General features: G+C 60.9%; 48 protein-coding genes (2 of these 48 only partly in view). 23 read left to right on the forward strand and 25 right to left on the reverse strand.

Annotation, left to right across the window (positions count from 1 at the left end):
- Positions 1-606, forward strand: the 3' portion of a protein-coding gene (gene ftsZ, locus K8B33_RS11220) for a cell division protein FtsZ (RefSeq protein ID WP_223426468.1). It extends 558 nt beyond the left edge of the window; the window shows 606 of its 1,164 coding nt (coding positions 559-1,164); its start codon lies off the left edge, out of view; its stop codon occupies positions 604-606.
- A gap of 142 nt (positions 607-748) precedes the next feature.
- A complete protein-coding gene (lpxC, locus tag K8B33_RS11225) occupies positions 749-1,663 on the forward strand; it encodes a UDP-3-O-acyl-N-acetylglucosamine deacetylase (RefSeq protein WP_223426471.1) in 915 nt (304 codons plus the stop codon).
- Between the two features lie 78 nt (positions 1,664-1,741).
- On the opposite strand, the gene K8B33_RS11230 is transcribed toward lpxC, so the two are convergent.
- Positions 1,742-2,170 (reverse strand): hypothetical protein, encoded by a 429-nt coding sequence (locus K8B33_RS11230; protein WP_223426474.1) that lies wholly within the window; start codon positions 2,168-2,170, stop codon positions 1,742-1,744.
- 109 nt (positions 2,171-2,279) lie between these two features.
- Between K8B33_RS11230 and K8B33_RS11235 the strand changes: the two genes are divergently transcribed.
- The 4 genes from K8B33_RS11235 (at position 2,280) to K8B33_RS11250 (ending at position 8,320) form a co-directional block, all read left to right on the forward strand.
- Positions 2,280-3,212, forward strand: a complete 933-nt coding sequence (locus K8B33_RS11235; RefSeq protein WP_223426476.1) for a M23 family metallopeptidase — start codon at positions 2,280-2,282, stop codon at positions 3,210-3,212.
- A gap of 200 nt (positions 3,213-3,412) precedes the next feature.
- Positions 3,413-6,160, forward strand: coding sequence for a preprotein translocase subunit SecA (gene secA, locus K8B33_RS11240; protein WP_223426479.1), 2,748 nt, complete (start codon positions 3,413-3,415; stop codon positions 6,158-6,160).
- Positions 6,161-6,163: 3 nt separating this feature from the next.
- Positions 6,164-7,390, forward strand: coding sequence for a bifunctional glutamate N-acetyltransferase/amino-acid acetyltransferase ArgJ (argJ, locus tag K8B33_RS11245; protein ID WP_223426482.1), 1,227 nt, complete (start codon positions 6,164-6,166; stop codon positions 7,388-7,390).
- Positions 7,391-7,393: 3 nt separating this feature from the next.
- Positions 7,394-8,320, forward strand: a complete 927-nt coding sequence (locus tag K8B33_RS11250; protein ID WP_223426484.1) for a Nudix family hydrolase — start codon at positions 7,394-7,396, stop codon at positions 8,318-8,320.
- 21 nt (positions 8,321-8,341) lie between these two features.
- Here K8B33_RS11250 and K8B33_RS11255 read toward each other — a convergent pair whose 3' ends face one another.
- Genes K8B33_RS11255 through pilB form a run of 5 tightly spaced genes read right to left on the reverse strand, consistent with a single transcriptional unit; the run spans position 8,342 to position 13,024 of the window.
- Positions 8,342-8,584: a DNA gyrase inhibitor YacG gene (locus K8B33_RS11255; RefSeq protein ID WP_223426486.1), complete on the reverse strand. Its 243-nt coding sequence runs from the start codon at positions 8,582-8,584 to the stop codon at positions 8,342-8,344.
- Positions 8,581-9,183, reverse strand: coding sequence for a dephospho-CoA kinase (gene coaE / locus K8B33_RS11260; protein ID WP_223426489.1), 603 nt, complete (start codon positions 9,181-9,183; stop codon positions 8,581-8,583). The genes K8B33_RS11255 and coaE overlap by 4 nt, the downstream gene beginning before the upstream one ends.
- Positions 9,184-9,205: 22 nt before the next feature.
- On the reverse strand, positions 9,206-10,078 hold the full coding sequence (locus K8B33_RS11265) for a prepilin peptidase (protein WP_223426491.1): 873 nt from the start codon (positions 10,076-10,078) through the stop codon (positions 9,206-9,208).
- Between the two features lie 7 nt (positions 10,079-10,085).
- Positions 10,086-11,318 carry a type II secretion system F family protein gene (locus tag K8B33_RS11270; RefSeq protein ID WP_223426494.1) on the reverse strand — a complete coding sequence of 411 codons (1,233 nt, stop codon included), beginning with the start codon at positions 11,316-11,318 and terminating at the stop codon, positions 10,086-10,088.
- Positions 11,319-11,320: 2 nt separating this feature from the next.
- Positions 11,321-13,024 (reverse strand): type IV-A pilus assembly ATPase PilB, encoded by a 1,704-nt coding sequence (pilB, locus tag K8B33_RS11275; RefSeq protein WP_317846222.1) that lies wholly within the window; start codon positions 13,022-13,024, stop codon positions 11,321-11,323.
- A 525-nt stretch (positions 13,025-13,549) separates the two neighbouring features.
- Here pilB and K8B33_RS11285 point away from each other — a divergent pair.
- From K8B33_RS11285 to K8B33_RS11300, 3 genes are all read left to right on the forward strand, one after another.
- Positions 13,550-13,984 carry a pilin gene (locus K8B33_RS11285; RefSeq protein ID WP_263284637.1) on the forward strand — a complete coding sequence of 145 codons (435 nt, stop codon included), beginning with the start codon at positions 13,550-13,552 and terminating at the stop codon, positions 13,982-13,984.
- Between the two features lie 245 nt (positions 13,985-14,229).
- Positions 14,230-17,214, forward strand: coding sequence for a fused MFS/spermidine synthase (locus K8B33_RS11290; protein WP_223426499.1), 2,985 nt, complete (start codon positions 14,230-14,232; stop codon positions 17,212-17,214).
- Between the two features lie 289 nt (positions 17,215-17,503).
- Positions 17,504-17,929, forward strand: coding sequence for a pilin (locus K8B33_RS11300; RefSeq protein ID WP_317846223.1), 426 nt, complete (start codon positions 17,504-17,506; stop codon positions 17,927-17,929).
- Positions 17,930-19,277: 1,348 nt separating this feature from the next.
- Here the strand turns inward: K8B33_RS11300 and K8B33_RS11305 are convergent.
- A complete protein-coding gene (locus tag K8B33_RS11305; protein ID WP_223426502.1) occupies positions 19,278-20,012 on the reverse strand; it encodes a pseudouridine synthase in 735 nt (244 codons plus the stop codon).
- Positions 20,013-20,262: 250 nt separating this feature from the next.
- Between K8B33_RS11305 and K8B33_RS11310 the strand changes: the two genes are divergently transcribed.
- Positions 20,263-20,889: an OmpW/AlkL family protein gene (locus K8B33_RS11310; RefSeq protein WP_223426505.1), complete on the forward strand. Its 627-nt coding sequence runs from the start codon at positions 20,263-20,265 to the stop codon at positions 20,887-20,889.
- Between the two features lie 107 nt (positions 20,890-20,996).
- Here K8B33_RS11310 and nadC read toward each other — a convergent pair whose 3' ends face one another.
- Both nadC and K8B33_RS11320 read right to left on the reverse strand, forming a co-directional pair.
- Positions 20,997-21,869: a carboxylating nicotinate-nucleotide diphosphorylase gene (gene nadC, locus K8B33_RS11315; protein WP_223426508.1), complete on the reverse strand. Its 873-nt coding sequence runs from the start codon at positions 21,867-21,869 to the stop codon at positions 20,997-20,999.
- A gap of 50 nt (positions 21,870-21,919) precedes the next feature.
- Entirely contained in the window at positions 21,920-23,203 is a 1,284-nt protein-coding gene (locus K8B33_RS11320; RefSeq protein WP_396020982.1) for an alanine/glycine:cation symporter family protein, read from the reverse strand.
- 429 nt (positions 23,204-23,632) lie between these two features.
- Here K8B33_RS11320 and K8B33_RS11325 point away from each other — a divergent pair, with 429 nt between their 5' ends.
- The 5 genes from K8B33_RS11325 to aceF all read left to right on the forward strand — a co-directional run bounded on the left by K8B33_RS11325 (position 23,633) and on the right by aceF (position 32,292).
- A complete protein-coding gene (locus tag K8B33_RS11325) occupies positions 23,633-26,056 on the forward strand; it encodes a DUF1631 domain-containing protein (protein ID WP_223426510.1) in 2,424 nt (807 codons plus the stop codon).
- Positions 26,057-26,095: 39 nt separating this feature from the next.
- Positions 26,096-26,674, forward strand: a complete 579-nt coding sequence (ampD, locus tag K8B33_RS11330; RefSeq protein ID WP_223426513.1) for a 1,6-anhydro-N-acetylmuramyl-L-alanine amidase AmpD — start codon at positions 26,096-26,098, stop codon at positions 26,672-26,674.
- Positions 26,671-27,606, forward strand: a complete 936-nt coding sequence (locus K8B33_RS11335; protein WP_223426515.1) for a hypothetical protein — start codon at positions 26,671-26,673, stop codon at positions 27,604-27,606. The genes ampD and K8B33_RS11335 overlap by 4 nt, the downstream gene beginning before the upstream one ends.
- A gap of 213 nt (positions 27,607-27,819) precedes the next feature.
- Complete coding sequence (gene aceE, locus K8B33_RS11340) at positions 27,820-30,507, forward strand: pyruvate dehydrogenase (acetyl-transferring), homodimeric type (protein WP_223426518.1); 2,688 nt, start codon at positions 27,820-27,822, stop codon at positions 30,505-30,507.
- Positions 30,508-30,549: 42 nt separating this feature from the next.
- Positions 30,550-32,292, forward strand: coding sequence for a dihydrolipoyllysine-residue acetyltransferase (gene aceF / locus K8B33_RS11345; protein ID WP_223426519.1), 1,743 nt, complete (start codon positions 30,550-30,552; stop codon positions 32,290-32,292).
- Positions 32,293-32,443: 151 nt separating this feature from the next.
- On the opposite strand, the gene K8B33_RS11350 is transcribed toward aceF, so the two are convergent.
- From K8B33_RS11350 to K8B33_RS11405, 11 genes are all read right to left on the reverse strand, one after another.
- On the reverse strand, positions 32,444-32,824 hold the full coding sequence (locus K8B33_RS11350; protein WP_223426520.1) for a Spy/CpxP family protein refolding chaperone: 381 nt from the start codon (positions 32,822-32,824) through the stop codon (positions 32,444-32,446).
- A 99-nt stretch (positions 32,825-32,923) separates the two neighbouring features.
- Complete coding sequence (locus K8B33_RS11355; protein ID WP_223426521.1) at positions 32,924-33,625, reverse strand: response regulator; 702 nt, start codon at positions 33,623-33,625, stop codon at positions 32,924-32,926.
- A 46-nt stretch (positions 33,626-33,671) separates the two neighbouring features.
- Positions 33,672-35,057 carry an ATP-binding protein gene (locus K8B33_RS11360; protein ID WP_223426522.1) on the reverse strand — a complete coding sequence of 462 codons (1,386 nt, stop codon included), beginning with the start codon at positions 35,055-35,057 and terminating at the stop codon, positions 33,672-33,674.
- A gap of 100 nt (positions 35,058-35,157) precedes the next feature.
- Positions 35,158-35,553 carry a YkvA family protein gene (locus K8B33_RS11365; RefSeq protein ID WP_223426525.1) on the reverse strand — a complete coding sequence of 132 codons (396 nt, stop codon included), beginning with the start codon at positions 35,551-35,553 and terminating at the stop codon, positions 35,158-35,160.
- Positions 35,541-36,101, reverse strand: coding sequence for a cob(I)yrinic acid a,c-diamide adenosyltransferase (locus K8B33_RS11370; protein WP_223426527.1), 561 nt, complete (start codon positions 36,099-36,101; stop codon positions 35,541-35,543). The genes K8B33_RS11365 and K8B33_RS11370 overlap by 13 nt, the downstream gene beginning before the upstream one ends.
- Positions 36,098-38,116 carry a TonB-dependent receptor gene (locus K8B33_RS16140; RefSeq protein WP_263284639.1) on the reverse strand — a complete coding sequence of 673 codons (2,019 nt, stop codon included), beginning with the start codon at positions 38,114-38,116 and terminating at the stop codon, positions 36,098-36,100. Before K8B33_RS16140 ends, K8B33_RS11370 begins: the two co-directional genes overlap by 4 nt.
- A 132-nt stretch (positions 38,117-38,248) precedes the next feature.
- Positions 38,249-39,124, reverse strand: coding sequence for a ketopantoate reductase family protein (locus tag K8B33_RS11385; protein WP_223426529.1), 876 nt, complete (start codon positions 39,122-39,124; stop codon positions 38,249-38,251).
- 3 nt (positions 39,125-39,127) lie between these two features.
- Positions 39,128-40,084 carry a GGDEF domain-containing response regulator gene (locus K8B33_RS11390; RefSeq protein ID WP_223426531.1) on the reverse strand — a complete coding sequence of 319 codons (957 nt, stop codon included), beginning with the start codon at positions 40,082-40,084 and terminating at the stop codon, positions 39,128-39,130.
- A gap of 47 nt (positions 40,085-40,131) precedes the next feature.
- Positions 40,132-41,520: an AmpG family muropeptide MFS transporter gene (locus K8B33_RS11395; protein WP_223426534.1), complete on the reverse strand. Its 1,389-nt coding sequence runs from the start codon at positions 41,518-41,520 to the stop codon at positions 40,132-40,134.
- Positions 41,521-41,617: 97 nt separating this feature from the next.
- Complete coding sequence (locus K8B33_RS11400) at positions 41,618-41,926, reverse strand: MGMT family protein (RefSeq protein WP_223426536.1); 309 nt, start codon at positions 41,924-41,926, stop codon at positions 41,618-41,620.
- Positions 41,927-41,943: 17 nt separating this feature from the next.
- Positions 41,944-42,702 (reverse strand): SDR family oxidoreductase, encoded by a 759-nt coding sequence (locus K8B33_RS11405; RefSeq protein WP_223426539.1) that lies wholly within the window; start codon positions 42,700-42,702, stop codon positions 41,944-41,946.
- 333 nt (positions 42,703-43,035) lie between these two features.
- On the opposite strand from K8B33_RS11405, the gene K8B33_RS11410 reads away from it, so the two are divergent.
- The 7 genes from K8B33_RS11410 to prfC all read left to right on the forward strand — a co-directional run bounded on the left by K8B33_RS11410 (position 43,036) and on the right by prfC (position 50,399).
- On the forward strand, positions 43,036-43,326 hold the full coding sequence (locus K8B33_RS11410; RefSeq protein WP_223426541.1) for a co-chaperone GroES: 291 nt from the start codon (positions 43,036-43,038) through the stop codon (positions 43,324-43,326).
- Between the two features lie 51 nt (positions 43,327-43,377).
- A complete protein-coding gene (groL, locus tag K8B33_RS11415; RefSeq protein WP_223426543.1) occupies positions 43,378-45,021 on the forward strand; it encodes a chaperonin GroEL in 1,644 nt (547 codons plus the stop codon).
- Positions 45,022-45,143: 122 nt separating this feature from the next.
- Positions 45,144-45,776 carry a rhombosortase gene (rrtA, locus tag K8B33_RS11420; protein WP_223426546.1) on the forward strand — a complete coding sequence of 211 codons (633 nt, stop codon included), beginning with the start codon at positions 45,144-45,146 and terminating at the stop codon, positions 45,774-45,776.
- Positions 45,777-45,873: 97 nt separating this feature from the next.
- Positions 45,874-47,421 (forward strand): 2-isopropylmalate synthase, encoded by a 1,548-nt coding sequence (locus tag K8B33_RS11425; protein ID WP_223426548.1) that lies wholly within the window; start codon positions 45,874-45,876, stop codon positions 47,419-47,421.
- Complete coding sequence (locus K8B33_RS11430) at positions 47,421-48,227, forward strand: hypothetical protein (RefSeq protein ID WP_223426551.1); 807 nt, start codon at positions 47,421-47,423, stop codon at positions 48,225-48,227. The genes K8B33_RS11425 and K8B33_RS11430 overlap by 1 nt, the downstream gene beginning before the upstream one ends.
- A gap of 13 nt (positions 48,228-48,240) precedes the next feature.
- Entirely contained in the window at positions 48,241-48,714 is a 474-nt protein-coding gene (rimI, locus tag K8B33_RS11435; RefSeq protein WP_223426553.1) for a ribosomal protein S18-alanine N-acetyltransferase, read from the forward strand.
- 104 nt (positions 48,715-48,818) lie between these two features.
- A complete protein-coding gene (gene prfC / locus K8B33_RS11440; protein WP_223426555.1) occupies positions 48,819-50,399 on the forward strand; it encodes a peptide chain release factor 3 in 1,581 nt (526 codons plus the stop codon).
- A gap of 6 nt (positions 50,400-50,405) precedes the next feature.
- On the opposite strand, the gene K8B33_RS11445 is transcribed toward prfC, so the two are convergent.
- From K8B33_RS11445 to K8B33_RS11465, 5 genes are all read right to left on the reverse strand, one after another.
- Positions 50,406-50,717, reverse strand: coding sequence for an antibiotic biosynthesis monooxygenase family protein (locus K8B33_RS11445; protein WP_223426558.1), 312 nt, complete (start codon positions 50,715-50,717; stop codon positions 50,406-50,408).
- Positions 50,718-50,797: 80 nt separating this feature from the next.
- On the reverse strand, positions 50,798-53,362 hold the full coding sequence (locus K8B33_RS11450; protein WP_223426561.1) for a purple acid phosphatase family protein: 2,565 nt from the start codon (positions 53,360-53,362) through the stop codon (positions 50,798-50,800).
- A 156-nt stretch (positions 53,363-53,518) separates the two neighbouring features.
- Positions 53,519-54,109, reverse strand: a complete 591-nt coding sequence (locus K8B33_RS11455; protein WP_223426564.1) for an Lcl C-terminal domain-containing protein — start codon at positions 54,107-54,109, stop codon at positions 53,519-53,521.
- A 14-nt stretch (positions 54,110-54,123) separates the two neighbouring features.
- Entirely contained in the window at positions 54,124-55,719 is a 1,596-nt protein-coding gene (locus K8B33_RS11460; RefSeq protein WP_223426566.1) for an ethylbenzene dehydrogenase-related protein, read from the reverse strand.
- Between the two features lie 142 nt (positions 55,720-55,861).
- A complete protein-coding gene (locus K8B33_RS11465) occupies positions 55,862-56,524 on the reverse strand; it encodes a thiopurine S-methyltransferase (protein WP_223426569.1) in 663 nt (220 codons plus the stop codon).
- Between the two features lie 136 nt (positions 56,525-56,660).
- Here K8B33_RS11465 and K8B33_RS11470 point away from each other — a divergent pair, with 136 nt between their 5' ends.
- A protein-coding gene (locus K8B33_RS11470) for a TonB-dependent receptor domain-containing protein (RefSeq protein ID WP_223426570.1) crosses the window boundary here: on the forward strand, positions 56,661-57,671 show its 5' end (the start). Its footprint extends 1,059 nt past the window's final position; only the first 1,011 of its 2,070 coding nucleotides appear in the window; the start codon lies at positions 56,661-56,663; its stop codon lies beyond the right edge, outside the window.

Genomic DNA, 57,671 nt, shown 5'->3' on the forward strand with positions numbered 1-57,671 from the left:
GCCAACGACGTGCTGCTGGGCGCGGTGAAAGGGATTGCCGATCTGATCGTCAAGCCGGGCATGATCAACGTCGATTTCGCTGACGTGCGCACGGTGATGAGCGAGATGGGCATGGCCATGATGGGCACCGGCAGCGCCATCGGTGAAGGTCGGGCGGAAGCGGCAGCGACCGCGGCGATCTCCAGCCCGCTGCTGGAAGATGTGGATCTGCATGGCGCACGCGGCATCCTGATCAACATCACCGCCAGCGAGTCCATCTCTCTGCAGGAGTTCACCGCAGTGGGTGACACCATCCAGGAACTGGCCTCCGACGACGCCAATGTCATCATCGGCACCGCTATCGATCCGGATATGGGCGACGAGCTGACCGTGACCGTGGTGGCCACCGGACTGGGCGGCGCAGCCCAGGAACTTAAGGTGGTGCGGGGCAATCAAACCCCGGTGCGTGCGGACGGTCGGCCGGATTACGAGGCCCTGGATCGCCCCGCCTTTGGCCGCAGCCGGCCTCAGAGCGAGACACGTCGCAATGCCCAGGCCGCTGTAAGCGCCTCGGAAGATCTGGATTTCATTGATATCCCGACCTTCCTGCGTCGTCAGGCGGACTGAACGAACCGGACGTCCGGTTACGCCGACAAGCGGCACCGGAGCCAATGGTACAGGCCGCGCGGATCATGCTAGCATCCGCCCCCTGTTTTTGTGTTCAGCATGCGGTATCCTGAGTGATACCGACAAGATAGCGACAGGATCGATGATCAGACAGCGCACGCTCAAGAACGTCATCCGGGCCACAGGCATCGGACTGCACACCGGCGACAAGGTGTATCTCACTGTCCGGCCTGCGCCGGTGGACTCCGGGATCATCTTCCGACGGGTGGATCTGGACCCGGTGGTGGAGATCAAGGCCACAGCGGAGAGTGTCGGGGAAACTACCCTGTCCTCCACGCTGGTGCAGGATGGTGTGAAGGTCGGCACCGTAGAGCATCTGCTCTCGGCCATGGCCGGTCTGGGGATCGACAATGCCTACGTGGAATTGTCCGCCCCGGAAGTCCCGATCATGGACGGCAGCGCGGGACCGTTTGTGTTCCTGCTGCAATCCGCGGGTATCGAAGAGCAACCTGCTGCGAAGAAGTTCATTCGCATCAAGCGGGAAGTGCGGCTGGAAGAAGGCGACAAGTCTGCTGTCTTTGTGCCGTTCAATGGCTTCAAGGTGACCTTCAGCATCGAGTTCGACCATCCGGTGTTTGAAGGGCGTACGCAGACCGCCAGTATCGATTTCTCCTCCACGTCCTTCGTGAAGGAAGTGGCACGGGCCCGGACATTCGGGTTCATGCGGGATATCGAATATCTGCGGTCGCAGAACCTGGCCCTGGGTGGCAGTGTGGACAACGCCATCGTCGTGGACGATTTCCGGATTCTTAATGAAGACGGGTTGCGCTACGAGGATGAGTTCGTCAAACACAAGATGCTGGATGCGATTGGTGATCTGTACCTGCTTGGCCACAGCCTGATTGGCGAGTTCATCGGTCACAAGTCCGGCCATGCATTGAACAATCAGTTGTTGCGTAAACTGCTCCAGGAAGAGGATGCCTGGGAGCTGGTGACATTCGAGGATGAAGCGACTGCTCCGATTTCCTATATGAAGCCGGTGCTGACAGGCGAATAACCTCAGTGTGACCACATTAGTGTTGTCGAACCGAAAGGCCCGGTCTCCCGCCGGGCCTTTCTTTATGTACAGATGGCTTTATGTACGACTGGCGAGGCGGCGTAGCGCGGCCTTGAGGTCCGGGTCGGTGATGGCGTCTGCGGCTTCATTCAGACAGGCGGGCGCATTGGCCGACAGGCGTGGCGGTGTCAGCAGGCTCTCCGCGGGGCCGACAGTGACCGGCAGGGCAACGCGGCTGACCTGCACTTTCCAGTCTTTCAGGCCCTGCTCGCGGGCCAGATTGGGGGCGTGAAAACGCAGCAACTGGGCGACGGCGTTGTTTTCAGCCAGCAATAGCAGGGTGTCTTCCTCTCGCAGCAGGGTAACCCGGGACGCTAGTGCAGGCGGCAGGCTGCTGCTTTCGATACGGCTCGGCCCCTTGTAATCACGGGCCTGACGGCTCAGGGGGCGGAGTTGATCGCCACCCAGTAGCAGGTCTATGGATTTTGGGCCAATTGCCTTAGCCATGATATTTTCCTAGTATAACCACACTACAAATAAGAAATACTTTTAAAAAGACCTATAACTCTCTGATATATATAGAAATGAAGCTCATTTACTGAGAGATGCCAAACCCATGAACATCATAGTGCTCAACAGCCGAGGCCACCAGTCGCGCGCGCTGCGACTGCCCCGATTCGTCCCCTTGATGCTCGTGGGGGTGCTGCTGTTGGTGCCAGCATTGGTCGGAACCGGTGCTTACTATGCCATGTATCACTGGGGCGATCCGGTGCTGGATCAGAATATGACTGCCCGCTGGCAGGGGGAACTGGAGAATCAGCGCCAGACCCTGGGCCAGCTCAACAACCGCACAGATGAAGAGCTGCGCGCGCTGACCATCCGCCTGGCCGAAATGCAGGCGCGGCTGGTGCGGCTGGATGCGCTGGGTGAACGGTTGGTGGATATCGCCGGCATTCCCTCCGATGAATTCGATTTCAGCGCCCCCATGGCGATTGGTGGCCCGGAGCTGCCGGATGAAGGCTCACTCGCCTACACGGCACCCTCCTTTACCGATGCGCTCACCGATCTGGCCGTGACACTGGATCGCCGCGAGCAGCAGCTGACGATTCTTGAACGCCTGATGGATTCCCGCCGCACCGCCTCCAAGACAGAACTGTCTGGCCGCCCGATTCGCCGGGGCTGGCTGTCGTCCCGTTTCGGCCAGCGTACCGACCCGTTCAGTGGCCGCCTGACCATGCACCGGGGCGTTGATTTTGCTGCCAAGGAAGGATCTGACGTGATCGCCACTGGTGCTGGCGTGGTGACCTTTGCTGGCACCCGCTGGGGTTACGGCAATCTGGTGGAAGTGAATCATGGCAACGGGTTGTCGACCCGTTATGCACACATGAAAGAAATTCTGATCGAGGCGGGCGATATCGTCCGGGCGGGCGATGTCATCGCGCTGGTCGGCACGACAGGGCGCTCCACCGGGCCCCACGTGCACTACGAAGTCCTCAAGAACGGCCGGCAGGTGGACCCCACGCCTTACGTGGCGCGCGCCCGGGACTGACCCGGACGCCGCAGAAGCACTTTTTTCCCGGCGTCGATGCCGCTGAGCTGCCAGGCCTTGATCTGCGCCCCCGAGGCCCCATCTGGTATAGATGGGGCAGCAAGACCCCCCGAAGCCGTGCGTTCCCCCTGTCTTATCCGGCCTGAACGGGTAGAATGGCGCTCGCGTATTTCAATCACTGATCAGACACCGGAAGTTTCATGCTCTCAGCCATAGCCAAAAAGATCTTCGGTAGCAAGAACGAACGTGAAGTCAAACGCATGCAGCGCATCGTCGGGGAGGTGAACCTGCTCGGCGAGGAGATCGCGGCCCTGGACGATGCGGCGCTCAAGGCCCGCACGGTCACGCTCAGGCAGGCCTATGCCGATGGCCGGTCGCTGGACGAGTTGCTGCCCGAGGCTTTTGCGGTGGTGCGAGAAGCTGCCACCCGTGTTATGGGCATGCGCCACTTCGATGTGCAGCTGGTGGGCGGTATCGCCCTGCACGAAGGCCGCATTGCCGAGATGCGCACTGGTGAGGGCAAGACCCTCACGGCGACGTTGCCGGCGTATCTGAACGCGCTGTCCGGGGATGGCGTGCACGTGGTCACGGTGAATGATTATCTGGCCGAGCGGGACGCCAACTGGATGCGGCCCCTGTATGAATTCCTGGGCCTGAAGGTGGGCATTGCGCTTTCCCAGCAGCCGCCGGAAGACAAGAAAGCCGCCTACGCCGCCGATATTACCTACGGCACCAACAACGAATTCGGTTTTGACTACCTGCGCGACAACATGGCCTTCCGTCTGGAAGATCGGGTCCAGCGCGGGCTGAATTACGCCATTGTCGATGAGGTGGATTCCATCCTGATCGATGAGGCGCGCACGCCGCTGATCATTTCCGGCCCGTCCTCTGACAGCTCTGAGCTGTACAAGAAGATCAATACGCTGATTCCCCGCCTGACCCCGCCCAGCGAAGAGGTAGAGGGCGATTACACACTGGATGAAAAGAATCGCCAGGTGGAACTCACCGAACAGGGCCATCAGCGCGTGGAAAAACTGCTGACTGACGCCGGGCTGCTGGAAGAGGGCGACAGCCTGTATTCCGCCCAGAGCCTGGGTTTGCTGCACCACGTGCACGCCGGTTTGAAAGCCCACGTCCTGTTCCGTCGCGACAAGGATTACATCGTCCAGAATGACCAGATCGTGATCGTGGATGAGCACACCGGCCGTACCATGCCGGGGCGCCGCTGGTCCGAGGGCATCCACCAGGCGGTGGAAGCCAAAGAAGGCATGCAGATCCAGCAGGAAAACCAGACGCTGGCGTCCACCACCTTCCAGAATTACTTCCGTATCTATAACAAGCTTTCCGGCATGACCGGTACAGCGGATACCGAAGCACCGGAGTTTCGGCAAATCTATGGCCTGGATGTGGTGGTCGTGCCGACCCACCGCCCCATGGTGCGCGTGGATGCCGACGATCTGGTGTACCTGTCACTGGAAGAAAAGTACGACGCGATTATCGAAGCTGTGCGTGCCGCAGTGGAAAAGGGCGCCCCCGTGCTGGTGGGTACCGCGACCATCTCGGCCTCCGAATACCTGTCCCAGCGACTGGACAAGGCGGGCATCAAGCATCAGGTCCTCAACGCCAAGTTCCACCGCAAGGAAGCTGAGATCATTGCCCAGGCAGGCCAGCCTGGTGCGGTGACCATCGCCACCAATATGGCGGGCCGGGGTACGGATATTGTGCTGGGCGGCAACCCGGATGTGGCCGTGGCCAATCTGGTAGACCCGACCGACGCCGAAATCCAGGCCGTGCGCGACCAGTGGAAACGGGATCATCAGAAAGTGCTCGACGCCGGCGGCCTGCATATTGTCGGCACCGAACGGCACGAATCCCGTCGCATCGACAATCAGCTGCGTGGCCGCGCCGGCCGCCAGGGCGACCCCGGCGACACGCGCTTCTTCCTGTCCATGGAAGACGACCTGATGCGCATCTTTGCCTCGGATCGCATCCGTAACCTGATGCGCAGCCTGGGTCTGGAGAAAGGCGAAGCCATCGAACACCGCTGGGTCACCAAAGCGATTGAAAACGCCCAGCGCAAGGTGGAAGGCCGCAACTTCGATATCCGCAAGAACCTGCTGGAATACGATGACGTGGCCAACGACCAGCGGCGCGTGATCTACACACAGCGGGACGAAATCCTGGCGTCCTCCGATTTGTCAGAAAGCGTGCGTGGTATCCGCCGCGACGTGATGACAGAAGTGGTGCACACCTACATGCCGCCGGGTTCCATTGAAGACCAGTGGGATGTGGAGGCGCTGGAGCGCACGCTGGATGCCGAGTACCAGATCAAGGCGCCGATACGCGTCTGGCTGGAACAGGACAGCAGCCTGCACATCGAAGGTGTCGCAGAGCGCGTCATCAGCACCATGGAAGCGAACTACGCCCGCAAGGAAGAAGAGGTCAGCCAGCTTGGTGTGGACCTGCGTCGCGTGGAAAAGCATCTGATGCTGCAAGTCCTCGACCGGCACTGGAAAGAACATCTGGCGAGCATGGATCACCTGCGTCAGGGCATTCACCTGCGCGGCTATGCCCAGAAAAATCCGAAGCAGGAATACAAGCGCGAGGCGTTTGACCTGTTCCAGACCATGATGCAGCAAATCCAGCACGAACTGGTGCGCGTGCTGAGCACCCTGGAGCTGCGCCGTGATGATGCGGTGGAACGTCTGGAACAACAGCGTGCGGAGGAAGCCCGCAAACAGGCCGAACAGATGCGCACCGAGCAGCTGGAGCCGGGAACCCGTGGTGTGCCCCGCGAGCGCGTTGGCGGTGCCCGGGGTGCCGCGCAGCCACAGCAGGCTGGCGCACAACCCTTCGTGCGCGAAGGGCCGAAGCTGGGCCGTAACGACCCGTGTTGGTGTGGTTCCGGCAAGAAATACAAACATTGCCACGGCAAACTGGATTCCTGATCGATGAACGCAGAGACGCAACGCGCCGGTAACGCCCAGTGGTTCCCTGTACCCGGCGTGCGCCTTGCTGCCGTCGCGGCGGGGGTCAAGAAACCCGACCGGCGTGATCTGGTGATACTGGCGCTGGCGGAAGGCAGCCGTACGGCAGGGGTGTTTACCCTCAACCGTTTTTGCGCCGCGCCGGTACAGATCGCGAAGGCGCACCTGACGCAGGGCGCGCCGCGTTATCTGCTGATCAACACCGGTTATGCCAATGCCGGCACCGGCAAAGAGGGCCATGCCCGGGCACTGGCCACCTGTGCATTGCTGGCCAGCGAGGCCGGTTGCCGTCCTGAGCAGGTGCTGCCGTTTTCCACCGGTGTCATCGGCGAGCTGTTTACCCTGCCGCCGTTCGAACGCGGCATCCCGGCGGCGCTGGCCAGCCTGGATGAGCACGCCTGGGGCGTGGCCGCCGAAGGCATCATGACCACGGATACCCGGCCCAAGGTGGCGACCCGTCGCCTGATGCTGGGTACTACCGAGATCACCATCACCGGCATGGCCAAGGGCGCCGGCATGATCAAGCCGAACATGGCGACCATGCTGGGGTTTATCGCCACTGATGCACCGGTGGCCCAGCCGCTGCTGGCGCAGTGGGTGCAGCAGCTGGCGGATCGCTCCTTCAACCGCATTACCATTGATGGCGACACCTCCACCAATGACGCCTGCATGCTGGTGGCCACCGGCCAGGCGGACATGCCTGAGCTTGTCGACGCCGACGATGCAGATGCCCGCGCCCTGTACCACGGGCTGGAGCAGGTGTTTGTGGAACTGGCTCAGGGCATCGTCCGGGATGGTGAAGGCGCGACCAAATTTGTCGAGATCGAGGTGACCGGTGCCGCCAGCCCTGCCGACGCGAAAGCGGTGGCCGAAACGGTGGCCCACTCCCCACTGGTGAAAACCGCCCTGTTCGCCTCCGACCCGAACTGGGGCCGTATTCTGGCCGCTGTGGGCCGTGCGCCGATCGAGGCGCTGGACGTGGACAAGGTGGATATCTGGCTGGATAACGTGCAGATCGTTGCCGCAGGCGGCGTGGCACCGGATTACGCGGAAGCCCGTGGCGCGGCCGTCATGGCCCAGGGCGATATCGCCATTCGCATCCGTCTGGGCGAGGGCGCCGGCGAGGCGACCGTCTGGACCTGCGATTTCAGCTACGACTACGTCAAGATCAACGCCGAATACCGCACCTGATCGATGCCTTCTGACGCGCTTCTGGTTGTTGCTGCCATCATCCGTCACCCGGACGATGGCAGCATCCTGCTGAGTCAGCGCCCCGCCCACAAGCACCAGGGCGGCCGCTGGGAATTCCCCGGCGGCAAGGTCGAGCCCGGCGAGACCCTCGACGCCGCGCTGGCCCGCGAGCTGGAGGAAGAGCTGGGCCTGCGCGTGACGGCCTGCCGCCCCTTCATGACCATCGAGCATGATTACCCTGAACTGTCCGTGCGCCTGTGCTTCCGCGAAGTCACGGCCTTTACCGGCGTGCCCCATGGCAGGGAAGGGCAGCCGGTGCACTGGTTCGCCCCGTCGCAGCTGGCCGAGTTGACCTTCCCGGAAGCCAATCGCCCGGTGGTGAGTGCGCTGGCGCTGCCTGATCGCCTGCTGATACTGCCGGACCCGCTGCCCCCGGCCTGGCCGCAGCAGCTTGCCAGCGCCCTCGCCAGCGGCATCGAGCTCGTCTACCTGCGCGGGATTACCGATGAGCCTCTGCTACGGCGTCTGGTTGCCGCCTGCCATGCGGGCGGTGCCAGGGCGCTGGTGGCTGATTCAGTCCCGCTGGCGCAGGCTGTGGGGGCGGATGGGGTGCATTTGCGAAGCCAGACGGGGATGCGTCTTGACCACCGCCCGGACAGCCCGCTGGTGTCCATGGCCTGCCACAACGCTGCCGAGCTGGCGCACGCTGAGCAGTTGGGGGTTGATCTGGCCCTGTTGTCCCCCGTGCTGCCCACCCCCACGCACCCTGATGCACCGGCTCTGGGCTGGGATGCCTTGCGTCAGTTGGCCGAGGGCCGGGCCTGTGCGGTGTATGCCCTGGGCGGGGTGGGGGCGAACGATCTGGATACGGCGCGTCAGCACGGCGCCCGGGGCATTGCCGGCATCCGTGCTTTCTGGCCGAGTGAATAGTCGTTTGGTGCGGCGCGCGCGTCAGGCGTCGGGGTCGTTGAACTCGTCCATGCCTTCCATGCCATCGATGCTGTCCGGGTCACCGGGAATGGCGTGGCGCTCTGAGGCCCAGTCGCCCAGGTCGATCAGTTTGCAGCGCTCGGAACAGAATGGCCGCCAGGGATTGTCGCTGCGCCACTGGGTCAGCTTCTTGCATTGCGGGCAGGGGTAAACGCGGGCGGTATTGTCGGCGGGGGGCTGAGCCGGTGATGTCTTGTTTGTCATTGCTGGCCTGTCGTCATGGCGAGGTATTGCGCGTGCAGTGTATCCAGCTGCGCGTGCAAGTGCGAGAGATCGCCATCGTTGACCACCACATCATCGGCCCGGGCCAGTTTTTCTGCGCGCGGCATCTGCGCCGCCATGATCGCTTCTACCTGTTCGGCGGCCACCGTATCCCGCGCCGTCGTGCGTGCGATCTGCAGCGCCTCCGGCACGTCCACCAGCAGGATGCGTTGCGCCATCTTGTGCTGGCTGGTTTCCAGCAGTAGCGGCGAAACCAGCACCGTGTAGGGCGAGCGGGCTGCTTGTAACTGGCGCATGATTTCCGCACCGATAGCCGGGTGGGTGATGGCTTCAAGCGCCTTGCGCTCTTCCGGGTCAGCAAACACTCGCTCACGCAGGGCGCGGCGATCCAGTGTACCGTCCGCAGCAATAACGCTGCTGCCAAAGCGGGCCTCGATTTCGTCCAGCGCCGGCTGGCCGGGCTCGACCACCACCCGTGACGCCAGATCCGCGTCGACGACAACGATGCCTTTCTCCGCGAGGTAATCCGACGCAGCGGTCTTGCCACTGCCGATACCGCCGGTCAGTCCCACGACAAACATGCCTGTTCCCCAGAAAAGTGCGTCAGAATTGCATCATGCCGAGATAGGTGTCCACGATCGCCTGCCCCCACAGCAGGGCGATCAACCCGGCGCCCGCCAGATACGGGCCGAAGGGAATCCCCTGGTCCCGCTTTACCCCGCCAGTGGCCAGCAACAGCCCGCCCACCACAGCACCGACGACCGACGACAACAGGATCACCAGCGGCAACAGCTGCCACCCCAACCAGGCCCCCAGCGTGGCCAGCAATTTGAAATCGCCATAGCCCATGCCTTCCTTGCCGGTCAGCAGCTTGAAGGCCCAGTACACGCTCCACAGCGCCAGATAGCCCGCTGCGGCCCCCATCACCGCATCTTGCAACGAGACCGGTGAAATGCCTGCCCAGGCCGCCATCAGGCCGACCCAGAGCAGCGGGTAAGTGATGCTGTCCGGCAACAAGGTGGTATCGAAGTCGATCATCGCCAGTGCCACCAGCGCCCAGCAGGCGAACAGCACCGCCAGCAACCACGGGCCGTAACCGAAATGCCAGGCGGCTAGCGCGCTGATCAACGCCGTGGCCAACTCCACCAGCGGATAACGCACGGCAATCTTGCCACCGCAGGCACTGCATTTGCCGCGCAGGGCAAGCCAGCTGACCACCGGGATGTTTTCATACCAGCGAATCTGGTGGCCGCAATGGGGGCAGGCGGAGCGGGGGGCCACCAGATTGAAGTGTGTAGCAGGGGGCTCTTCAGGCAGCGCAAGCATCGACCTGGCTTCCTGCTGCCAGGCTTGCTCCATCATCTTCGGTAAACGATAGATGACCACGTTGAGAAAACTGCCGATCAGCAGCCCGACGATAAAAACCAGCCCGACGAGTGCCGCCGGGCTGTGGGAAAGCAATTCAAACAGAGTCATAACCGGATCACATAAGGCTGCCGAGCTGGAAGATGGGCAGGTACATGGCGACGATCAGGCCGCCGACGACCACGCCAAGGAAACTCATGATGAGCGGTTCCATCATACTGGTCAGGCCATCCACGGCGTTATCCACTTCGTCTTCGTAATACTGCGCCACTTTGGAGAGCATGGCATCCAGGGAGCCGGATTCCTCGCCAATGGCGGTCATCTGTAGCGCCATGCTCGGGAAAACACCGGTGCTGCGCATGGCGAACTGCAACTGCTGGCCTGTCGAGACATCATCCTTGATCTTGTACACCGCATTGCGATAGACCGCATTCCCGGTGGCGCCGGCACAGGCGTCCAGTGCATCGATCAGCGGCACACCCGCTGCAAAGGTGGTGGACAGCGTACGTGCATAACGCGCGATGGTGGCCTTGAAAATGATGTCTCCGGCGACCGGCAGCTTCAAGGCCAGCCGGTCCAGCATATCGGAAAACGCCTGCGATCGTCGTTTTGCCTGAACCAGCCCGGTGATGGTGCCCACAATGGCCACAAGAATGTAGAAGCCGTTGGCCTGCATGCCCTGGGACAGATTGATCACGAACTGCGTCATGGCCGGCAGCTCCGCACCAAAGCCCTGGAACAGCTCTTCAAATGTCGGCACCACCTTGATCAACAGGATGGCTGTCACGACACCCGCCACCACCATGACGGTGGCCGGATACTTCATGGCCTTTTTGATCTTGGCCTTGAGCGCTTCACTTTTTTCCTTGTAGAGCGCTACCCGGTCGAGCATGGTTTCCAGCGCACCGGACTGCTCACCGGCCTCTACCAGGCTGCAGTAGAGGTCATCAAAGTACTTGGGCTGATTCCTGAGTGCATTGGCAAAGTTGGTGCCGCTCTCCACATCGGTTTTTATCTTCATCACGACTTCCCGCATGGTCGGGTTGTCGAGCCCTTCCGCCACAATTTCGAAGGACTGCACCAGTGGCACACCAGCCTTCATCATGGTGGCCAGCTGCCGGGTGAAGATGGCAATGTCCGCGGGCTTTACGGATTTCTTGCCCATAAAGCTCAGTGCAGCGGCTTTTTTCCTGACTTTCTTGGCGTTGATCCCCTGCTTGCGCAGCTCGGCTCGCGCCATGGCGGGGGTCGTTGAGGACACCTCACCTTTTACCTTGCTGCCTTTGCGGTCCAGCCCTTCATAGGTGAAGGTCGCTTTTGTCTTTGTTTTAACTGCTGCTGTCTTCGCCATATTCAGTGTCCGGAAGTAACACGGTTGATCTCTTCGAGACTGGTAACACCCTGCATGACCTTCAAGAGGCCGGAGCGAGTGAGGTCATTGAAGCCTTCCTTGCGGCACTGGTCGGCAATCTGAATGGAATTGCCTTCCTCCATGATGATCCGGGCGATACCGTCGGTAATCTTCACCACTTCATATACCCCCAGACGACCTTTGTAACCGTTATTGCACTTTTCGCAACCCTTTGGGCCGTAAACCGTGAACCCGGTAGCGATGTCTTCCTCGGTAAAGCCCAGTTCAAGCAGCGACTTGGGCGGGACGTCCACCGCTTCCTTGCAGTGCTCGCAAAGACGTCGTGCCAGTCGCTGGGCAATGATCAGAATGACGGAGGTGGCGATGTTGAAGGATGGAATGCCCATATTGCGCAGACGGGTCAGGGTCTCTGGCGCGCTGTTGGTGTGCAGCGTCGAGAGCACAAGGTGGCCCGTCTGCGCGGCCTTGACGGCGATGCTGGCGGTTTCCAGATCCCGGATCTCCCCCACCAGGATCACATCCGGATCCTGGCGCAGGAACGCTTTCAACGCCGCAGAGAAATCCATCCCGGTCTTGGTATTCACGTTGACCTGGTTGACGCCTTCCAGGTTGATCTCCACCGGATCCTCGGCGGTGGAGATGTTCCGCTCCGGCGTGTTGAGGATGTTGACCCCGGTGTACAGCGAGACTGTCTTGCCGGAACCTGTGGGGCCGGTCACCAGAATCATGCCCTGAGGCTTTTCCAGGGCATCCATATACAGCTTCTTCTGCCAGTCCTCATAGCCCAGGGCGTCGATACCCATCTTGGCGCTTTCGGCGTCCAGAATCCGCAGTACGATTTTCTCCCCGAACAAGGTGGGGCAGGTGTTCACCCGGAAGTCGATACCCCGGGTCTTGGATATCTTGAGCTTGATACGGCCATCCTGCGGCACCCGACGCTCGGAGATATCGAGCTGCGACATGACCTTGAGACGCGCGGCAATCTTGCCTGCGCTGCCGGCGGGCGGCTTCGCCACTTCACGCAGAATGCCGTCTTGCCGAAAGCGCACACGATAGGTCTTCTCATAGGGCTCGAAGTGAAGATCCGATGCGCCCAGCTTGATGGCATCCAGCAGCAGCTTGTTAACGAAGCGCACAATCGGGGCGTCATCAGACCCGGCAGAGGCATCCTCCTGCTTGGCATCCGCTTCACCGCCGCCGATATCGATATCATCCAGATTCTCATCCAGGTCCTTGAAGGCGCCGCCCTCGGCTTCCGTGACGACGGCATCGATCCACTGCCCAAGCTTGTCGTCTTCCACCACCAGGGTTTCGATATTCAGGCCGGTGTTGAAGCGGATATCTTCCAGTGCCTGCAAATTGGTCGGGTCGGAGGCAGCAACAAACAATCGGCTGCCGCGGCGGAACAGGGGTAACACCCGATGCTTGGTGATCAGCTTGTGATCCACCAGATCCTTTGTCATCAACTCGGGGTTAAAGGCCGAGAGATCCAGCAGCGGATCGCCGAACTCTTCGGCCACCACTCTGGCGACATCTCTGCCGGGGGCCATGTTCTTGCTGACCAGGAAGCTGACCAGTGGCACGCTCTCCTGCCGGGCGCCCGCCAGGGCGCTGCGCGCTTTTTCTTCGGTCAGCACATTATCGTTGACCAGGCGCCGCGCCAGGCCGGTAAGCGGAGTAGACATGCTGAGCAAGCCTTAGGTTATTGATTTATAAGAATTCGTTGCGTCAGTTCGAGCCGCAGGGGGCCACGTTTTTCGCTTCAGAATAACTCTACACATAAAGTATGAGGCTTGCCAGCAACCTTCTTATGAGGCGGTGGGGCGAAGCGAGGGCTGCGGCGCGTCATGCCCTGAGGATGAGCAGGTGCCGAAATGTGATGCGGGTCTCATATTATTGTTGCGAAGAGCGTTCTACAAAGAATGAAGTCTGGATTAAAGCGAGCGCTTGTACTTGATGTGAGGTGACAAAGACAGGCTTTGCGGTGACAAAATTCGGCAGCTAGTGACGCGCAGCGTCTGCTTCTTGTGCCCCTTCTGGGCGCCATGCATCGCTGAAACATAACCACTACGCAATAATTCCGATGGCGATTGCAATTGGCCTGCTAAATGCATTACAACACACAGGTCGCTCGTACCTGGGGGCAATACCGGGGGCGGGACAGGATAACCTGGTAATTTGATAACTTTATAAGTATTGGAGAGGCTGTTATGAAACAGACACAGAAGGGTTTTACCCTCATCGAACTGATGATCGTGGTGGCAATCATTGGTATTCTGGCTGCTATCGCTATTCCGCAGTATCAGAACTATATCGCTCGCTCGCAGATGACTACTGGTTATTCCACTGTGCGCTCGCTGGTGACTGCTGCTGAAGAAATGGTGCAGCGAAACATTGACCCGAGCCTTGATCCGGCCGAACAAGGCTTCGTTGGTCTGAAAACCGACGCCAGCACGCTGGGCACTATCGCTATTACGACTCCAGGCGCAAACACTAAGATCGTGTTCACTTACGACAAGAATGTAACGCCGGCAGTGAAAGGTAAGACATTGACTCTGGTGCGTGATAACGACGGCCTCTGGTCATGTGAAACAGCTGGTGGTCTGGACATTCGCTATGTGCCGGACGGTTGCACCAACATCTGAGCCTGTTTTACGAATAGTGCTTCTCCGTTTCCGAGATGTCTGGACTGGGTGGTAGCACAGAAAAGGGCCTGCTTGCAGGCCCTTTTTTAATGAAGAGAATAGTTGCCCCGGCTTGACAGGTTATCTATGTTAGCTGCGTTACAGAGCGCAGGGCAGCGCTCAATTGGCTATTTATTTGCGCACTAGCGCCCCCGTTCAGCAGAAGGATAATAATCTTGAGCTCTTCCATTCCTGTCCGACTGAAGTTGCTGCTCGGCATCTTCGTGCTATCAGGCTTCGCCGGTCTGATCTATCAGTCAATATGGTCCCACTATCTGGGTCTCTTTCTGGGTCATGCCGCTTACGCTCAAGCGTTGGTATTGGCGATATTCATGGGCGGGATGGCGCTGGGGGCTGCGCTGATAGCGCGAGTCGGGCATCGCTGGCGCAATCTGGTGCGTGGCTATGCTGTGGTCGAGCTGATTATTGGCGTGCTGGGCCTGGTGTTTCACTGGGTGTTTGTCGGCGCGCTGGGGCTGAGCTACGAGGTGCTGATTCCGGCGCTCGGGCAGCCATGGTTGGTGAACAGCTATAAATGGATCCTCGCAGGCATCCTGATACTTCCCCAGACTGTGCTGCTGGGCATGACCTTTCCCCTGATGACGAGCGGTATCATTCGCCGTTTCCCGGGTCGGGACGGTGGTATCCTCGGCGGTCTGTACTTTACCAATAGCATTGGTGCGGCGATTGGGGTGTTGGTTGCTGCGTTTCTGCTGTTGCCGCAGATCGGGCTACACGGCGCGATTGTTGTTGCTGGCCTGATCAACATTATGGTGGCACTGCTTGCCTGGCTGTTGAGCGGTGGTGAGGAGCGTGTGCGGAGTGAAGAGATTGCCGGCGACGGCGGGCAGGTAGCGTCTGATGGCCGCCGCCGCCTCCTGAGGATTGCCTTGCTTGCCACCTTCATGTCCGGCGCTGCGTCCTTCGCCTATGAAATTGTCTGGATTCGCATGTTGAGCCTGGCGGTTGGCAGCACGCTGCATGCCTTCGAACTGATGCTGGCATCCTTTATTGCCGGTATTGCCTTCGGGGGCTACTGGATTAGACATCGGGCGGACTCTACGGCGGATCCGATGCGGCTGGTGGGTTGGTTGCAGGTCTGGATGGGGCTCGCGGCGCTGATGTCGCTGGTGCTCTATGCCAATGCCTTTACCTGGGTTGGCTTTTTCATGGAGTCGCTATCTCGCTCTGATGGCGCTTACAGCCTTTTTAATCTGGGTACCGCGTCGATAGCGATCCTGATCATGATGCCCGCCGCCTTCTTCGCCGGCACCACTTTGCCGCTTTTCACGGTGGCGTTGTTGCGGGACGGACAAGGGGAGGCGTCCATAGGGCGTGTATATGCGTGGAATACACTGGGTGCCATCGTCGGGGTATTCGCTGCCATTCACTTCCTCATCCCTGTCATGGGGTTGCGCCTGACGTTGATCTTCGCAGCATTGATTGACATGTTCATCGGTGTGGCGCTGCTACGCTGGCGAGCAGACAAGCGTCGGTCTTTCATTGGGGTGGGCTCTGCTGCTGCAGTGGTGGTGGCCAGTGCCTCGCTGGTGATGGTCTATGTGCCTTTCGACCCAATGCAGTTGAGTTCAGGGGTATATCGTCATGGCCAGGCGCGTCTGCCGGCGGGCGATGAGGTGATTTACTATCGTGATGGAAAAACCGCCAGTGTCTCTGCTGTGGCCAGTGCCGACGGGACGTTCCGTATTGCCACAAATGGCAAGGTGGATGCGGGTATACAGATGATAGGAGGGCGGCAGGCGACTGCTGATGAGCCGACGATGGTGCTGGCGGCCGCGATTCCGCTTGCCTATCTGGATCGCCCGGAAACGGTGGGCGTTATCGGTTTTGGATCGGGGCTTACCACCCACGCCTTGCTGGCCGATCCCTCATTGAAAAGAGTGGATACAATCGAGATCGAAGAAGCAATGGTCGAGGGTGCGAGAGTATTTGCGCATCGCGTGGACCGGGCCTACACAGATCCGCGCTCAAACATCATTATTGATGATGCGAAAAGCTATTTCTCCGGCCAACAGCATCGTTACGACCTGATTGTTTCTGAGCCCTCGAACCCCTGGATCAGCGGTGTTGGCGCACTGTTCTCGAAAGAGTTCTATGAGTTCGTGCCGCGCTTCATGAGCGAGGACGGCATTTTTCTTCAGTGGCTCCAGCTTTACGAAATTGACGAGGCCTTGGTGGGGTCAGTGCTTAACGCGATGGTGCCCGCATTCGAGGATTACCATGCTTATCTGGCCAATACCTCTGATTTGCTGATTGTTGCCAGCAAGAAGACGCTGCCGAAGGAGCCTGACTTTGCCAAGCTGTTCGGCGGCGACATGGGGCTGGAATTGCAACGTGTGGGTATTGAGCATCCTGAACAGATGCAGTTCAGGATGCTCGCAGACGCAGAGCTGATCGAGGCGCTTGCTCGGCTGCATGAGCACCGGGTAAATAGTGATTACTTCCCCGTCTTGAGTCTGAAAGCACCGAAAACGCGCTTCCGTGGGCAAGCCGCGCATCAAATATTTACGTTGCCGGTACTGGATGTGCCATTGCTCGAAGCGCTGGGAATCAGCGGGCCGGTTCCTTCTCATATATCCCCGGGAATCGGAAGCCATTACCCCCGCGCCATGCGGACTGATGCTGCGCGCCTCCTTGCACGGGCATTGAAAGGGCAGGAACTGGGCGATCATGGGACTGAGGCAACACGGGTCGAAATATCCCGTAGCGCACTGATGTTCGAATCGCTGGCGATGAAATGCCAGGCGTCATGGCGCCATGAAGAGGAGCTTCTGGCAGTCAGTATGTTGCGTTATCTGGTGGAAAATACTCTGCCGTTTCTATCAGCAGAGGAACAGGAAGGTGTGCTGATTGCTCCCGCGTGGCAGGCATGCAATAACCCGCCGGCGGCCTATGCTGAAATCATGGAGTTACTTGAGGCTGCTGCCTCGCGAGACGACGAGAGTACAGAGTTGCTGGCCCGCGACTGGCTTGATGGTGCCGGTGAGCGTGATGCGGCTTATCAGGTTTTCGATGCGGTAGCGTTTTCGCAGTTGCAGTTTGCGCTGATCCGGCAAGGCAAGCTTATTGAGGCTGCAGCAGTGGAGAAGGATTTTGGTGCCAAGGTGCAAGCCAAAGGCGAGTATGGATTGGCGAGAACGCTGTTGCTCGCATGGTTTGACAGGAGCTGAGAGAGGGGCGGGTGTTCTTGGTTGATCCACCGGTTCTTTGGGCTGAACTGGCGCTGTCGTGGTATGAATCCGCGACAGCGTGGGCGCCGCTGAGTGGCACTGGGTGACGCGTCCCGTCACCGGCCTTGGAGGCTATGAGCTTTATGCCTGTAATTATCTGATTTTGTTGATATTTTTTTGTCTCTTTGTGGCATCCTTCTTGCTTTGTCGATTTGGGTGATTGGTTGCGGGTGCTTCTTTGCTCGTTACAGCCATGAAAGTCATGTCATATCGATTGGGGTGGGGGAGCATGCGTAGCAAGTCCAGTAAGGGTTTTTCCCTGATAGAAATGCTGATTGCCATTGGCATTCTTGGTGTATTGGCGGCATTGGCGCTGCCGCTATACCAAAGTTATGTTGCCCGCTCACAGGTCGGTGCAGCTTACGCAAGTATTCGCGCCGTCGTCCCTATTGCGGAAGAAATGATCCAGCGCAATATACAGCCCAGCCTGGATGCAACGGCCGATGGCTATATCGGGCTGAAGGCAGACGTCGTGCGATTCGGGACCATAGATCTCACCGGGCCGCTGGGCCTTACGCAGCTGGAGATAGTGTTGGATGGCAGTGTGACACCAGTCATAAACGGTGGGCGCATTACCATAGCCAGAACCGCAGATGGCTTGTGGCGGTGCACTTCTGACGTTGTGTTGAGCTACCGCCCCGATAACTGTTTATGAATAAGGGCAGGAGGTGAGGGTGATAAAGCCGGATAGTGCAAGGGTATCGAAGCTGCTTTTCTATTCCACCGCAATAGTACTTTTCCTGTACAGCTTGGCTTCGCTACGAAAGCTTTACGTGTTGCACACATCCCCCGAGTCCATCAGTGCCGACGCCATATCACCTTATGTCGAGCTCACAGTGGTGTTTCTCATCGTGCTGACCTATGGCCTGTATCGCCTTGTGGGCTATCTTCGTCACGGTGAAGAGCGGGCGTTTTTGCGTAAGTATGGGAAGTGATGTCAGAATGACATCATGGGCATGGCCGTTTTCTACGATAGGATGCCGTGGGGATAAAGAATTACAGGGAGCGGCGGGCATAGGGATAGTGCATAGACTACGGCTTCACCAAATCTTCGTTTTATGGCGATGCAGTTATCAAGCTGCTTTCTTGATGGGCTCGCTCCTCTGGTGTGTGATGGCTGCAGCCGCCACGCCCCTTGACAAACCTTCTCTACTTGTCTCCAGTCCGGATTCTGATTGCAGCGTGCTCGAAGCGCCGTCGATCAGCCAAACCTTTCAGCGTCTCGTTCACCTGGACGAGGCGCATATTCCTGTAAGCACTCCAGCAAATATTGACCTCGGTACGCGGCCGCAGCATGCCATGGCCCTGCAGGCGTTGCTGTCAAATCGCCGTTGGGCAGACGAAGTGCTCCTGATAACACAATCCGGCGATGCCAGCCGTGCGCGGTTGATATGCCAGCAGCTTCAGCGGCACGGTTTCAGCGCGGCAAGGATAAGCGGGGGCAGGCCTCCCATTTCATAGAGCTACCAGAGCTAATTTGGGTGGCGTGTGCACATAAGCGGGGTCAGGTCTCACATTTCACAGAACTACCAGCGCTAACTCGGGTGGCGTGTGTGAGATGTAAGAACAGGCTCCACTTCTTGTAAGGGCTGGGTTGCGCCTTCGTCATCGATATCAAGGTTTTTTCCAATGAAGTCTGTTATTTTTTTGAAGGCCAAGCCGTTTCTATTCATGGCAGCTGTCTTTTCCATGTGGGTTGTTTTCGCCTTCTTGTATAGTTCATGGAGGGCTTATGAAGTATATAGGGCGTGTGACCGTGTTGAAGTCGGCCAGGGAGTTGAGGATTTGCTTTATGGTCAGCATGGAATTCTGAATGAAATAGATGATGCCAGAGCTAGTATAGTTATATCTCATGTCGGTTTGTTCAGGACGCATGTATGCTCGATTTACTTCAGTGACGGTGTGGTTTATGAAAGCAGATGGGGGGCTTACTCATTGCCGAGAAGTCCGGCAGGAATCCGAGACGCCCACCCATAGAAAAATGGTTGGCCGACTCGCTTTTCTCAGCACACCTTGTGGGGTGAGAAGGTGGGATTGGCAGCCAGTATCTCGGATGGGCTTACTCGGCGAGATTCGCCGGGCGCTAATGCGGGGTCCAGTTCGAGCGCACCAATGGCACTACGGTGCAGTGCCAGTACCTTGTTCCGGAACCGGCCGAACATGCGCTTGATCTGATGATAACGGCCCTCGACCAGCCAGACATCGGCAACATGGTCGCTGACAATCACCAGTTCCGCAGGGCGTGTGGTGATGCCTTCAAAGTCAAAGAACATCCCTTCGGCAAAAGCATGGACATAATCCTGCGTCAGTGGCTTTTCCAGTGTCACCCGGTAGCGTTTGCGAATGTTGTTTTCCGGGGCGCTCAGCTGCCGCGACCAGCGGCCATCATTAGTCAGCAGCACCAGGCCGGTGCTGTTGAAATCCAGCCGCCCGGCGATATGCAGGTCAGCGTGGGGCTCTGTCGTCAGCAGATCTATCACGGTGGTGTGTCGTGCATCCCGGGTGGCGCTGACAATCCCGGCGGGCGTGTTCAGCATCAGGTAGCGAGCTGTGTTGGCTTGTAGCACTTGCTCGTCACAGAGCACCACCGAGAAAGGGCCGATCATTGCCTGCCCGTCCCGCGCCACATCGCCATCGACCCGTACACGCCGGGCTGCGAGCAGCTGCTGCACCGCTTTGCGATTCAGGCTGAGTTGTTGGCACAGAAAGCGGTCAAGCCGCGCATACCTGGATGGCATCGTTTCATGGGCTCCCGGGGCCACGGATCAGGTTGGTCAGCATCTGATATTGGCTGACTGGAAACAACCGCGTCGTGCGACGTTGCCGGACATTTTTGTGCGGCTGAGGCAACCAGTCATCCCGAGATTGATCTGCATCATGGTATGACCCTGCCACGAGTATGGTTATTGATCCCGGTCAAGCTCGCGGCTGCACAGAGGCCCCATGCTTCTTCCGCCCGCTCTTGGGCATCAGGAGAGGAGAAGTACCATGAAGATTGGCAAGTATGCGCAGTTTACTCTGGCACAGTTCACTCTGGTCGGCGCAGCAGTGTTGTTTGCGGGTTCGGCTACGGCGGCTGACTGGGTCGTGCGCGGTGGTGTTCATCATGTCGAGCCTGCGTCGGACAATGGTCAGGCGGCGGGTATGGATCTGGAGATCGGCAACAGCACGCGGCCCAGCGTGAGTGTCACCTGGATGGCCAGTGAGCGTGTGGGTATCGAGGTGCTGGGTGCGGTGCCGTTCCGCCACAAGATCGAACTGGACGGGCTGGGTAAGGTGGGTTCTACCCGTCATCTGCCGCCCACGGTATCGGTGCAGTACCATTTTCTGCCGGGTGCGGTGGTGCAACCCTATGCGTCTGTGGGCCTCAATTACACCCGCTTCTTCCACACCCGCACGTCGGGGGCTCTGGCGGGCAGCAAGCTCAAGCTCGAGGATTCCTGGGGATTGGCCGGGCAGGTGGGTGTAGACATCCCGCTGAGCGAGCGCTGGCTGGTGGGCGCGGATGTGCGCCATATGGATATCGACAGTGATGTGAAGCTGGATGGCGCCAAGGTCGGTAAAGCGAATATCGATCCCTGGGCGTACGGGCTCTATGCGGGTTACCGCTTCTGAGGCACCGCGGACAAAGCGACAGCGAGCCGCGCCTTACCGGCGGGTCTCGCTGCGCAAGGTCTGGATGTCACTCTCGGCCAGGCCTGTGACATCGGCAATGCTGTTCTCTACGACACCAGCCGCAATGACAGATCAATCGCGCGCACGTGCTTGGTCAGTCCGCCAATGGAAATATAATCCACGCCGGTTTCCGCAACGCTACGCAAGGTGGTGTCATCAATGCCGCCGGAGGCTTCGAGTTTGACCTTGCCGGCGACGTGTTTTACGGCGCGGCGCAGGTCATCCAGGCTGAAGTTGTCGAGCATGATCACATCGCAGCCGGTGGCCAGGGCGTCTTCCAGTTCCGCGAAATTTTCCACTTCCACTTCCACCCAGCGTTGCGGGTAGAGGGCGCGCGCTTTTTCGACGGCGCCGGTGATGGAGCCGCAGGCGGCGATATGGTTTTCCTTGAGCAGGAAGGCGTCATACAGGCCGATGCGGTGGTTGGCGCAGCCGCCGCAGGTTACGGCATACTTTTGCGCGGTGCGCAGGCCGGGCAGGGTCTTGCGGGTGTCGAGCAGGGTGACGCCGGTGCCGGCAACCTTGTCGGCGTAGTCGCGGGCCTGGGTGGCGGTGGCGGAGAGTGTCTGCAGGAAATTCAGGGCGGTACGTTCGCCGGTCAGGATGGCGCGTGTGCGGCCTTGCAGGGTGAACAGCGCGGTGTCGGCAGGCACCTGCTCGCCGTCTTGCGCGTGCCACTGGACGAGGACGCTGCCGCCGAGTTGCTGGAACACCTCATCCACCCAGGCGCTGCCCGCCAGGGTCATGGGCTCGCGGGTGATGACGCGGGCTTCAGCGTGGTCGTCCGCCGGGATCAGCTCGGCGGTGATGTCGCCGCTGCCGACATCTTCCTGGAGTGCACGGCTGACGGTCTCGGGGATGTCGGCCCTGACCCATTCGGGCATGGGCATGGGCATGGCGGATGGCTTGTCTTGGCTCATGGCTTGCTACTCAGGTTCGGCGCTCAGGTTCAGTGCCCGGATTTCAGCATTCAGGGTCTGGACTCATTGCGGAAAAATTCGCGTGTCAGGGTCACGATCACCGGGCTCAACAGCAGCAGGGCGATGAGGTTTGGCACGGCCATCAGCGCGTTGAGAATATCGGCCACGCCCCAGACCAGTTCCAGGCTCAGTATCGCCCCGGCGGGCACGGCCAGGACCCACAGGACGCGGAAGGGTAACACGGCGCGGTCGCCGAACAGATACTGGGCGCAGCGCTCGCCATAGAGGCTCCAGCCGAGCAGGGTGGTGAAGGCAAACACCGCCAGTGACAGCGCCACAATGGTCTGGCCGAATTCGCCGAAGCTGGCGGAAAACGCCAGTGCCGACAGCGTGGCGCCGGTGTTGCCGCTTTCCCAGGCGCCGGTGACGACAATCGCCAGGCCGGTGATGGAGCAGATGATCAGGGTATCGATAAAGGTGCCGAGCATGGCCACCGTGCCCTGACGTACCGGGTGGTCGGTGGTCGCCGAGGCGTGGGCTATCGGCGCGCTGCCGAGCCCGGCCTCGTTGGAAAAGATGCCTCGGGCCACGCCGAAGGTGATGGCGGCCCAGACGGTGGCGCCAGCAAAGCCGCCGGTGGCAGCGGTGCCGCTGAAAGCGCTGCGCAGGCACAGCATGATCGCATCCGGGAGGCCGCTGGCGTGCATCAGCAACACCATGGTGCCGAGCGCCAGATACGCGGCGGCCATCAAGGGCACCAGGGCCGAAGCGATATTGGCAATACGTTGCATGCCACCCAGGATGACCAGCCCCACCAGCACTGCCAGCACGCTGCCGGTCACCACCGGCGTGATGCCGAAACTGGTGGAGAAGCCGTCCGCCACCGAGTTCGCCTGCACCGTATTGCCGATACCGAAACCGGCGATGGTGCCGAATACCGCAAACGTAGCAGCCAGCCAGGCAAAGCGCTTGCCCAGGCCGTAACGGATGTAATACATGGGGCCGCCCACGAACTGTCCTTTGCTGTCCTGGCGGCGGAAGTTCACGGCCAGCACGGCTTCGGAGTACTTGGTTGCCATGCCGACCAGGGCAATCAGCCACATCCATACCAGGGCACCGGGGCCGCCCATATGAATGGCGGTGGCCACGCCGGCGATATTGCCGGTGCCGACGGTGGCGGCCAGGGTGGTGGCCAGTGCCGAGCGGGAGCCGATGCTGCCCTCGCCAGTGCTACCGGAGATCAGCTGCCGCAGGCCGAAGCCAAAGCGCCGCAGGGGCAGAAAGGCAAGCCGCAGGGTCAGGAAAATGCCGGTGCCGCCAATCAGCAGCAGCATGGGCGGGCCCCAGGCGAGGCCTGAAAGGGTTTCCAGCACTGCGGCAATCGGTGTCAGGGTGTCAGCAGTTTCCGTGGTATCCAAAAACGGTTGCTCCGTTGATAGGCGGTAGTAGGCGGTAGTGAGCCGGAGCAAAGTGCGTTTGACGCGACAGGCCCCATGAGATCCCTGCGGCAAAGAGTAGGGGAAATGCCGGGGAGGGAAAAGTGTCCTCTGAACGTGCTCGCTCACCGCCCCGCCGACGTTCACATAGCGCTGCACGAAAGTACTGTCGGCCGATGCTTTGTTCAGCCTAAATGCTGAGACTGATAACCGGTTCAAAATTCTGGTGGGGCGCGAGTGATAGGCTGTCATGGTCAGCAATGGGGCAGAAAATGACAAAATCCGGCACCCGGGCGACGCGCAGTGAGTGAACCCACGGAGACTCCCATGAAGAAAGTGGCCAGGCTGAAGCCGATAGAGGGCAAAGCGCCACAGGCAGAACAGCCGCTGCAGTTGCCGCGTCCGCTGGACCGCGTGCAGCAGCGTACTGCCGAGGTGTTTGGCAAGTATCTGGCCGGGATGCTCGATGGGGCGGACGACAAGCTGTTTGATCTGGCGGAAACCGCCACTGATGCGGACCGGGATCGCTATTTCAATGCCATGCGCGAGCTGCGAGTCAAGCGGGCGGGGCTGGAAACCGGCTTCCGCCAGGCGCTGCATAACAGCTTCCGGGGGCTGCTCAGCGGCGCTGAGGGGGCCCGGACACTGGAAAGTCAGGACATCGACATCGACAGCCTGACGCTGGTTAACGAGGACGAGCTGGAAACCGGTGTCGCCATCGACAACATGGCACGGCGTATTCGCAATGGCTGCGATGAGCAGCTGCGCAGCTTCAATCACCGTCTTGAATACCTGTTCGAGGGCCGCCAGGAATTTGGCGAGCGCCGCAATCCGCTGGAACCGCGTCAGGTGGCGGAGTGCTTCCAGAGCTGTGTGGACCGGCTGGAACTGGATATTCGCAGCAAGCTGATCGTGCTCAAGCTGTTCGAGCGGATGGTGCTGGGTGAGACCGGCTATGCGGTGACGGAGGCTAACCGGGTGCTGGTAGACGCCGGCATCCTGCCGGAAATGAAAGCGCCGCCGATTCGCCCGGCCCGCCAACCCGGGCAGGTGCGGGCCACGGCGCCCGCAGCCGGTGCGGATGGTGCCGCGGGCGCTTCAGCGACGGAAAACGCCCAGATGTTTGGCGTGCTGCAGGAGCTGCTGTCGGCCATGCGCGGATTCGGTCCTGCGGCCGGCATGGGAGACGCGTATTCAGGAAACGCGCCAGCGGGGGCAGTGGGTGCAGGAGCTGCGATGGCTGCCCCCGGGATGTCTGGCGCTGCCATGCCCGGGGCGCTCATGACCGGCCCCACGAACATGGCTGTCATGCAGAACGGGGTGCCTTTCGTCAACGGCATGCCGCTGGCGCCGGGCACCCAGGTCAACCCGGTCAACTCCAGTGACTTGCTGGACATGCTCAATCGCCTGCAGCGTGTCGAGCGCTCGTTGCAGGGCGCCCGTGAGCCGGGTACTGACACAGTCGGCAGCGCCATGTTCGATGATATGGATGTGCGCACCGAGCTGGCGGATCTGCTGGAGAGCGAGCGCGGTGCCGACAGCGTGCATGCGCTGGACCAGGCGGATGACGATGTCATCAATCTGGTGTCCATGCTGTTTGATTTCATTCTTGATGACCAGGGCCTGGCCATGGACATCAAGGCACTGATCGGCCGCTTGCAGATCCCGTTGTTGAAAGTCGCGATTGCGGACAAGACCTTTTTCAGCAACGACGATCACCCGGCCCGGCAGCTGCTCAATATGCTGGCCCGTGCTGGCGCCCAGTGGAGCCCGGATCAGGGCACCGACGATGAGCTGTACCAGCAGATCGATGCCGCCGTGTTCCGCATTCTCAATGACTATCAGGAAGACGTGGGGCTGTTCGCGATCTTGTTGCAGGAATTCGAGGCGTTCTTCGCCCGGCAGAGTGCCCGCACCCAGCGTGTAGAGGAGCGCGTGCGCGAGGTGGAGGAAGGCCGTGCCCGGGCAGAAATGGCACGCCTGGCGGTCACCGAAGCGCTGGATCAGCGCCTGGCCGGGCGCCAGCTGCCCGATGTGGCGGTGCGCCTGCTGCGCCAGGCCTGGCAGCAGGTGTTGTACCTGACGCATCTGCGCGAGGGCAGTGACAGTACGCTCTGGGCACGCGATATCAAGGTAGTGGATGCGGTGGTCTGGAGTGTGTTGGCGCATCGGGATCAGGAGGCCCTGAACCGCCTCAAGGGGCTGAGCCCGAAGTTGCTCAACAGCCTGCAGGCCGGTTTTGCGCGCATCAGCTATGACCCCATGGAGTCCCGGGGGCTGCTCAGGGGCTTGCAGAGCGTGCATGAGGCGCTGCTGGGTGGCCTGGAAACCGAGCGTGTGGCGGTCACCCCGGAACAGCCGCTGGTGCAAGCCGAAATCGCCGCCGCCATGACGCAACCGGTGCAGGATAGCGGCGCAACGGCTGAGGCAGTGGAAGTGCTGCCGCAGCTGCCGGAGGATCACCCTCAGGTGCGCACCATGCGCGGGCTGCGTCCCGGGCAGTGGGTTGAATTTGCGGCGGGCGACCAGGCGGGCAGCGGGCAGCGCTGCAAGCTGGCAGCCAACCTGCGTGGCGGCGATAAGCTGGTATTCATCAATCGCCGCGGCATCAAGGTGTGTGAGCACAGTGCCATGAGCCTGGCCATTGCGTTGCAGCAAGGCGGCGCTACACTGATCGAGGAAGGCGCTCTGTTTGATCGGGCGTTGGAGGCCGTGATCGGCGATCTGCGCAGCAGGCAGCAGCGCGTCTGAGTCACGGCCGCCTGTACGGCAGCCACAGAAGGATGGTACGTGCTCACCCTCGATAACCACTGGGTCACCCAGGCCCGGCATATCCCGTCCCCCAACGCCAATGCGCGGCCCGATCCCGCCGATATTCGCCTGATCGTGGTGCACAACATCAGCCTTCCCCCGGGGGAATTCGGCGGCCCGTATGTGGACCAGCTGTTCAGCAATTGCCTGGACCCGGCAGCCCATCCTTATTTCGCCACCATTGCCCACCTCAAGGTCTCGGCCCACTTCCTGATTTGCCGCGACGGCGCGCTGCGTCAATATGTGCCCTGCGATCAGCGGGCCTGGCATGCCGGGCAGTCCTGTTGGCGCGATGAAGAGAATTGCAACGATTTCGCCGTTGGTATTGAGTTGGAGGGCACGGATACTGTGCCTTTCACATCAGCACAGTATGATCAGCTTGTGTTGCTCATCCAGGCGCTGCGGCGGGCCTACCCAGGTATCGCTGCGGATGCGATAGTGGGTCACGAACATATAGCGCCGGGGCGCAAGACAGACCCCGGCCCGGCATTCGATTGGGACGGGCTCTGGCGCCGGTTGGCGGCGCACGGTGGCCCGGGGGAGAACAGGACGTCATGAAACTGGTTGTCTTATTGGTAGTGCTGGCGCTGCGGCGCCTGGACATGGCCTGGCCACAGGCGTTTCTCGGCCGCGAGCGCTTTGCCCGTGTATTGGCACCCTGGCGTGCCCGCGTGGATGACCTGGGGCTGCCGCCGGCTCTGGCGCCGGTTGTGCGCTGGCTGTTGCTGGTACTCGTGCCGGTGATTGTGGTGGCCGTGTTGATGTGCCTCTTGCACAACGTGCTGTGGGGGCTGCCCGGTTTTATTGCCGGCGGCGTGCTGCTGTTGTGGCTGTTGGGCGCGGAGAGCGAATTCCGGCAGCAGGAAGATCTGCTGGCCCGGGGCCGCATGAATGACCCGGCAGAGTTTGCCGAAGCGGCTGAACGTCATTTTGGTGTGGACGATAACGACCAGGTGGCGCCCGATCATCTGGAGGTGGAACTGATGCCCGCTGATCCGGCAGAGCCGGGTTATTTTGCGCGCCTGTATCGTCGCATTCTGCGCCAGGATGCATTGCAGCTTTTTGCCACGGTGTTCTGGCTGATTGTGCTGGGCTACTGGGCGGCGCTGTTGTACGTGCTCAACTTGACGCTGGTGCGGGACGAGAATGTTCACGGCAGCGAGGAAGAAAGCGAGCCGAGCCCGGCGCGCTTGTTGCACATGGCGCTGTTCTGGATGCCCTCGCGGTTGCTGGTGCTGTGTCTGGCGCTGGCCGGCAATTTCGGTCGCGTGGCGGATGCGGTCAGCGGCCGTGTATGGCGGCTGGATGATGGCGAAGCACTGCTCGGCGCGGCACTCGACGGCGCACTGGACAAGCCCGCGCCGGAGGCCAGCACAACAGATCAGTTTCAGGCGGGTGTTGATCGGCTGGAAGAATTGCAGGGTGTGTTGCTGCGTTGCCTGGCGATCTGGTTGATCCTCGCTGCGGTCTGGGTTGTGATTACCGGTTGACCAGAAGTGATACGTTTTCGTGTTGCTTTGATCGAAAGTCGCATTGACCCCTGTGGGGGACTATCCTAGTGTAATGCGCGGTCTGCCTACCCGGCAGACCGCATATAAAGTTGTCGGTGCATCGCACTGTATCGTCGGCAGCTTCTTGAAACGTTGCCGGTCGGGTGACCCCCGGCCGGCTGCGACGGGACAGCGAAAAAGGACGCATTGCCCATGGCGACACGTAGTGTGCTAGGTAACACTCTGTTTGACGGTTTCTTTGACGATACTGATCCGCAGGAAACCAGTGAATGGCTTGAGGCGCTGGCCTCTATCGTTGAAAACGAAGGTCCGGAGCGCGCCACCTGGTTGCTCAACCGGCTAACAGATGTAGCCCAGAATCAGGGCCTTTATCGCGCCCACCTTCATACCCCCTATCTCAATACCATCAGCACCCGTGACGAAGCGCCGTTTCCCGGCGATATGTTCATGGAGCGTCAGATTCGCTCGCTGGTGCGCTGGAATGCGTTGGCCACAGTCATGCGCGCCAACCTGGATGACGACGAGCTGGGTGGCCATATTGCCTCCTTCGCGTCCTCCGCCACGTTATATGACGTGGGCATGAATCATTTTTTCCGTGCGCCCACAGAAAGCCATGGCGGCGATCTGGTGTACTACCAGGGGCACTCGGCGCCCGGCATTTATGCCCGCGCCTATCTTGAGGGCCGCATCACTGAAGAGCAGTTGGACAATTTCCGCCGCGAGGTGGATGGCAAGGGGCTTTCCTCCTACCCGCATCCCTGGTTGATGCCGGATTTCTGGCAGTTCCCCACGGTGTCCATGGGGCTGGGCCCGATCCAGGCGATTTATCAAGCGCACATCATGAAGTACCTGGAAAATCGCGAGCTGATCCCGTCCCAGCGCCGCAAGGTCTGGGCCTTTCTGGGTGACGGCGAAATGGATGAGCCGGAATCTCTCGGCGCGTTGTCCATGGCCGGCCGTGAGCATCTGGATAATCTGATCTTTGTCGTCAACTGCAACCTGCAGCGCCTTGATGGTCCGGTACGCGGTAACGGCAAGATCATTCAGGAACTCGAAGGTCTGTTCCGTGGCGCGGGCTGGAACGTGATCAAGGTGGTCTGGGGCCGCCAGTGGGACCCGCTGCTGGAGCGCGACTCCGAGGGCGTCCTGCGCCGTCGCATGGAAGAATGTGTGGACGGGGAATATCAGGCCTACAAGAAAAACGGTGGTGCCTATACCCGTGAGCATTTTTTCGGCAAGTACCCGGAATTGTCCAAACTGGTGGAGCATCTTTCCGATGAAGAAATCTACCAGCTCAATCGCGGCGGGCATGATCCGTTCAAGGTGTATGCGGCATACCATGCTGCAGTAAACCACACCGGGCAGCCGACCGTGATTCTGGCCAAGACGGTCAAGGGTTACGCCACCGGCGCCGGTGAGGCGACCAACAAGACCCACCAGATGAAGAAGCTGGATGTGGAGAGCCTCAAGGATTTCCGCGACCGCTTCAACATGCCGTTCTCCGACAAGGAGCTGACGGAGCTGCCCTACTATCGCCCGGAAGAAGACAGCCCCGAGCTGCGCTACATGCGTGAAAAACGCGGCGCCCTGGGCGGCAGCGTCCCGGTGCGGCGCAAGCAGAGTGAAAAACTCGACGTGCCGGATATCGGGCTGTTTGGCAACTTCCTGGAAGGCAGTGGCGAGCGGGCAATCTCCACGACCATGGCGTTTGTGCGCATGATGTCGTCACTGATCAAGCAGAAGGGCATCGGCGAGCGCGTTGTGCCGATCGTGCCGGATGAAGCGCGTACCTTTGGTATGGAGGGCCTGTTTCGACAGTTGGGCATCTACTCTTCCGGCGGCCAGAAATATGAGCCGGAAGATGCCGGCCAGGTGATGTACTACCGCGAGGACAAACAAGGCCGGATTCTCGAGGAAGGCATCAATGAAGCCGGCGCCATGTCGGCCTGGATGGCGGCAGCGACCAGTTACAGCAGCCACAATTTTCCACTGGTGCCGTTCTACATTTATTACTCGATGTTCGGCTTCCAGCGCGTTGGCGATCTGGCCTGGGCGGCGGGCGACATGCAGGCGCGGGGCTTCCTGCTCGGCGCCACGGCAGGGCGCACCACGCTTAACGGTGAAGGGCTGCAGCACCAGGATGGCCACAGCCATATTCTGTCCAGCACGGTGCCCAACTGCATCAGCTACGATCCGGCCTATGCTTACGAGCTGGCCGTCATTCTGCAGGACGGTCTGCGCCGCATGTATGGCGAGCAGGAAAACGTGTTCTATTACATTACCCTGATGAACGAGAACTACGTACACCGGGGTATGCCCAAGGGGGCCGAAGAGGGCATCCGCAAGGGCATGTATCTGCTCCAGGGCAGCGAGCGCAACGTCAAGAAAAAGGTCCAGTTGCTGGGTGCCGGGACTATCTTGCGCGAAGTGGAAGCAGCTGCGGAGATATTGCAGGACGTCTACGGCGTTGAGGCCGATATCTGGAGCGTGACCAGCTTCAACGAGCTGCGTCGCGACGGCATGCAGACGCAGCGCTGGAACATGCTGCATCCCCAGGAAGAAGCGCGCCGCTGCTGGGTGCAGACATGTCTGCAAAACAGACAGGGTCCGGTCATCGCGGCTACCGACTACATGAAGTTGTATGCCGACCAGATCCGGCCGTATATCGAAGCGCCTTATCTGGTGCTGGGCACCGACGGTTTTGGTCGCAGTGACTCCCGCGCCAAGCTGCGGCAGTTCTTCGAGGTGGATCGTTACTTTGTTGTGCTGGCAGCCCTGACCGGGCTGGCCGACAAGGGCGTGATTGGCCGCAGTAAAGTGGCTGACGCCATAAAACGTTTCGGCATTGATGCGGAAAAACCCTATCCGCCGAGCGTCTGAACCTCATGATTGCGTCATGAATCTCATGATAAGGAGTCACGCGTGAGCGTTGAAATCATCAAGGTACCGGACACGGGCGGCAGTGATCCTGTCGATGTGATCGAGGTATCCGTCAAGACCGGTGACAGTATCGCGCCGGAAGACACCATCGTTGTACTGGAATCCGACAAGGCGACCGTGGAAGTCCCGGCGCCCCTCGGCGGCAAGGTTGGCAAACTGCTGGTCAGTGTCGGTGACCGGGTCAAGGAAGGTGATCCACTGATGGAAGTGGAAACCGCCGACAGCGCGTCTGACGAAAAGACTGATACGGACAAGGCAAAGAAGCAGGCCGCCTCCGGCGCCGGAAAGAAGTCGGCGGATGAAGAGGGTGGTCGCAAGGATGGTGGCAAGGCCAGCGGTGACAAGCCCGAAGATAAAAAGCCTGACAGCAAAAAGAACGAAGGCAAAAAGTCAGGCAGCAACGCCTCAGCTGAAGAAGAGCCCGCCAGTGAAGAACAGGTGCTTGTTCCGGATCTGGGGGATATCAGCGAAGCCGAACTGATCGAGTTGCTGGTCAATGAAGGCGACGAGCTGGACGCCGAGCAGACACTGGGCGTGCTGGAATCCGACAAGGCCTCACTGGAAATTCCCGCGCCCAAGGCAGGCCGCGTGGTGTCGCTGGCGGTGAAGGTCGGGGACAAGCTCAGCACCGGCGATCTGTTGATGACGATCTCCGTTGCTGGTGCCTCATCTGCGGGTGCCCCTGCGAGAAAGACAGAAACAAAAGCAGAAGCAAAGAAAGACACGTCTGCGTCGTCGACGAAAAAAGCCGCACAGCCTGAGAAGCAGAGCAAGCCCGATGCGGCCCAGGCCCCGGTGAAACCCTCAGGCCCGGTGCATGCCGGGCCAGCGGTGCGCAAGCTGGCCCGCGAACTGGGTGCAGACCTCGCACAGATTACCGGTACCGGCCCCCGGGCGCGCATTCTCAAGGAAGATGTGCATGCGCACGTCAAGACACTGCTGACTGAACGCCCGGCCGCTGGCGGCGCGGCGGCGGTAGAGCTGCCGCAGATTGATTTCAGCAAATTCGGCGCCACGGAGCAGGTCGAGCTGAACAAGCTGCGCCGGGTGTCCGCCGCCAATCTGCATCGCAGCTGGATCACCGTGCCCCACGTCACACAGTTTGACGAGGCGGACATCACGGATCTGGAAGCGTTTCGTCAGGCAGAAAATGCGCGCCTGGCAAAGCTGGCGAAAGCGACTGGCAAGGACGCGGGCAAGCTGACCATGCTGGCGTTTCTGGTCAAGGCCTGCGCGGTGGCGTTGCGCGAATTTCCGCACTTCAACAGTTCGCTGGCGCTCTCCGGTGATGCACTGATCTACAAGCAGTACATCAATATCGGCGTGGCGGTGGATACCCCTAACGGCCTGGTGGTGCCTGTGATTCGTGACGCGGATCAGAAAGGCATTCTGGCCGTGGCCGCAGAAATGGGCGAGTTGGCGGAAAAAGCCCGCAATCGCAAGCTGGCGCCGGCGGACATGCAGGGCGGCAGTTTCAGTATCTCGTCATTGGGCGGCATTGGTGGCACGGCCTTTACGCCGATTGTGAACTGGCCGGAAGTGGCCATTCTCGGCGTCAGCCGCACCCAGAAAAAACCGGTGTGGGATGGTGAAGCGTTCCAGCCACGGGACATGTTACCCCTGTCGCTGTCCTATGATCACCGGGTTATCGACGGCGCCGATGCCGCACGCTTCACCCGCTACCTCTGCGACGTCCTCACCGACCTCCGCCGCGCACTGCTCTAAGCGCGCCGGCGAGTGTCGGCTGTCGTAGGGTGTGCTGAACGCAGTGAAGCGCACCATATGCACCAGATCACTGCCGAGCTATGGCGGCTATCTGAAACATGCGGTGCGCTTCACTACGTTCAGCACACCCTACGTGTGTCCCAGCAGGGCTTCAGCCCTCGGTGCGGGCTCTGCCGCGGCGGGGTTTTTCGCTGCGTTCGTTGCGGCGTTCGGCGTGTTGTTGCCAGCGCTCGCGGCGTTCGCTTTGCAGTGCTGCCATGGCGTCTTTCTGTTCACTGTCCAGCACGCTGGCGATCTTGCTGCGGGTTTCTGCGTGCACCTGGGCCATGGCCTGGCGCTGTTCGGCGTAGATGTCGCGGATTGCCTGTTGCTGGGCGTCGGTCAGTGACAGTTGCTCTGCCATCCGGTCGAATCGTTCTTCGGCATGGGCCTGGCGGTCATGGCCGCGATGGTCGCCACGGTCGGCAATAGCGGTGGCGGTGGTGGCGGAGAGAGTCAGTACGGACAGGCCGATAATCAGTGCATGTTTCATGTTGAGCTCCTGGTGTTTGCGGTCAATGCAACAACCGCAGTCTCTCCCGGCACTGTGCAAGCACTATGCAGCAATTGCGGAGCTATCTGCCACAGCCTGCTACGCCTCCTTGTCTGTCAGCTCGAAGCGATAACCGGCGCCATAGATGGAATGGATGAACTCGACGCCGGGGAAGGCGTCCGCCAGTTTGCGGCGCAGTTTCTTGATGTGGCTGTCCACCGTGCGGTCACTGACCACCCGGTTGTCGTTGTAGATGCGATCAATCAGTTGCTGCCGGGAGCGGATATGCCCGGGGCGCTCCGCCAGGGTTTTCAGCAGGGCGAATTCGACCACGGTCAGCGTAATGCTCTGTTCCTGGTAGCGTACTTCGATGCGATCTTCGTCCAGTGTGATGCCGGACGGGTTGTCCTTGTTCTGGTCCTGGCTATCCAGCGACACGCTTGCCATGCGTCGCAGCAACGCCTTGACCCGGGCAACCACTTCCCGGGGGCTGAACGGCTTGCAGATATAGTCGTCGGCGCCCAGCTCCAGGCCCACCAGGCGATCCACTTCCTCGACCTTGGCGGTGACCATGATCACCGGTGTATTGCCGGCAGCGCGTATCTTCTTGCAGACCTCCAGGCCGTCCATGTCCGGCAGCATCAGGTCCAGCAACACGACATCTGCGCCGTGTTGCTGTAGCGCTTCAAGCCCGGCGCCGCCGGTTTCGGCAATGACGGGGTCATAGCCCGCGTGGCCGAGATAGTCTGACAGCAGGCTGGCGATTTTCGGTTCGTCTTCAATGATCAGTACACGCGCCATCGGCAGGGTCCTTTTCGTGTTGGGTCGTGTTTGCGCTCAAGTCTGTTTAGCTGCCAGCGCTGGCCGGCAGCCGGACGATAATGCGCAGGCCGCCGAGCTCTGAGGCTTGTGCGTCGATGTCGCCGCCGTGGGCCTCGACAATACGTCGCGCCAGCGACAGCCCCAGGCCGGAGCCGCCCAGCGCTCGATTGCGCGACGCGGATTCTGCCCGATAGAGGTGATCGAACAGTCTGGGCAGCGCCTCTGCGGGCACGCCCGGTGCAGAATCTTCCAGCGTCAGCACCACCCAGCCATGCAGGTTATGGGCATCAGTGGGCACGTCCGCCTTGCGGTCTTTGCCGGCGCCACACAAACGTCCGCGCAGCACAGCGCGGCCGCCCTGGTCGGTATATTTGGCGCTGTTGGCGAGCAGATTGGCCAGCAGCTGGCGCAGCCGCGTGGCATCCCCCTGCAGCGACAGCCCCGGCGGCACGTCGAGGCTCAACGTGATCTGTCGCTGACTGAACGAATCCTCGAACAGGCCTGCCTGCTCTTCGATCAGCGCGCTGAAATCCAGCGGCGCCATCTGGTAACGCAGCGTGCCGGCATCGGCCAGGGCCAGATCATGCAGGTCATCAATCAAACGGCGCAGGTGCAGGATTTCGTGATGAAGAGAGCCGAGGCGTTTCGGGTCCGCCGGGCGAATGCCGTCCACCAGCGCCTCGATCTCGCCCTGCAGGATGGCCAGCGGTGTGCGCAGCTCGTGGGAGATATCGGCCAGCCACCGGTCCCGCGCCAGCGCAGCCTTGCTGAGGCTGACTGCGAGGTGGTTGATGTCGCGGCTGAGGGCGCCCAGTTCATCGCGCCGGTCTTCGGGCAGGCGATGCTGATAATCACCGCTGGCCAGTTGCCGGGACATCCCGGCAATGGCGGTGATCGGGCGCACCAGATATCGGGCCAGCAACCAGGAGCCCAGCAACGCCACCAGCAGTGCGATGCCGGTGGTCAGGCCGAGGGTGCGCAGTTGCTGGGCGCGGAAGCGTTTATCGATGGCATCCTGCATATCAGCGCTGCGTGGCGGGTAGCCGATCCAGCCCAGCATCTGATTGCCCTGTTGAATGGGTAGCAGGGTGATTTCATCGGGATTGAGGTTCATGTCGCCGTAAATGGGGCGGCGCTCATGATCGATGACCAGCAGATAACGCGGCACCCGGGGCGGCGTGCCAGGTCCGCGCCGATGCCAGTCCTGCTCCTGTGCCGGCCAGCCGCCTGCGGTAGCGTGATATTCCGCAAGCCGTTCGCTCACCTCGCGGACGCGATGCTCCTGCCGGTCGGTCAGGTAGCCATGCATGCTGCGCTCCAGGCTCAGCTGGTACAGCGAGGCCGCCACCAGTACCAGCGCGATGCCGGTGGCGGAGAGCACAACAAAGAGGCGGGTCTGGATACTGTGCACGATAGCTCATGACCTTGCAGGCGTGTGTCCCTGCATCATAGCGCAGCGGCGGGGCGCTGCCGCCCGCTGCACAGTATTTCCTTCATTAGGCTTGAATCCACTACCCCCAGATCAGCCACCACAGCAGCCAGAACAGGCCGGCCCAGATCAGCAGGAGCACCAGCAGGGCAATAACGGCAAACAACAGGGGGCGTTTGACGTAGCGGCCGATCCAGCGTGAGGCGTTTTCGTCCGCCTGCTGATGCACGGCGGGCGGCAGGCGGCTGACCACCATGGAAACGCCCAGCGGCACGATGATCAGATCGTCCAGCAGGCCAAAGAAAGGAATCATGATGGGAATCAGATCGATCGGGCTGAGCAGATAGAGCGCCAGCAGTACGCTGGCGACTTTCAGGTGCTTCGGGGTATCCGGATGGCGAAAGGCATACCAGAGCACAATGGCCTCACGGCGGAAGCGCAGGAAGCGGCGTTTCAGAAAGCCGGTTATGCGGGCCATGGCGTGTTGCTCCACAGGGTTTCCGGGTGCGCAGCCTGATGATTCAGCGCTCTGGCCAGCACAAACAGCAGGTCAGACAAGCGGTTGATGTAGGCAAGGCTGTGCGGGTTCTGCGGTTGCTGGCGATGACAGGCCACCAGGTGCCGTTCGCAGCGGCGCGCCACGGTGCGCACATAGTGGCACCAGGCCGCGATTGGCGTGCCGCCGGGCAGGACGAATTCCTTCAGCGGCGGCAGTGTCCCGTTGAGACGCTCGACCGCCTCGGACAGGTGCGCCACATGGTCGGCGGTCAGCCGAGCCACCCCCGGCAGTGCCAGTTCGGCGCCGAGGTCAAACAGTGTCTGCTGTAATTGATGCAGCAAGGCATCGGTCTGCGCGTCCGGTTTGTGGCTGCGCAACACGCCCAATGCTGCATTCAGTTCATCCAGTTCGCCCATCACTACTACGGCGTGTGCGTCCTTGCTCAGGCGCGAGCCATCAGCCAGACCGGTCTCACCGGCATCGCCGGTAGCCGTGGTGACGCGGCTGATGCGATGTTTGTCGCTCAAAACTCAGCTCCTATGGCCACGAGGTAATAGCGGCCCGGCAAGGGATACTCCGAGAAGTTGTCGTTGAAGGCGCTGTAGAAGCCGCTGTCGCTGACATTGCGATCCTGCAAATTATGCACTGTGCCTTTGATGTAAAACTGTCTGTGCCTTGCGGTAGCAGCCAGGTCAGTCCAGCGATAACTATCCTGACGTCCCTGAGCGTTGTCGTTGTCGTCGGAGTAGTAACGAGTGCCCACATATCTTTGTGAAGCAGAGATCGTCAGCCAGGGACGTGCATCCCAATCGATCTGCATATAGCCGCTGCGCCTCGGTATCTGGGGAATCTGGTTGCCTTTAAAGGGCCCCTCGTCAAATTCGGATGTCTGAAGTGTCCCATTGACGGTGAGCCAGATGTCGTCGTCAAGGCGCCACTGACTATTCAATGTGTAGCCTTGGCGCTGTGTCCGGTCTTCAAGGTTTACGTTGCCCATGCCAGGGATGAATATTATTTCGTCATCGTACCTTGCGCGCCAATATGTGATCGATGAGCGCTGCCGGCCATCCCGCCATCGCATGCCTGTTGTATAAACCCGACCTGTTTGAGGTGTGACGGGATCCAGGTTGCCACTGACAAGAAAGATGCTTTCATCGAAGCTTGCGACTCTTGCAGTGCGCGCGGCGCTGGCAAACAGAGCGAAATTATCTAGCGGTTGATAGGTGAGGCCGCCTTCATAGAGTTCCAGGCGGTCATTCTGTGAATCTTGCGGGCCGCTGGCGAGCCTGAAGTCTTGTTCGACTTTTTCGCTCCGAGCGCCTAATGACAAAGACAAGCTATCGGTGATGCCGCTGGTGAGAAACCCATACCAGGCTTCCTGTCGCTGATCGCCAGTCTGCTTGTTTGCGGGCTCCGGGAAGTTGGCCTCGGAGTCGGCGTTATTCGTCTCATATTCGCTGATGTAGAGATCCCAGCCGAATGTCCAGTCGTGTCGAATGGGGCCAGTTGCAAAGCGGCCATTCAGACGTGGCGTTACACCGTAACCTTCAATCTCGGCTTCCGTGTAGAAGGGGAAGCTGGCATCGTCGAAGAAAGCGCTTTGCCTTTTTCTCCGCAAGTTGGCATCCAGATGGAAATCCATGGTTTCCATGTGTATTACCAGCCCCGGCATAATGCTGTAGCCGTCTCTATCTGCCCAGTCATTGGGTGTATTTGTTCCGCGTGGGTTGTCTCGCGACTCATTAATGCCCGCTGACGCATCGATCAGACGCGCGCCGGGAAAGCCCAGTTCTTCCTTGTCCGCTTGCACGGTCAGATAAAACGTTGTGTCATCCAGCCGGTGCCGCAGATCGGCGAAGGCGGTGCGCTGGCGCAGGGCGTTGTTGTCCCGATAACCATCGCTGTTCAGGGCCTGTACCGAGAACAGGCCGCTGGTGTGTGCATTGCCCTGCGATGCCCACAGCGTGCCGCCGCGTGTGTTGAACGAGCCGGCACTGGCTTCGATGCCGAGGCTCTGCTCATACCGATCCCGGGTGATGATATTGATGGCGCCGCCGGATGCCCCGTTGCCGTACAACACGCCACCAGCACCGGGCAGGATTTCGATACGCTCGATAGCTGCCAGCGGGATGGCAGAAAAGTCCACGCTGGCCATGTCGATGTCGTTGAGGCGTCGGCCGTTCAGCAGCACCAGAGTGTTCTGTGTTGCGGTGGCGCCAAAGCCCATCAGATCAATGGTGCTCTGGCTGTCACTGATGCCGTACAGACGGCTGGCACGCACGCCGGCGACGGTATCGAGCACATCGGCCAGGCTGCGTACCGGCATGCGGCGAATATCTTCCGCTGTCAGCACCACGGCGCCGACCGGCAGGGCATCGGTGAGGTGTCCGGTGCGTGAGGCGGTGATCTCCACGCGGGCCAGTGCGGCGTTGGTGTCGGCGCCGTCACCAGCAGTGCGCCCTTCAGTCTGGGCAAAAGCGAAAACGGGATTGAGGGCCGCACAGATCAGGGTGGCGGCCGGGACCAGATGCGCGCTGCGCATGCTTCCTCCGGTGAGCAGATCCTGCCGTGGCAGGGGCGCCTTCTGGCGCAACAGATATCGAAGGCAGAAGGATAACCGGTTGCTGCAAGCAGCGCGAACAACCTGGGGTGAAGACAGTGAAGCGAGGGGCACTCAGTGCAGCGCGGCGACGATGGCCGCGTGGGCTGGCATCGGTAGCGCCAGCGGTGCGGCCTGGCGCAGCAGCCAGCCGTTGATGTAGTCGATTTCCGTGGGGCGCCCGGCGCGGTAATCCGCGCGCATGGAGGAGGTGTTCTGCGCCGTGGCGCGGGCCAGATGCAGGGCACGCACCAGCGTGTCGTTGGGCCAGTCCGGGTCAAGGCGTGCCAGCAGCTGATCTGCCTCATCGGCGAGGCGCGCGGCATGGGCGCGCAATGCCGGGTCGTCGCACAGCGCGCCATTGGGGCAGTCGTGCAGCGCAGTAAGCGGATTGATGACGGCGTTGACGGACAGCTTGAGCCATTGCTGCCGTCGCATGTCCACATGCCAGTGCAGCGCCGGCCAGTGTGGTTGCAGGGCGTCGAACCAGTCCGGTGGCGTCAGGGCCGCTGCGCCGCCATCGCCCATCCATGTCGGGTTTTCTGCCACCACATTGATGGTGTCTCCCGCGCGCCAGGCGCCGCTGTTGCTGATGGCTTCGATGATGCGGCAGTCAGCCGGCAGGGGCAGGCCGTCGAGGCTGCCCAGCCCATTCTGCAGGCGTACCAGTGTGGCGGCGGCGCGCAGACGTGGCAGCACGGGCAGCAGGGCCGTGGCCGTGTCCTGGGCCTTGGTGGCAATCAGCAGATGGGTGATCGGGCCTGTGGTGTCGCCGGGCCATTGGCAGCTTTCCTGGCGGCCATCGGGATAGATCAGGTGTCGGTGCAGGCTGGCATCGGCTGCGCCATGCCGGGCGCCTGTATGACAGATATCAAAACCGGCACGTTGAAGCGCCGCGCCTGCCAGGCTGCCGAGATTCCCGGCGCCGAGAATATGCCAGCGCAGCGACACGGATCAGTGGCCCTGTTGCCGGTCGAACTGTGACGGTTGATGAAGCGATGCCGTCATGGCCTGCGCGGCGCGGCGAAACAAGGTGGCTGTATCTGCGACCACGTCCCCGGGGCTGGTGCCCAGACCAATGCTGACGTGCAGCTTCAACTGCTGTGTATCTACTTCAAACGCACGCTGGTTGAGGTTGTCATACAGGCGCTGGAAACTCTGCGGCGTACACTGCGCCGGGTCGCTCTGGTGGGTAATCAAGGCAAAGGTGCTGATGCCGGTGCGCGCCAGAATATCCATCGGCCGCACCAGTTGTTGCAGCCGCCGGCTGAAGGTCAGGATCAGTTGGCGGCTGCCGGCACGGCCCAGGCGTTCGCGCAGGCTGGCGAAATGCTCGATACGAATCAGCAGCAGGCAGGCGGAGCCGCCGCGTGTGCTGGCCTGGCGCAGCGCGTCGTCGAGCCGCCGCTGGGCGTAACTGTTGTTGCCGAAACCGGTGAGTGGGTCCAGTAGCGGGCGACGGCGCAGGCGCCGCATGGCGCCCAGCAGGCGATCGTTGTCCGCCAGTACCCGGTTGTGCACGGCCACCAGCCGGTCGGCGGCCAGCACGCGGGGCAGCAGCTGGGCGTTCATGGTCGCCTTGGTGACATAGTCATCCACGCCTTCGTCGAAGGCTTCGCGCAGGGCGTGTTCTTCTTCCCGGGCGGTGAGCAACAGAATATAGGTGTAATGGTTGCTGGCCTCATCCCGTTGGCGAATACGCCGGGTCAGTGTCAGGCCGTCCATCTCCGGCATCATCCAGTCTGCAATCACGATCTGCGCCGGACGACGGTCGAGCATCAACAGCGCCGCGTGACCGGATTCGGCATGCCGCACATCCACGTAACCGGCTTGCTGCAGGGTGCGCAGGACAATGGTGGCGGAGAAGCGGGCATCATCCACAACAATAATGGGTGTTTCCGGGTGAGGCATCAGTGTGACTCTTTATGTTTTGCCCTGAATGATAGCAGAGCGTGCAGCTACCTGTGCGGTGAACTGTGTTCCGAAACCGGTGCCTCGGCTTCGGCGGGCCGGGCGTCGGACGTGTGTGTCGGGAAACGTTTCATCAGCATCCATAACAATGGCAGCCCCAACAATGCAATGAAGGCGGTCAGCACAAAGAATACGGCCCAGTCGCCGTCCAGCTTGTCTACCATGTAACCGCTGCCTGCGGACAACCAGATGCGCGCCAGATTGCCCAGCGAGGCGAGCAGCGCATAGTGCGTGGCGGTGTAAGCCACGTTACACAGGCTGGACAGATAGGCGACGAAGGCGACAGTGACCAGGCCGGTGGTGAAGTTATCCGACACCACCGCCACGGCCAGCATCCACTTTTCCTGACCGACCACGGCCAGCGCAGCATAGGTGAGGTTGGTCAGGGCGGTGAGCAGCCCGGCGAGAAACAGCGCGCGCAGGATGCCGATGCGGGCTGCCAGAATGCCGCCAAGAAAAATGCCGAACATGTTGGCGCCGAAACCGTAGATTTTGGACACCTCGGCAATGTCGTCCAGACCAAAGCCCAACTCGCGGTAAAACACCCCGGACATGCGCCCGAGCATGGCATCACCGAGCTTGAATACGAACACGAACAGCAGAATCAGCCACCAGCCATCCCGGCGCATGAACTCGGCAAAAGGCGCGACCACGGCATTGTGCAGCCAGGCCAGCACGGCCGCCCGGGTGGGGGGATAACGGCCGGCAAAGCGGGCCCTGGCGCGACGCTCCAGTTCGGAGACTTCCCGGGAGATGCGGCGCACCGGCTCCGGGCTCATGAGAATGGCGATCATGCCCACCAGCACGCCCAGCGCCAGCACCTGATACGCGACCTCCCAACCATGAAAGTTGGCCAGGTACAGGCCTCCGGCGCCGCCCACCAGCGTGCCGCCGATATGCCAGCCCCAGATGGATACCGCAGCACCGCTGCCATATTGATGGGGTTCCAGCACATCAATGCGGTAGGCATCTATGACGATGTCCTGGGTGGCGCTGGCGGTGGTCACCAGCAGCGTTGCCATGGCCATCATGAACAACTGCTCGGCGGGATTCGAGAAGGACATCCACAGGATCGCCGACATCAACAGCACTTGCGTCAGCAAGGCCCAGCTGCGCCGCTGGCCCAGCAGGTTGCCGAGCACCGGCAGTCGCAGGCGGTCTACCAACGGCGCCCAGAGAAAGTTGATGGCGTAGGGCGTTGCCGCCAGGGCAAACAGGCCGATATCCGTGCGGCTGACGTCGTTGTCCCGCAACCAGATGGACAGATTGCTGAACACCATTGGCGCGGGCAGGCCGCTGGCAAAGCCCAGCGCCAGCAGCGTCAGCATGCGACGATTCAGATAGGCATCCAGGCCGGAGAGAAAGCGGGCTTGCATGGGCGCGAGGGCGTCCTTCTGGTCAGGAGGTAAAGCACGCAGTATGCCTGTTCAGGCTGGCAGGGCCCAGCGGTGAGGGAAAAACACAATCCCCCGGTCAGTCAGGCCAGCCATAACGGCGCAGGCTGACCCGCTCTCCGGTAATGGCCACGTCTTCCGATACCAGCAATTGCTGCTGACGCATGCCCACGGGCAGGCGGCCGTCGGCCCGCACGACGCGGTACCAGGGCAGGGAGGACCCGGCGGGCAATCGCGCCATCAGCTTGCCCACATGGCGGGCGTGGCGCGGGTACCCGGCCAGCGCTGCCACGCGCCCGTAGGCACAGACGCGCCCCGCCGGGATGCTCGCGACAATCAGATAGACTGCGCGGGCAAACCCGGACTCCGGATCAGTGACGGCCGTCATGCCGAGGCTCGCCGTGGTTAGCGCAGCCCGCCATCGGTATCGATGCAGCGACCGGTGAAGTAGCTGTTCTCGAAGATGAAGGCGACGGACATGGCGATATGCTCCGGTTCCCCTAATCGCTTGAGCGGCACGGCGCCGATCAGGCGATCACGGGCTTCCGGCTTCATTGCGGCGATCATGTCGGTATTGATGGTGCCCGGTGCCACGGCGCCGGTGCGGATGTTGTAGCGCGCCAGTTCCTTGGCCCAGGATTCGGCCATGGCGGCAACACCGGCCTTGGCGGCGGAGTAGTTGGTCTGGCCGAAGCTGCCTTGCCGCGCCAGTGAGGAGATATTGACGATCACACCTTCCTCGACGCCTAGCTCGATCATTTTGGCGGCGGCTTCGCGCCCGCACAGGAACACGCCGGTCAGGTTGACGTCGATCACCGCTTGCCACTGCTGCAGGCTCATCTTGGTGATCTCGCCGTCCTTGGCCTTGACCAGCAGGCCATCGCGGGTGATGCCGGCATTATTGACCAGCCCGTGCAGGCTGCCGAAGTCTGCTACGACGTCAGTGAACAGCTTCTCGACCTCGTCTTCCCGCGCTACGTTGACCATATAGGCCTTGCCTGCGCCGCCAGCGGCCTCGCACTGGCGGACGGTTTCGTCGAGATCGTCCTGGTTGAGATCAACACAGGCGACTTTGGCGCCCTTGCCGGCAAACAGGGTAGCAATGCCCCGGCCCAGGCCGCGGCCGGCGCCGGTGACAACGATGACTTTGTCTTGCACGTTCATGGGAAGCTCCAGAGCTTAACTGACAGGGTGTACAGCGTGTTTCATTCGAGGGCCGCATTATTACCCCATGACCCATGGGTCGCAATGACCTACTTGATGACCTGCTTGATGACCTGCTTCATCAGTGGCGCCATGAAATCTCTGTCATCGCCAGCCCTTGAAAGCGGTCAGGCCCGCCCCCAATTCACGTTCAGGCCGCAGGGAGCTTGACTCTCACAGGCCGGGAATTATCATTGGCACTCTCAGGCACAGAGTGCTAACACTTCAGGGCAGCGAGTGCCAGACACTGGCCGCCCACTGTAAATGCTGGACCTCAACAGGAGAACAGAGGCAATGAAAATCCGTCCTTTGCATGATCGCGTCGTAGTGCGTCGCGCTGAAGAAGAGACCAAAAGCGCTGGTGGCATCGTACTGCCCGGTTCTGCAGCCGAAAAACCTGCCCGGGGCGAAGTGCTTGCGGTAGGTAACGGCAAGATCACCGACAACGGCGATGTACGCCCCCTGGACGTGAAAGTTGGCGACCAGGTGATTTTCGGCCAGTACGCCGGTAGCACCGTCAAGGTTGAAGGCGAAGAGCTGCTGGTAATGGGCGAGAGCGAAATTCTGGCGGTGGTGGAAGGCTGAGGCCGTACCCCCCACCCACCATCCTGAACTGTATTTGAGGACACGATAATCATGGCTGCGAAAGAAGTTCTGTTCCGCGACGAAGCCCGCCAGCGCATGCTGCGCGGCGTCAACATCCTGGCTGACGCGGTAAAAGTGACCCTGGGCCCGAAAGGCCGCAACGTGGTGCTCGAGAAATCCTTCGGCGCACCGACCATCACCAAAGACGGCGTCTCCGTTGCCCGCGAAATCGAACTGGAAGACAAGTTCGAGAACATGGGCGCCCAGATGGTCAAGGAAGTCGCTTCCAAGGCCAACGACGAAGCCGGTGATGGCACCACCACCGCCACCGTACTGGCCCAGGCTATCGTTAACGAAGGCCTGAAGTCTGTTGCTGCCGGCATGAACCCGATGGATCTCAAGCGCGGCATCGACAAGGCCGTGATCGCCGTAGTGGAAGAGCTGAAGAAGCTGTCCACACCGTGCGAAACCTCCAAGGGCATCGAGCAGGTGGGCACCATTTCCGCCAACTCCGACAGCTCCGTGGGCAAGATCATTGCCGACGCCATGGAGCGCGTGGGCAAAGAAGGCGTGATCACCGTTGAAGAAGGCACCAGCCTGGACAACGAACTGGAAGTGGTTGAAGGCATGCAGTTCGACCGCGGCTACCTGAGCCCTTACTTCATCAACAACCAGGAAAAAATGGCTGTTGAGCTGGAAGACCCCTACCTGCTGCTGGTCGACAAGAAGATCTCCAACATCCGTGAGCTGCTCCCGGTACTGGAATCTGTCGCCAAATCCGGCAAGCCGCTGCTGATCATCGCTGAAGATGTCGAGGGCGAAGCCCTGGCAACGCTGGTGGTGAACAACATGCGCGGCATCATCAAGTGCTCCGCCGTCAAGGCGCCGGGCTTCGGTGATCGTCGCAAGGCAATGCTGCAGGATATCGCTATCCTGACCGGCGGCACCGTGATCTCTGAAGAAGTCGGCCTGAGCCTGGAAAGCGCTTCTCTGGAAGACCTGGGTTCTGCCAAGAAAGTGAACATCGACAAGGAAAACACCACCATCGTCGGTGGCGCTGGCAACGAAGGCGATATCAGCGCCCGGGTTGACCAGATTCGTGCTGAAATCGAGAAATCCTCCTCCGATTACGACCGTGAGAAGCTGCAGGAACGCGTGGCCAAGCTGGCCGGCGGTGTTGCCGTGATCAAGGTTGGCGCAGCCACCGAGATGGAAATGAAAGAGAAGAAAGCCCGCGTTGACGACGCACTGCACGCGACCCGTGCAGCTGTGGAAGAAGGCGTGGTCCCCGGCGGCGGTGTTGCGCTGGTACGTGCGCTGACCAAGATTGGTCAGTTGCGTGGCGACAACGAAGACCAGAATGTGGGTATCGCTCTGGCGATCCGCGCACTCGAAGCGCCGCTGCGTCAGATCTCGTCCAATGCTGGCGCTGAAGCGTCTGTAGTGGTCCAGACTGTCCGTCAGGGCGAAGGCAACTTCGGCTTCAACGCGGCCACCGGTGAGTACGGTGACATGCTGGAGCTGGGCATCATCGATCCGGCAAAAGTGACCCGCTCTGCACTGCAGGCAGCGGCCTCTGTTGCCGGTCTGATGATCACCACCGAAGCGATGGTGGCTGACAAGCCGGAAGAGAAAGGTGCTGCGCCAGATATGAGCGGCATGGGCGGCATGGGTGGTATGGGCGGCATGATGTAAGCCTCGCCACACCATTTGCTGCAGAAAAAGCCCCGCCTCGTGCGGGGTTTTTTTTGGGCCATCGCCGGTGCGAGATTCTGGGTATACTCGTGGCACTTTCAGCTGTCGGCGATTTTTCTGCCATGTCATCCTTGAAGTCTTCAGCGTTGCTACAGCGTGATCCGAAGCTGTTTTTCTGGCTGGTGCTGTTTGGTGCCGTGCTCTTGCTGCTCGGTCTGGCCCATGCATGGGTCAATCCCTGGCTCTGGTATGAAACCGACGCGATTGCCGCCGGCCAGCTCTGGCGCCTGTGGACCGCTCATCTGGTGCATATCAATCTTTGGCACCTGGCCATGAATCTGGGTGGCTTCGCGCTCTGCTGCTACTTCTTTACGGACATCTATACCCGGCGCCTGTTGCTGGTCTGGCTGCTGTTCGCGCCGCTTTTCGTCAGCCTGATGATGCTGTGGGTGGACGACACGCCCGGCACCTATGTGGGCCTGTCGGGGGTGCTGCATGGCTGGCTGATCCTGGCCTTGCTGGTGGGGTTTCGGACCCATCCCTGGGTGCATGCATTGGTGCTGGTGCTGATTTCCGGGCGCCTGATCTGGGAGCAGTTGCCGGCCTACGACGCGGATTATCTGCAGGGCTGGATCGACGGCAGTGTTTACGTCAATGCGCATCTGTACGGGGCGATGGCCGGTGCGTTGCAGGCCCTGGGGGTGATCGGGCTACGTCGCTATCGGGCTGCCGGGACCGTTGGCCGGGACTGTTGAAAGCGCTGCGGGCGCTGACCATCGCGCGGGCTGATCTGGTAGACTGCCCCCAGAGCGAGCGTGCGTACAGCGCCAGCGTACAGACAGAGAGATTCCCGTGAGTAAAGACCGTCTGATCATTTTTGATACTACCTTGCGCGATGGCGAACAGAGCCCCGGCGCCTCCATGGACCGTGATGAGAAGGTGCGCATTGCCAAGGCCCTGGAACGGATGCGGGTGGATGTGATCGAGGCCGGGTTTGCCGTCGCCAGCCAGGGGGACTTTGAGTCCGTGAAGGCCATTGCTGACACGGTCAAGGGGTCCACCATCTGTTCCCTTGCGCGGGCCAAGGCAGCGGATATTGACCGTGCCGGTGAAGCGCTGAAAAACGCCGCATCCGGCCGCATCCACACCTTCATTGCCACCAGCCCGATTCATATGCAGCACAAGCTGCGCATGACGCCGGACCAGGTGATCGAAGCGGCCGTGGCAGCGGTGAAGCACGCGCGCAACCAGATCGGCGACGTCGAATTTTCCTGTGAGGACGCGGGTCGCTCCGAGATTGATTTCCTGTGCCGTATCATCGAGCAGGTCATTGATGCCGGTGCGCGCACCATCAATATTCCGGACACCGTGGGGTATGCGATTCCGCAGCAGTTCGGCGAGACCATCCGCACGTTGCTGGAGCGCATTCCCAATGCCCACAAGGCGGTGTTTTCGGTGCACTGCCACAACGACCTCGGGCTGGCGGTGGCCAATTCGCTGGCAGCGGTCATGAACGGCGCGCGACAGGTTGAATGCACCATCAACGGCCTCGGCGAGCGTGCCGGCAATGCCTCACTGGAAGAGATCGTCATGGCCGTGCGCACGCGGCCAGACCTGTTTGATGTGGACACCGGCATCAACGCGACAGAGATCGTGCCGACCTCGCGCATGGTCTCCACCATTACCGGTTTTCCCGTGCAGCCGAACAAGGCCATTGTCGGCGCCAATGCGTTCGCCCATGAGTCCGGTATTCACCAGGACGGTGTGCTCAAGCATCGGGAAACCTACGAGATCATGCGTGCCGAAGATGTTGGCTGGCACACCAACCGCATGGTGCTGGGCAAGCACTCCGGCCGTGCGGCGTTCCGGGCGCGCCTGGAAGAACTGGGCATCAGCCTGCATACCAGCGAAGAGCTGGATGAGGTGTTCCGCCGCTTCAAGGAGCTGGCGGACAAGAAGCACGACGTGTTTGACGAAGATATTCATGCGCTGATCAGCGACACGCTGAAAGCGGCGGAGGCAGAGCGTTACAAGCTGCTGCGCCTGGAGACCGCCTCGCGTACCGGCGAGACGCCCACGGCGACCCTGTCGTTGAATGTGGATGGCAGCGAACAGCAGGCCACGGCGTCCGGCGCCGGGCCGGTGGATGCGACCTTCAAGGCGATAGAACAGATTGCTCACAGTGGTGCGGGCTTGCAGTTGTACTCGGTGAACGCGATTACCTCGGGTACGGACAGCCAGGGCGAGGTGACCGTGCGGCTGGAAAAAGGCGGACGTATCGTCAACGGCCATGGCGCGGATGTGGATATCATCATGGCCTCGGCCAAGGCTTATCTGGATGCCCTGAATCATATTGCGACGGGCGCAGAGCGCGCGCATCCGCAGGCGGCAGATGTGTAATGGATGAGTTGCAGCGCCAGGCCTGGTTGAAGGCCATGGGATTTACCCCCTGGGTGGCGGCAACGCCGCTGCCCGGCGCTGCGCCGTCGGTGCGTCTGGCCTGGCCGGCCTCTGCGCCGGCAACTGTGACCGCACCGGAGCCGGCCTCTGCGCGGGCCTTGCTGCAACCTGAGACGGCAGGGGCGCCGCCGGGCTCGCAGGCAAATGCTCCTCAACCAGACACTCAAACAGACACTCAACCAGACAGAACGACCGAATCAGCACCGGGGTTGCGCAAGGCCTCCGAAGCACTGGCGACGCCGGTGCCCCGGGCGATGCAACAGCCCGTCGCAAGGCCGGCCCCTGAACCACAGGTCAAGCCGGACCGCGGCCCGCGCTTCACGTTGCAGGCATTCGCTACCCCCAACGTGTGGGTGGTGGTGGAACAGGATGATGCGGACGCGCCGGATCTGGGGCGCCAGACACAACAGCTGCTCGGCAACCTGTTGCGTGTCTGGCAGGTCGGTCCCGGGCAGCCCCGGCGGTTCTCCTGCCCGCTGGATGGCCAGGCGATGACGGAGCAGGATGCGGGCCTGGCGTTGTCTGCCTTCCTGCAGGGTCTCGCCCGCAGCAGCAATGCCCGGCGGGTGCTGCTGTGTGCCACAGAAGCCACCGCACAATTGATATTGCCTGAGCGCTTCCGCGCCGGGACGGGTGATCTGTCCGGCTGGCTGGCGGTCAGTTCGCTGGCCGAAATGCTGGCAGACCCGGCCACCCACAAACGCCGCAGCTGGCAGGCGATCGTCGACGCCGGCCTGCATGCCTGAGCAGGGGCGCCCGGTGTTGCCAGCTTTCCCCGACGGCCTGCGTTGTCGCGCCATGTCCGCCGAGGATATCCCCGCACTGCTGCCCATCGAGAACGCAGGGCAGCCGACACCCTGGACCGCGCAGATCTTTGCCGATTGCCTGTGCCCCGGTTATCGCTGCCATGTGGTGGTGGCGGGCGAGGGCAGTGACGAAACCCCGGTGGCTTTTCAGGTGCTCTCCCATGTGCTCGATGAAGCGCACCTGCTCAATATCGCCGTGCACCCGGACTGGCAACGGCGCGGTATTGCCGCGACCCTGTTGCAGCACACCCTGGCCGGTCTGGTGGCGGCGGATATCAGCGTGCTGTATCTCGAGGTGCGGGAAAGCAACCTGGCCGGGCGCCAGCTCTACGAGCGCCTGGGTTTTGCCCTGACCGGCCGTCGCAAGGACTATTACACGCGCCCCGGCGGCCGTGAGGATGCGCTGCTGATGCTGCGGCATCTGTAACGGTATCGCCGGTTGAATCTGTCACACGCCACAGCCTCTGGCGCGCCTGTAGACCGGCGACATCACCTGCTATACTGCGCGCCGCAACTGGATAAGGCCCTGTAATGAGCGCGCTCGACGAAATCCGCAAACGGCGTACCTTCGCCATCATTTCCCACCCGGATGCCGGTAAAACCACGATTACCGAGAAGCTGCTGCTGTACGGCAATCTGATTCAGATGGCCGGTACGGTGAAGGGCAAGAAGTCCGGCCGCCATGCCACCTCCGACTGGATGGAGATGGAGAAAGAGCGGGGTATTTCCGTGACCACCTCGGTGATGCAGTTCCCTTACCGGGATGCCATGGTCAACCTGCTGGATACGCCCGGCCACGCGGATTTCTCCGAGGATACCTACCGCACGCTCACCGCCGTGGATTCCGCGCTGATGGTGATCGATGCGGCCAAGGGTGTGGAAGAACGCACCATCAAGTTGATGGAAGTCTGTCGCCTGCGCGATACCCCCATCCTGACGTTCATCAACAAACTCGACCGCGAAGTGCGCGAGCCCATCGAGGTGCTGGATGAGATCGAGGATGTACTGAAAATCGAGTGCGCGCCGGTCACCTGGCCCATCGGTATGGGCAAGAATTTCAAGGGTGTGTACAACCTGCTCACCGACACGTCAGTGCTCTACAAGAGCGGCCAGGGCCATGCCATCCAGACGGTGCGCGCCATTGAAGGGCTGAACAACCCGGAGCTGGACGCCGCCGTGGGTGCAGACTACGCCGCCGAACTGCGCGACGCGCTGGAGCTGGTGCAGGGCGCCAGCCACGAATTTGATCTTGAGCGTTTCCGGGCGGGCAAACTGTCGCCGGTGTTCTTCGGTACGGCACTGGGTAACTTCGGTGTCGACCATATGCTGGACGGGCTGGTGAAGTGGGCGCCACCGCCGCTGCACCGCGAAGCCGTGGAGCGCACCGTGGAAGCGAGCGAAGACAAGTTCACCGGATTTGTTTTCAAGATTCAGGCCAATATGGACCCGCGCCACCGTGACCGCATTGCGTTCATGCGGATCTGCTCCGGCCAGTACCAGAAAGGCATCAAGCTGAAACAGTGCCGCACCGGCAAGGATGTGCGTCTTGCTGATGCGCTGACATTTCTCGCCGGCGAGCGGGAAAATGTGGAGCACGCCTATGCCGGTGACATCATCGGTATTCATAACCACGGCACCATCCAGATCGGCGATACCTTTACCGAAGGCGAGGCACTGCGATTTACCGGTATTCCGTTCTTTGCGCCGGAGCTGTTCCGCCGCGTGGTATTGAAAGATCCGCTCAAGAGCAAGCAGCTGCAGAAAGGCCTCAAGCAGTTGGCGGAAGAGGGTGCCACCCAGGTGTTCATGCCGTTGCGCAACAACGACATGATTCTGGGCGCGGTCGGTACGCTGCAGTTTGATGTAGTGGCCCACCGGCTCAAGCACGAGTACGGCGTGGAGTGCACTTATGACGTCATCAGTGTCGCCACGGCGCGTTGGGTGTATGCCAACACGGAGCGGGAGCTGGAAAAATTCCGTGACAAGGCCTACGACAATCTGGCGCTGGATGGCGCGGGCTTTCTGACCTATCTGGCGCCAACTCGCGTCAATCTGCAACTGGCACAGGAACGTCATCCCGACATTCGCTTCTGCGAAACCCGCGAAATCTGAAGGCGGTTACCCGGGTGGGTCAACTACCCACTCGGGCTCCTCGAACTCGCCAATCAGGCGAATATCACACAGATGTGACGCGCTGCGGATGATCTCGGTGATGGCCGGGTTGTCTTGCGCTTCCATGGCGTCACGGCTGGCTTTCGTATCCCAGTAGGCAATCGCAATCAGCGTGTTCGGATCGCCGATCTTGCGGTGCAGGGTGGTGCCCCGTGCGCCCGGTGCCTGCTGGATCAGTGCGCTGGCGCGGACCCAGGCATCAGCATAGTCTTCGGCGCGGTAGCCTTCACGGATATGGACTTCAAAGATGTATTTCATGGTTCGAGTATAGACGGTATTGCGACAGGGGTATTCCGGGGAAAGATCTGGCCACCCGAGTGGGTGGCCAGAGAAGCGCCTCACGCGCGTCGGTTGCGACGACGGCCGAACGCGAACATCAGCAGGCACAGGGTAGCGAACAGGCCCGCGGCGGCACCGCCGGAGGAGCTGTTGCTGCCGCTGTCACCGCCGTTGCCGGGGTCCTCACCGTCCCCGTTATCCGGGTCCTCGAACAGTGCGATCAGATCCATATCCATGACGATATCGGAGCTGGAGACACGGTCCTGGTGAACGGATACGGCGACCACGTTCTCGCCCTGGCGCAACAGCGCCGGGTCGATACTTTCCGTGTAGTAGTTGTAGTCCTTGCCGATGGTTGATGCGGCCAGTGTCAGGTAATCAATGATCCCGTCCGGCATGTTGCTGCGATAGATCTCATCACCGTTCAGGTACACCACGGCGCCATCATCACGCAGCAGGCTCAGATCCAGCTTTATGAGGCCGGTGGTGTCGTCGACGTTGAATGTCCGGCGGAAGTAGGTGGTCGGGTATTTGTTGCTGCTGTCCGGGCCAAAGCCCACGATGGTGGTCTCGCCGTCATAGCCGCCGTAACCGAGCAGTGCCGGGCCAGCCGACCAGTCGACGTCATCAAAGCCGAGCTCTGTCCAGGCCCAACCCTGATCGGAACCGTTGTCCAGATATTTCCAGACACTGCCACGGCTGATCAGTTCTTCCTCGCGGACGTTCTTCAGTTCGATCTTGCCGACCATTTCCAGGTCCAGCACGATATCGGAACTGGTCACGCGGTCCTGGTGAATGGATACCGCCAGCACGTTGACGCCTTCGTTCAGCAGTGCCGGATCAAGACGTGTGGTGTGGTAGGTGTAATCCTTGTTGATGGTGCTGGCGGCCAGCGTCTGATAGGTGATCTCGCCGGCGGGCATGTTGTTGCGGAAAATTTCTTCGCCGTTGAGATACACCACTGCTCCGTCGTCGCGCATGATGCCCAGATCAACACCATAGAACTCGCTGATGTCCTCGACGTCAAACGTGTGGCGGAAATAGGTGGCCGGGTGTTTGTTGCGGTCGTCCGCACCAAAGCTGACGGTGGTGGTCTCGCCGTTGTAGCCGCCGTAACCCAGCGGCGCGGCGCCACCAGCCCAGCTGCTGTCATCGAAATCCGGCGCAATCCAGTCCATCCCCTGGTCAGAACCGTTATCCAGGTATTTCCAGACGCTGCCCTTGCGCACCAGCTCCACCACGGTGAAGTGATCCGGCTCTGGCTCGGGAATATCATAGTCCACATCCAGCACCTGGCTGCGCTGCGTCGTTTCCTGGCGCGTGATGGTCATGGCGTGGCCGACACCGGCCGCATCCCACAGGCTCAGACCGGCAGGCAACGCGAACGGATCGGCTTCACGTGCGCTGTGTTCGAGCATGGCAGTGGTGGCTTCGCCATCAAAGCGTGCGGTGCGCACGGTGATTTTTTCTGCATCAATCTGGTTGACCATGAAGTGGGAGAAGCTGCCCTGATCCAGAATCCAGTCGTGATGCACGTTGGCGGTGCGCAGCGGGGCACCCCAGGCGCCTTCACCGATATAGACGATGCCGGCTTCCGCCTGGATGTAATCCATCGGGCCGTTCGGGCGTACCGGCAAGGTGTACTTGACCAGATGGGTGTCGGATTCGACCGCCAGGTTGACGCGGTAGTCGTAGAAAATTTCCGACCAGGCACGGGAGACCGGGCTGCCGGATTTGCTTGCCGTGCGCGGGAACATGGGAATGTGGTACTGGGCCATGATCCAGCTGGTGTTCTGGTGGTGTGCCGCCAGATCATCCTTGAGCCAGGCCAGCTGTGCGGCACGTTCATTGGCATAAGAGCTACCGGTGAACTCGGTGCTGAGCGAGTAGAGGCGCAGCATGTCGCCGCCGACGTTAAAGGCGTAATAGGCATCGCGCAGCGAGCAGACGCCGTTTTCTTCGATGTCGATACCGAAGATGCGGCACATGAACAGCAAGTCAGATCCCTCATGATTGCCGGTGGTCGGAATAATCGGGTAGACCTGCTGGTAGGTAACGCCGTCGATGTCCGTGGGTGAGAGCGTCAGTTCCCAGTCGGTCAGCCATTCGTTCCATTCCTGCACCGTGTGGCGATCGGTGTAGTCACCGCTGAAGGCAATAAAATGCGGCCGGATCTTGGCTACCAGACGGTTGCCTTGCTGGCGCGGTGCGCGGTTGTTGCGCGAGTCGCCACCACTGATAAAGGTCATTGGTTGAGCACTGTCCGGTGCGGTACGGAAGAAGTAGCGATCACCGCAGCCGTTGTCATCGCACAGACGGAAGTAGACATTGCTATCCGGTGTCAGGCCGGACAAGCGGTAGAAGCCGGAGTGCAGATCGGTCTTGAAGACACGCTCGGCGGGGTTCGTCAGCGTCATCCAGTCGCTGCCGTCGGCGCTGTGGCCGTAAGTGATATACGGGTTGCTCAGTTCGGTGTCCGGCGTATAGCCGACAATGGCGCGGGTGGCGGGATCGCTGTCCCAGGCGACGCGGACATATTTGGTGTCGGCGAATGCGCTCTGTGTGAATAGCATGGTGACACTGAAAAAGATCAACGCCGCCATTCTTGCTGGCGAGAAGTTCATGTTGCCTTGCCCTCGGATGACTTGGATAAAGTGTAATGACGCATGAGCGGGGTCTTTTTTAGCCCCGACCGCGGGCTACTTTACGTTGCGCTTATGACAACCGAGGGCGTCTGGTGTGAAAGTTAAGTGACGATCTTTGCAGAGGCCGTAATGCTTTCAGGGGCCACTGACCAGGCGCACGCGGGCTACCTGATCCAGCGGCAGCCACTGCTTTTCGCCCGTGCCGAAGTGCAACATCATGGCGGCATCCCGGCCGCGTTGATCGGTACCGGTATCGGCAGTCCAGAAGGCAGCACGCCCGCCGTGGGGAAAGAAACCGATGACAGTCCGGGCATGGCCGGGAAAACCGGTGTCGTAGAGCAGGGTTTCCAGTTCTGCCACGCGGGGCAAGCGCCAATCATCCCGGCCGCAGCGGCGAGTACGGCGCAGATGATCAATCAGCATATCGATGTCGCAGGCTGAAGACTGCCCGGGCTGCAACATGCAGCCGCCGTCATACACCGGCGCTTCCATCTTCCAGTAGTAGGTAGAACCGGCGTAGGACATGCCCTCATTATCGCTTTTCGCTTCCCAGCGCAGGCCGGTGTGGTGATCGTGTACGCAGGCCCAGGGGCCGTCCTGCACTGGCAGAGCGTTGCCCTGAAGATCATATTTTTCCCAGCGCGTTATCGGTTCCTCGGAGGCACTGCACCCGATCAGAACACTGAGCGCCAGCGACGCGGCAACAAGACGGCAATGGACAGACATGACAAACGTCCCTTTCACTCGAAGCGAATGCGCAACGGGCGCAGATGGTAGGAATGATTGACCTGTGTGTGATCGAAGGTCGCTACCCACAGATAAGTGCCGTCGGTGATATCCAGATCGAAGCCGGACTCGGCTGCAATGCCACGCGCTACTTCCAGGGTCCAGCGGCCATCATGCCAACGGCCTTGTGCTGCGGCATCAGCGCGATCGGTATCCGGATTGGTGATCCACAGAATGGAAGGCATCAGCGTGCCCACCGGGTAATGGTCATCCTCTGCCGAGTAGGGTTTTGTCTCGTACCAGGAAAGCGCGAACGGCACGGCATTTTCGTCGTCATGCAACGTCTGGAACGGCGCGAGCTGTGCCGGGTCGTTGGGCAGCCGCTTGGGTACCACGATGTCCTCATAGAACCAGAGATAGTTGCTGCTGAAGGGATTGGTTTGCGATGGGTCAGCCTTGTAGCCAGCGGTGTAGCGTTGCTCGCCCGGCACATGCGGGTAGGGCGTGCCGAAATGACTGTCATCAAGCACCCCGTAGCCGTGATTGCGCACCGCTTTCCAGTGCCACATATCGACCAGCCCGGACGCCACATAATGCGCGCCACGGCGTGATTCGCTGCGCCCGGTTTCCGGCTTGCCGGTGCCGAAATGAAAAGAGCTGTTGCCCGCGATATCCGGCTGATCGGAGAAGATCACAGCAAACTTGTCTTCGTACCAGCGGCGTTCATCGTTCTGCGCGAGACCGTCGTGGAGCATTTTCCAACCGTCGTCTGTCTTGATCAGCGGCAAGTGCGCCAGGCTTTGTGTGGGGTCTTCCCACGAGAAGGCAAAATAGATAACCAGCCCGTGTCGCGCCGCACGAATCTCCACCGGCACATGGGCAGAACTCCCGGGGACGCGGGTGATGACGGTGACCGGCGTGGCATGCTGCCAGAAGGGTTCATCCAGCACGCCATCAATGGTCAGACGTTGCCCGGCCGGCACCTCATGGACAATCAGTTGTGTCACCGAGGCGCTGTTCAGGGTGTCGCGCAGCATCCAGGCTGTCGCGGTAATTGCCAGTGGTACTGCAAGCGTAGTCGCCGCCAGAACACGCCATGAAGGCAAACGACAATACACTGCCTTGAGACCCTGCCACCAGGTGGCCGACAGCTGGCCGACGATATGCACCAGCACACACAGCAATGCGGCAAAGGCCAGTGCCGCATGCAGCACGATGACCCAGGGGCGCATGACGTTGACGCCACTCCATAACAGCACGCCAGTGATCAGCAGAAGCGGCACGATGACCCGGCCTGCGCGCAGGGTGTACAGATTCAGGCGCCCCAGGCGTGATGTGGGCGGTTTGGCACGTTCACGGCGTATCGCTCCGGAGACATAACGACGTACTGCCCAGACGACGACAATGACCAGCCACAACCAGCCAAAGGCAACATGCAGCGCAAAGACATCACCGCTGGGCAGCCAGTTGGCCCAGGGCGCATCCAGGGCAACGTGCCAGGCGTTGCTGATAAACAGCCGCAGGCCGGTGAGCAGGCTCATCACCAGAGCGACGGTGGACAGCCAGTGAAGAATCAGCAGTTTAGCGGGTGACGCAAATCTGACAGCCATGACGGATTCCGCTGCGCAGGTCGCGCAGAAGGTTAAAGGTGCTTATATGAAAGTGCTTTACCGGGGAGAGGATGGTGCGGGTGGTGTATGACGAAACGGTGTCATTGGTGTGATGTCATGCCATTTTCTCGGCCCTGTCACATCAGACCGGGCGCCGCGGCCGGATGCGCCAGGCCCGCTCAATCAGTGCGCTGAGGCCGTTGTCGCGGAATCGGGGCTGCTCCGCCAGGATATTGCGAACCTCGAGCAACTGGACATTGCAGTCGGCAAACAGCCGCTGCACTTCATGCTGGTCGACACTGAACGGCGGCCCCTGCATTTCTGCGTCCGGGTATTCCAGCGTGATCAGCAACATGTCCCACTGCGCAGGCAATGTGGCCAGCAGGTGCGTGACATACCGCGCACGCATGTCCGGCGGCAGCGCGATCAGGGCGGCCCGGTCGTAGACCGCGCCGACATTGCGCAGCATATCCGCCGAGATATCAAAAAAATCGCCGCAGTAGAGGGTGTAGCCCTGACCCGTTGCCACTGGCATGTCATTGCGTTCGCGCCAGGTGAGCGCCAGTTGCTGCTCGTTGATAAAGGTATCCAGCGCCTCACGGGACAGCTCCACACCGACCACCACATGGCCGTGATCGCGCAGCCAGCGCATATCGTGCGTCTTGCCACACAGGGGCACCCAGACCGCACTGTCCGGGGCGAAGTCCAGGGTGGGCCACCAGGCGGTCAGCATGGGATTCGGGTGCGGCAGATGAAAGCCGGTTTCGTTCCGGGCCCAGCGGTCGTGCCAGAAGGGAGCATCCATCGTCAGTGGTCCTTGCCGTTCAATCCGTGAATTTACCCCCGATACTGAGGCTTCTGGTGACGGGGCGCGACCTTATGACTTGAAAATGTAATGTTATAACATTATAAATGCGCATGATTCTCGGTTGGGGTGAATGATGCGTGAAGTGTTTCGGATTCTTCTGGTAGCCGGCCTGGTGACGTCGGGTGCGGGCATGGCGTTGGCAGCGGAGGCCGAGGACGAGAGTGAGGTGATGCTGGCGCCGGTGCGTATTTCGGCGGCATTCAGTGGCGAGGATGGCCTTACGGCCACGCCACTGGACCTGCTGGACGGCGATGCCCTGTTTCGGCGGGGTGCCGCCACGCTGGGCGGGACGCTGGATGGTTTGCCGGGCGTGCATGCCGACACCTTTGGTGCCGGGTCCGCACGGCCTGTCATTCGCGGGCAGACGGCCCCCCGCGTGAGTGTGCTCTCTGATGGCGCCAGCCTGCTTGACGCCTCGGCGGTGTCGCCGGATCACGCGGTCACGGTGGAGCCGATGTTGACGCAGCGCATGGAAGTGCTGCGTGGGCCGGCAACGCTCCGCTATGGCGGCGGGGCGATTGGTGGCGTCATCAATGTGCTGGACAGCAGTGTGCCCGAGCAGATGCCGGAAGGCGCCGCCACCGGGTTTGCGGCGCTCAGAGGCAACACCGTGGCTGATGAGAAAGCGGCTGCGGCGGGCGTGACAACGCGACTGGGCACCAATCTGGCATTGCGCGTGGAAGGTGCCCAGCGGCGGGCCAACGATTATCAGGTCAACGGCTTCACCCAGCGGCGTGTCCCGGCCACTTATGCGGAAAGCGATAACGCCAGCCTGGGGCTGTCGTGGATCGGCGAAGACGGTTTTATCGGGCTGGCCTACCGTCACCGCGAGGATGAGTACGGCCTGCCGGGTCACAGCCATGATTACGAAGATTGCGTGCCGGTGGGCGCGCAACTCGATTGCGGTGGTGGCGGTCAGCACAACCATGAGCATGGTGAAGCGCCCTATGTCGATCTGGTCAGTCGGCGTGTAGAGGTGCGGGGCGAATACCGGGCGCCGCTGATACCGGGCATCGAACGCATCATGTTGCGGTCAAGCCATACCAACTACCGGCACCATGAAATTGATGAGGGCGAGATCGAT

The sequence above is a fragment of the Alcanivorax limicola genome (assembly GCF_019931215.1).
Lineage (GTDB): Bacteria > Pseudomonadota > Gammaproteobacteria > Pseudomonadales > Alcanivoracaceae > Isoalcanivorax > Isoalcanivorax limicola.

Coding starts and splice junctions, on each gene's coding strand:
- lpxC (WP_223426471.1), top strand. CDS start 749: ATGATCAGACAGCGCACGCTCAAGAACGTCATCCGGGCCACAGGCATC.
- K8B33_RS11230 (WP_223426474.1), bottom strand. CDS start 2,170: ATGGCTAAGGCAATTGGCCCAAAATCCATAGACCTGCTACTGGGTGGC.
- K8B33_RS11235 (WP_223426476.1), top strand. CDS start 2,280: ATGAACATCATAGTGCTCAACAGCCGAGGCCACCAGTCGCGCGCGCTG.
- secA (WP_223426479.1), top strand. CDS start 3,413: ATGCTCTCAGCCATAGCCAAAAAGATCTTCGGTAGCAAGAACGAACGT.
- argJ (WP_223426482.1), top strand. CDS start 6,164: ATGAACGCAGAGACGCAACGCGCCGGTAACGCCCAGTGGTTCCCTGTA.
- K8B33_RS11250 (WP_223426484.1), top strand. CDS start 7,394: ATGCCTTCTGACGCGCTTCTGGTTGTTGCTGCCATCATCCGTCACCCG.
- K8B33_RS11255 (WP_223426486.1), bottom strand. CDS start 8,584: ATGACAAACAAGACATCACCGGCTCAGCCCCCCGCCGACAATACCGCC.
- coaE (WP_223426489.1), bottom strand. CDS start 9,183: ATGTTTGTCGTGGGACTGACCGGCGGTATCGGCAGTGGCAAGACCGCT.
- K8B33_RS11265 (WP_223426491.1), bottom strand. CDS start 10,078: ATGACTCTGTTTGAATTGCTTTCCCACAGCCCGGCGGCACTCGTCGGG.
- K8B33_RS11270 (WP_223426494.1), bottom strand. CDS start 11,318: ATGGCGAAGACAGCAGCAGTTAAAACAAAGACAAAAGCGACCTTCACC.
- pilB (WP_317846222.1), bottom strand. CDS start 13,024: ATGTCTACTCCGCTTACCGGCCTGGCGCGGCGCCTGGTCAACGATAAT.
- K8B33_RS11285 (WP_263284637.1), top strand. CDS start 13,550: ATGAAACAGACACAGAAGGGTTTTACCCTCATCGAACTGATGATCGTG.
- K8B33_RS11300 (WP_317846223.1), top strand. CDS start 17,504: ATGCGTAGCAAGTCCAGTAAGGGTTTTTCCCTGATAGAAATGCTGATT.
- K8B33_RS11305 (WP_223426502.1), bottom strand. CDS start 20,012: ATGCCATCCAGGTATGCGCGGCTTGACCGCTTTCTGTGCCAACAACTC.
- K8B33_RS11310 (WP_223426505.1), top strand. CDS start 20,263: ATGAAGATTGGCAAGTATGCGCAGTTTACTCTGGCACAGTTCACTCTG.
- nadC (WP_223426508.1), bottom strand. CDS start 21,869: ATGAGCCAAGACAAGCCATCCGCCATGCCCATGCCCATGCCCGAATGG.
- K8B33_RS11320 (WP_396020982.1), bottom strand. CDS start 23,203: ATGCTGCTGCTGATTGGCGGCACCGGCATTTTCCTGACCCTGCGGCTT.
- K8B33_RS11325 (WP_223426510.1), top strand. CDS start 23,633: ATGAAGAAAGTGGCCAGGCTGAAGCCGATAGAGGGCAAAGCGCCACAG.
- K8B33_RS11335 (WP_223426515.1), top strand. CDS start 26,671: ATGAAACTGGTTGTCTTATTGGTAGTGCTGGCGCTGCGGCGCCTGGAC.
- aceE (WP_223426518.1), top strand. CDS start 27,820: ATGGCGACACGTAGTGTGCTAGGTAACACTCTGTTTGACGGTTTCTTT.
- K8B33_RS11350 (WP_223426520.1), bottom strand. CDS start 32,824: ATGAAACATGCACTGATTATCGGCCTGTCCGTACTGACTCTCTCCGCC.
- K8B33_RS11355 (WP_223426521.1), bottom strand. CDS start 33,625: ATGGCGCGTGTACTGATCATTGAAGACGAACCGAAAATCGCCAGCCTG.
- K8B33_RS11365 (WP_223426525.1), bottom strand. CDS start 35,553: ATGGCCCGCATAACCGGCTTTCTGAAACGCCGCTTCCTGCGCTTCCGC.
- K8B33_RS16140 (WP_263284639.1), bottom strand. CDS start 38,116: ATGCGCAGCGCGCATCTGGTCCCGGCCGCCACCCTGATCTGTGCGGCC.
- K8B33_RS11390 (WP_223426531.1), bottom strand. CDS start 40,084: ATGCCTCACCCGGAAACACCCATTATTGTTGTGGATGATGCCCGCTTC.
- K8B33_RS11395 (WP_223426534.1), bottom strand. CDS start 41,520: ATGCAAGCCCGCTTTCTCTCCGGCCTGGATGCCTATCTGAATCGTCGC.
- K8B33_RS11400 (WP_223426536.1), bottom strand. CDS start 41,926: ATGACGGCCGTCACTGATCCGGAGTCCGGGTTTGCCCGCGCAGTCTAT.
- K8B33_RS11405 (WP_223426539.1), bottom strand. CDS start 42,702: ATGAACGTGCAAGACAAAGTCATCGTTGTCACCGGCGCCGGCCGCGGC.
- K8B33_RS11410 (WP_223426541.1), top strand. CDS start 43,036: ATGAAAATCCGTCCTTTGCATGATCGCGTCGTAGTGCGTCGCGCTGAA.
- groL (WP_223426543.1), top strand. CDS start 43,378: ATGGCTGCGAAAGAAGTTCTGTTCCGCGACGAAGCCCGCCAGCGCATG.
- rrtA (WP_223426546.1), top strand. CDS start 45,144: ATGTCATCCTTGAAGTCTTCAGCGTTGCTACAGCGTGATCCGAAGCTG.
- K8B33_RS11430 (WP_223426551.1), top strand. CDS start 47,421: ATGGATGAGTTGCAGCGCCAGGCCTGGTTGAAGGCCATGGGATTTACC.
- prfC (WP_223426555.1), top strand. CDS start 48,819: ATGAGCGCGCTCGACGAAATCCGCAAACGGCGTACCTTCGCCATCATT.
- K8B33_RS11445 (WP_223426558.1), bottom strand. CDS start 50,717: ATGAAATACATCTTTGAAGTCCATATCCGTGAAGGCTACCGCGCCGAA.
- K8B33_RS11450 (WP_223426561.1), bottom strand. CDS start 53,362: ATGAACTTCTCGCCAGCAAGAATGGCGGCGTTGATCTTTTTCAGTGTC.
- K8B33_RS11455 (WP_223426564.1), bottom strand. CDS start 54,109: ATGTCTGTCCATTGCCGTCTTGTTGCCGCGTCGCTGGCGCTCAGTGTT.
- K8B33_RS11460 (WP_223426566.1), bottom strand. CDS start 55,719: ATGGCTGTCAGATTTGCGTCACCCGCTAAACTGCTGATTCTTCACTGG.
- K8B33_RS11465 (WP_223426569.1), bottom strand. CDS start 56,524: ATGGATGCTCCCTTCTGGCACGACCGCTGGGCCCGGAACGAAACCGGC.